Raw genomic sequence first — 55977 nt, 5'->3', positions numbered from 1 at the left:
TCGATCGGTTCACGGTTCACGTACGTGCCGTTGAGGCTGCCGACATCGGCGACGGTGAAGCCGCCGTCGTGGCTCCGACGGAATTCGACATGGCGCCGGGAGACGGTGACGTCGTCCAGGAAGATGTCGCTCTGCGGGTGCCGGCCGGCCGTCGTCAGCTCACCGTCCAAGAGGAAGCGGCTGCCGGAGTTCGGGCCGCGCCGCACGATGAGCAGGGCGGAACCCGGGGGCAGTGCCTCCACCGCGGCCTGGGCCTCGGGGGACAGCGAGGACGACACGTGCGTCTGTCCCGACACCTCGGCCTCGTAGGCCTCGAGGCCCGAGATCGAGATGGTGGACGTGGTCTCCGAGGCACGCTCCGGCGTCAGACCCGCCCGCAACGGCGCCCCGCAGTTGGAGCAGAACCGGCTCGCCGCATCGCTGCGGTGCCCGCACCTGCTGCAAACCTGCTCGGCCGACATGGACGGCTCCTCGCGCCGCGGCTGCCCCGCGGAGGCATTGGTGGCATACGGGTCGGGCGCAAACCCTCCACCCGTACTTGAGGTTGATGGTTCACCGAAACCTATGCGTCCGGTACCGGCAGGGTCAACAGCCGACGCGCCCCGTGCGCCCGAATTATCACCCGCACCCGCGACCTCGTCCCGGAAGAGCGGCCGGTCGCCCTGCCCTTCCACGTCGCCGTGCCCCGCGCGGTGCCTGGCCGCACCGCTTTCCTCGCGGTTCTTCTTGCCGAACAACTTCTCAAACAACTTCACGGGCGATTCCCCTTGACCGAAACAGACCCGCCCGTGGGGCAGGACGAACTCCGAATGCAACACCTGCCGACCCGGACATACTTACAACGTCCGTAACCATCAGACAGTTTCCACCACGCACCGCGACTTCGGTGCGCCGACCCCCCGCAGGCATTCGCCCGCGTGAGCCGGTCTGCTCCTCGTCCCGCCTCACGGCGATGACGACCGAGCGTAGTCAGGCTGCTTCGCAGCCCGCAAGGCATCCACGACGATCTTCGCCGGTCGTGTGACGGTGACCACCGCCTGTTCCTTCTCCAGCGACTGCACGACGCCACCTGGAATGTTGAGCGCCGGCTCCAGGTCCTGCGGCTTGCCGATCACCTTGAACTCATAAGGCTGTGTGATCTTCTTACCGTCGATCGCGACCCCGCCGCCCTCCTCGGAGAAGTACGAGCCCGCCACCACGCGCACCCCGTTGATCTGGATCGCCTCGGCACCGGCCGCCCGCAGTTCCTGGAGCGTGTCCAGCAGCTTGTCCGACTGCACCTGGCCCTTGGGGTCCGCGATCTTCAACACGATCCCCGGCCCCTGTGCCGCCACCGTTCCGGCCAGGATCCCGAGTTGGCGTTCCTTCTCGACGGTCTGCTTGCGGGCCTCCTCGGCCTGGTTGGAGCTGCTCTCCAGCCCCCGGCGCTGCTCCTCGAGCTTCTGCTTCTCGTCCTCCAGCCGCTTGGTCCGCCCGTCCAGCTCGTCGAGGATCCGTACGAGGTCCTCCTGGCGGGCACCGCGCAGCGCGCTGGAGTCGCTGTTCGACCGTACCTGAATGGCCAGACCGAGCCCCAGGACGAACAGCAGCACCGCGACGATCAGTTGGGCACGGCTCACCCGCGGCGGCCACAGGCTGGCCGCCAGCCGCTGCCGGCCCGTCTCCCCGGGCTCGGGTGCGGGCGGGGCGGCGGGCTCCGGGGCGGGCACGGTCTCGGGCGACTGCTGCGAGGGCCTCGGCTCCTCGGGCGGGGTGTCGTTCACGTTCATCGGCCTCACGCCCGGAACACGTGCCGGCGGATGGCCGCGGCGTTGGAGAAGATGCGGATGCCCAGGACGACCACCACGCCCGTGGACAGCTGCGAGCCGACGCCCAGCTTGTCGCCGAGGAAGACGATCAGCGCGGCCACGACCACGTTCGACAGGAACGACACCACGAACACCTTGTCCACGAAGATGCCGTCCAGCATCGCGCGCAGGCCTCCGAACACCGCGTCCAGCGCCGCCACCACGGCGATCGGCAGATAAGGCTCCACCACGGCCGGTACTTCGGGGCGGACGAGAAGTCCGACCACCACTCCGACCACGAGGCCCAGTACCGCGATCACGATGCACCCTTCTGCTGCTCTGCTGCTGTTGCCGTGCGTACGGTCAGGCTCGACGCGGCCGGGAGGCGCACGTCCGCCTCGGCCGACAGCGTGTAGCGGATCCCGTAGCTCTCCTGCAGCACGTGCAGGTACTGGCCGTCCGCGGAGTCCTGGAACGCCGTCCCCAGACGCTTCTTGTCACCGATCGCCAGTACTTCGTACGGCGGGACCAGCGGCCTGTTGTCGACCAGTATCGCGTCACCGGCGGCCCGGATCGCCGACAGCGACGTCAGCCGCTGCCCGTTGATCGAGATCGCCTCCGCCCCGGACTGCCACAGCCCGTTGACGATCTTCTGCATATCGCGGTCGCGGAGCCGCCCGGTGTCCGCGAAACCGGTGTTCTCGCGCGGCTTGGAGCCGTTGCCCGTGGACGAGCCCTTGGCGTCGTCCACCGTGAGCTTGATCCCGGGCCCGTGCACCTCGGTGGCCCCGGACAGCAGCGCCACGAGCTGACCCTGGTCGCCGCCGTGCTGCTTGAGCGCCTCGCGCTGGCGGTCGGCGACGGCGTCCCGCGACCGCTCGATGTCCCGCTCCAGGCCGTCGGCGTGCGCGTCGGCCCGCTCGACCCGGTCGATCAGTTCCTGACGCTCCTTGGCCAGCACCGGCGCGGCCACCCGCGCCTCGGCGGCGCCCAGCGTGACGACCATGGCGGCGACCACCAGCCCGGCGGCCAGACCCAGCTTGGCCTTGAGGGTGCGCGGCAGACCCGCCGTGCCCTTCGCCTCGCGCCGGGCGGAGGCCTCCGCGTAGCCCTCGTCGAGGCTGTGGTCCATCACGTGCGTCAGCAGCGACATGGAAGCGTCCGGCCGCGCGGGCCTGGGGTTCCCGCGGACACCGTCCGGGGGAGGCGACGAACTCCGGTTGGGGGGCGGCTGCGACATGCCGCACATCGTCGCATGTCGCCGCCGCTGACACCGAATGCGCCCGCCCGGCGGACCGGGAGGGACCTTGGCCCCCGCCCGGCCCACCGGACTCGTGGACCTGCGTCACCGCCCGCCGGGACTCAGTGCCCGGCGCCGTCCACCACCGCGGCCCAGTCGTCCAGCAGCGCCTGCGCGGACGCGTCGTCCGGCCCTTCCGCCCACAGGTGCGTGACCGCCTCCGCCGGATCCGGCAGCACCAGCGCCCACCGCCCGTCGGCCTCGACGACCCGTACCCCGTCGGTGGTGTCCACCTCCCGGTCCCCGGCCGCCTCCACGACCCGCCGCATGACGAGCCCCTTCACCGCCCAGGGGGTCGGCACGTCCCGCTTGAGCACGTGCGCCCGCGGGATCCGGGCATCGATCTGGCTCAGCGTGAGCTGCGTCCGCGCCACCAGCCCGATCAGTTGTACGAAGGCCGCCGACCCGTCGAAGACGCTGCTGAACTCCGGGACGATGAAACCGCCCCGGCCGTCGCCGCCGAAGATGGTGTTCTCGGCCCGGCCCACGCGGGTCAGGTCGTCGGGCGAGGTCGTCGTCCACTCCACCTGGGTGCCGTGGTACGCCGCCACCTGCTCGGCGATCCGGGTGGTGGTCACCGTCAGCGCCACCTTGCCGCTGCGCTTCTCGGCCGCCACGAGATCGAGCATGACCAGCAACGCCCGGTCGTCCTCGATGATCCGCCCGCGCTCGTCCACCAGGGAGATCCGCTCCCCCACCGGGTCGAAGCGGACGCCGAAGGCCGCGCGCGAGGACGCCACGATCTCGCCGAGCCGCACCAGGCCGGCCCGCCGGGATTCCGCGGTCTCCGTCGGCCGGGACTCGTCCAGCCCCGGATTGACGGTGAGGGCGTCCACCCCGAGCCGGCCCAGCAGGCTGGGGAGCACGAGTCCGGCGCTGCCGTTGGAGGCGTCCACGACCACCTTGAGGCCCGAGTCCGCGACCCCGGTGGTGTCCACCCGCCGCAGCAGCGAGCCCGTGTAGGCGTCGAAGACGCTGCCCGGGAACTGCAGGTCGCCGATCTCGCCGGGGAACGCACGGCGGTACTCCTGCCGCGCGTAGACCCGGTCGAGCTTGCGCTGCTGCTGGAGGGAGAGGTCCGCACCCCGCTCGTCGAGGAACATGATGTCCACCGAATCGGGGATCCCCGGCGAGGTCCGCAGCACGATTCCGCCGGCGCTGCCGCGCGCGGTCTGCTGGCGCGCCACGGGCAGCGGGACGTTCTCCAGGTCCCGCACGTTGATCGCGCTCGCCTGCAGCGCCGAGATCACGGCCCGCTTGAGTGCTCGCGCGCCTCGGGAGTGGTCACGGGCCGTGGTGACCGTCGCGCCCTTCTTCAGGGTCGTCGCGTAGGCACCGGCCAGCCGGACCACCAGTTCGGGGGTGATCTCCACGTTCAGGATCCCCGTGACGCCACGGGCGCCGAACAGGTGCGCCTGCCCCCGGGACTCCCAGATCACCGACGTGTTGACGAAGGCGCCGGCCTCGATCGTCTTGAAGGGGTAGACCCGTACGTTCCCCTGGATGATCGATTCTTCGCCGACGAGGCACTCGTCGCCGATGACGGCGCCGTCCTCGATCCTGGCGGCCCGCATGATGTCGGTGTTCTTGCCGATGACGCAGCCGCGCAGGTTGCTGTGCGGCCCGATGTAGACGTTGTCGTGCACCACGGCCTTGTGCAGGAACGCGCCGCTCTTCACGACGACGTTCGACCCGATGACCGTGTGCTCGCGGATCTCCACACCGGCTTCGACCTTGGCGTAGTCCCCGATGTACAGCGGTCCGCGCAGCACCGCCTCGGGGCTCACCTCGGCGCCTTCGGCGATCCACACCCCGGGCGAGATCTCGAAGCCGTCCATGTCGACCTGGACCTTGCCCTCGAGCACGTCGGCCTGGGCCTTCACATAGCTCTCGTGGGTGCCCACGTCCTCCCAGTAGCCTTCGGCCACGTAGCCGTAGATCGGCCGGCCTTCCTTCATCAACTGCGGGAAGACGTCACCGGACCAGTCCACGGAGACGTCCGCGTCCACGTAGTCGAAGATCTCCGGCTCCATGACGTAGATGCCGGTGTTGATGGTGTCCGAGAAGACCTGGCCCCAGGTGGGCTTCTCGAGGAAGCGCTCCACCTTGCCTTCCTCGTCCACGATGGTGATGCCGAATTCCAGTGGGTTCGGCACACGGGTGAGGCAGACGGTGACGAGTCCGCCCTTCGCCTTGTGGAAGCGGATGAGGTCGGTCAGGTCGAAGTCGGTGAGTGCGTCGCCGGAGATGACGAGGAAGGTGTCGTCCTTCAAAGCCTCCTCGGCGTTCTTCACGCTGCCCGCGGTGCCGAGGGGCTTCTCCTCATTGGCGTAGGTGAGCTCCATGCCGAGCTCCTCGCCGTCACCGAAGTAGTTCCTGACGAGCGATGCCAGGAATTGCACGGTGACCACGGTCTCGTTGAGCCCATGGCGCTTGAGGAGCCTGAGCACGTGCTCCATGATCGGCCGGTTCGCCACCGGCAGGAGCGGCTTGGGCATGCTCGAGGTCATAGGGCGGAGACGAGTTCCTTCGCCACCGGCCATTACGACGGCCTTCATGTCGGGAGAGTCCTCCTTGAGAGACGGCGTCTTCGCCGATCTCGCCCGTCCCGGACGGTGGCCGGACAACTACTCCGCGTCGGCCAGGCGCCGAGCGAGCTCAATCGGCCGTGGCGTCCGACTTCACGAGACGACGGACCTGCACCACGTATAGGATTCCTGCCCACCAATAGAGGGTTGTACCCCATCCGGCGAAGGCCCATCCCAAAACTGACCCCGTCCAGGCCAACCATCCTGACCAGGTGCTCACCAGGAGGAAGGGGAACGCGTACATCAGGTTGAAGGTCGCGGCCTTGCCGAGGAAGTTGACCTGGGGCGGCGGATAGCCGTGCCTGCGCAGGATCCAGACCATGACCAGCAGCATCAGCTCGCGTGCGAGCAGTGCGCCGGTGAGCCAGAGCGGCAGGATCTCGCGGTACGTGAGACCGAACAGGGTGGACAGGATGTAGAGCCGGTCCGCGGCCGGATCCAGGAGCCGGCCGAGGCTGCTGATCTGGTTCCAGCGCCGCGCGAGCTTCCCGTCCAGGTAGTCGCTGATCCCGCTGAGCATGAGGACGGCGAGTGCCCAGCCGTCATGCTCGGCGAGGATCAGCCACAGGAACAGGGGTACGCCGGCGAGGCGAGCCATGCTCAGGATGTTCGGAATGGTGAAAATTCGGTCAGTCTGGACCCGAGTCTCCTGGACCTCCACCCGGGGGCCTCCACTGTGACTGTAGAAATCTGGTCGAACGATGCCCCCTGACACTACAGGAGGCGGCACATCTGCCCGTAAACGCAGAAAAGCCCCGCACCGAACCCCAAAGGGCTGGTGCGGGGCTTTCCCACAATAATTGTTCGGCGGCGTCCTACTCTCCCACAGGGTCCCCCCTGCAGTACCATCGGCGCTGAAAGGCTTAGCTTCCGGGTTCGGAATGTAAACCGGGCGTTTCCCTAACGCTATGACCACCGAAACACTATGAAGTTAACCAACCGGATATGAACACAGTTCGTTACTTCAGAACTAACACAGTGGACGCGAGCAACTGAGGACAAGCCCTCGGCCTATTAGTACCAGTCAGCTCCACCCGTTACCGGGCTTCCACATCTGGCCTATCAACCCAGTCGTCTACTGGGAGCCTTGCCCCCGCCGCACGAACTCCACCGCGTCCACCGGCAGTTCCCGCGCCGGGAACCGGGCCCCCGTCGCGCCCGGCCCGCTCACCCGGTCCACCCGGAAGGTCCGCCAGTCCTCGCGCTCCATGTCGTAGGCCACGAGGTACCACCGGCTCCCGGTGCTGACCAGCCGGTACGGCTCCACCAGCCGCCGCGACTCCACCCCGTCCCGCGCGCGGTAGGAGAACCGCAGCCGTTCCGGGCCGGCCACCGCCGACGCGATCACCGTCAGCGTCCGCGGGTCCACGCTCGCCCCGTCCCCCCGGGTCACGGCGACCGTCGCCGACTGCAGCGCGCTCACCCGGTGCCGCAGCCGGCCCGGCAGGACCTGCTCCAGCTTCGCGAGGGCCCGTACGGAAGCCTCCTCGATGCCCTCGATCGCGTGTCCGGCCCCCGCCCGCAGGCCCACGGCGATCGCGACGGCCTCCTCGTCGTCCAGCAGGAGCGGCGGCATCGCCGCGCCCGCCACCAGCCGGTAGCCGCCCTCCGCGCCGAGCGTGGCCTCCACCGGGTATCCCAGTTCGCGCAGCCGGTCGATGTCGCGCCGGATCGTCCGGGCGCTCACCCGCAGCCGCTCCGCCAGCTCGCTCCCCGGCCATTCGCGCGGGGTCTGGAGCAAGGAGAGCAGGCTGAGCAGCCGGGCCGGGGTGTCGGTCATGGATTCAAGATTGCCAGCCAAATAGGACACGCGCTGACCTAGATGCCGTCTAGGTTTCTCCTCATGAGCACCGAGACAACCCAGTCATCGCCCGAAGGAAAGAACGGGCCCGCACAAGAAGAGCGGATCGACACCCCCGCAGACACCAGCTCGACCAGCGTGACCAGCCCGACCGGCAGCCCCGCGGACCGCCGCCGCTGGCTGGCGCTCGCCATCGTGATGACCGCGGCCTTCATGGACCTGGTCGACGTCACGATCGTCAACATCGCGATACCCCGGATGCGCGAGGACCTCGGCGCGTCCACCAGCGCCATCCAGTGGATCACCGCCGGCTACGCCCTCGCCTTCGCCGCCGGCCTGATCACCGGCGGCCGTCTCGGTGACATCTACGGCCGCAAGCGCCTCTTCCTCATCGGCATAGCCGGCTTCACGGCCGCTTCGCTGCTCTGCGGCATCGCGCCCAACCCCGACGTGCTCGTCGCCTCCCGGATCCTCCAGGGCGCCATGGCGGCCATGATGGTCCCGCAGGTGCTCGCGATCATCCACGTCACCTTCCCGCCGCACGAGCGCGGCAAGGTCTTCGGCATGTTCGGCGCCGTCGTCGGCCTCGGCGCCGTCTCGGGTCCGATGCTGGGCGCGCTGCTCACCGAGTGGAACATCCTCGGTCTCGAATGGCGCCCGATCTTCCTGATCAACCTTCCCGTCGGCATCGCCGGCCTGGTGCTCGGCCGCAAGTTCATCTCCGAGTCCAAGGCCCCCAAGGCGCTGCGCCTGGACCTGGTGGGCGTCGTGCTCGCCACCCTCGCCCTGGTCATGCTGATCTTCCCGCTCACCCACGGGCGCGAGAACGACTGGCCGCTGTGGGGCTCGCTCTGCATGATCGCGTCGCCCCTGGTCTTCGCCGCCTTCATTGCCTACGAGAAGTACAAGATCCGCAAGGACGGCTCCCCGCTCGTCGAGCTCTCCCTCTTCAAGGTCAAGAGCTTCGCGGGCGGCATCGCCGTCCAGTTGACCTTCGGCCTCGCGACCGGCATCTTCTTCCTGGTCTGGACGCTCTACATGCAGATGGGCCTCGGCTGGAGCGCCCTGAAGGCCGGTTCCACCGGGATCCCGTTCTCGCTGGCCGTCTCGGCCGCCGCGGGCGTGTCCGTGGGCAAGCTCGTACCGCGCTTCGGCCGCAAGGTGCTCCAGGCCGGTGCGCTGGTCATGGCCGCGGGCCTGCTCCTCTACATCTGGGAGTCCGACCGCTTCGGCATGGACATCGCCCCCTGGCAGATGGCCGCCCCGCTGATCCTCATGGGCGCGGGCATGGGCCTGATCGTCGCGCCGCTGAACGACATGGTGCTGTCCGAGGTGCCGCGCGAGCACGCCGGCTCGGCGTCCGGCCTGATCAACACCACCGGCCAGATGGGCAACGCGCTGGGCCTCGGCCTGACCTCGGTGGTCTTCTTCGGGGTGATCGACGACGACCTGGTCTTCGGAGCGCCGTACGTGGAGGGCTTCCACAACGCGCTGTGGTGGGTCTCGGCCGTCATGGTCGCGATCTTCGCCGTGATGTTCATCCTGCCGCGCAAGACGCTCCCGATCGAGCAGCGCGAGGGCGGCTCGGAGTACGCCGGCGACCTCGCCCCGGAGAAGGTCCCGGCCGGGTAGCCGAAGGTCCTCTCTTTCGACGGGCATGTCCGCTTCTGTTGGCGGGCATGCCCGTTTTGCTTTTCTTCGGGCCAAACCGGGCGTACGCTGAAGCCGAACCCACAGAGTCGGGCATTCGTCGGACTCGAACGGACCTGAACGGACATGCCGAACCCCATGTACGCACCCGAGCGCCAGCAGGAGATCCTCCGCCTCGCCCGCGAGGCGGGCCGCGTCGACGTCCTGTCCCTGGCCGAGCAGTTCCAGGTCACGGCGGAGACCGTGCGCCGCGACCTCAAGGCCCTGGACCGGGCCGGCTTCCTGCGCCGGGTGCACGGCGGAGCCATACCGGCCGGCCGCCTCGACTTCGAGCCGGACCTCACCGAGCGCGAGGCCACCGCCGCCGACGAGAAGGACCGCATCGCGGACGCCGCCCTCGCCGAGCTCCCCGACGGCGGCAGCGTCGTCCTCGACGCCGGCAGCACCGTGGCCCGCCTCGCGGCCGCCGTGCCCCTCGACACGGCGCTCACCGTCGTCACCCACGCGCTGCCCGTCGCCGCCCGGCTCGCCGACCACGCCGGCATCGACCTCCACCTCGTCGGCGGCCGGGTCCGCCACCGCACCCGGGCCGCCGTCGACGCGTGGGCGCTGCGCGCGTACGCCGAGATCCGCGCCGACGTCGCCTTCCTCGCGACCAACGGGTTCAGCGCCGAGGGCGGTCTGACCACCCCCGACCTCGCCGAGGCCGCCGTCAAGCGGGCCGCGATCGCCGCCGCCCGCCGCGTCGTCCTCCTCGCCGACTCCGCGAAGGCGGGCCAGGAGCACTTCGCGTGCTTCGGCACCTTCGCCGACGTCGACCTCCTCATCACGGACTCGGGGCTCGACCCCGCCCACAAAGCGGCGATCGAGGCCGCAGGTACGGAAGTTGTGCTCGTATGATCCTCACCGTCACCCCCAACCCCTCCCTCGACCGGACGTACGAAGTCCCCTCGCTGGACCGCGGTGAGGTCCTGCGCGCCACCGGCGACCGGGTCGACCCCGGGGGCAAGGGCGTGAACGTCTCCCGCGCGGTCGCCGCCGCGGGCGTCCGTACGACGGCGGTCCTGCCGCTCGGCGGCGCACCGGGCACGCTGATCGCCGAACTCCTCGGCGCGCAGGGCGTGGACGTCACGGCGGTGTCCATCGCCGGCCAGACCCGCTCCAACATCTCCGTCGCGGAACCCGACGGCACCCTCACCAAGATCAACGCGGCCGGTCCCGAACTGACCGGCGGCGAATCGGCGCTCCTCCTGGAGACCGTCCGCACCTCCTCGGGCGACGCCGACTGGATCGCCTGCTGCGGCAGCCTCCCGCGCGGCCTGCGGCCCGAGTGGTACGCCGAGATCGTCGCCCGCGCCCACGCGGCGGGCACCCGGATCGCCCTGGACACCTCCGGCCCGGCGCTGCTCGCGGCGCTCCCGGCCCGCCCGGACGTGATCAAGCCGAACGCCGCGGAGCTCGCGGCGGCGGTCGGGCGCCCGCTCGCCACCCTCGGCGACGTGGTCAAGGCGGCCGAGGAACTGCGCTCGCTCGGCGCGGGCGCGGTCCTGGCCTCCCTCGGCGCGGACGGCCAGCTCCTGGTCGAGGAGGAGGGCACGTACTACGGCACGGCCGCGGTCTCCTCGGTCCGCAGCAACGTCGGCGCGGGCGACGCCTCCCTCGCCGGCTTCCTGATCGCGGGCGGTACGGGGCCTGCGGCCCTCGCCTCGGCCCTGGCCCACGGCGCGGCCGCGGTCCAGCTTCCCGGCAGCGCCATGCCGGCCCCCTCGGACCTGCGACCCCACACGGTCCGTGTCACCCAGGACCTGCCCCTGGACCTCCCCCTGTCCGAAATGAGCGACGAGCGATGAGCGAAATGATGCCGTGCCCCCTGCGGGCCGAACTGGTCGACCTCGACCTGTCCGCCGAGTCCAAGGAGGGGGCGGCACGTGCCCTCGCCGAACGGATGGTGACGCTGGGCCGGGTCACCGACCTGGACGGCTTCCTGGCCAACGTCGCGGCGCGCGAGGCCCAGATGCCGACCGGCCTGGAGGGCGGCATAGGCATACCCCACTGCCGCTCCACCCACGTGACGGCCCCCACCCTGGCCTTCGGCCGCTCCCCGTCGGGCATCGACTTCGGCGCCCCGGACGGCCCGGCGGACCTGATCTTCCTGATAGCCGCCCCCGCCGGCGCCGACGACGCCCACCTCTCCATCCTCTCCACCCTGGCCCGCCGCCTGATGCGCCCCGACTTCGTCGCCGCCCTCCGCGGGGCCACGACCCCGGAAGAAGTCGCAGCCCTGGTCGCGGGCGAGCCCGATGCAGCCCCTCCGGTGCCGAATCCAGTCCCTCCGGCGGTTGAGGAGCGGGGTTCCGGGGGCGGAGCCCCCCACGCGGCGGAGCCGTTCCGGATCGTGGCCGTCACCTCCTGCCCCACCGGCATCGCCCACACCTACATGGCGGCCGAGTCCCTCCAACAGGCCGCCGCCGAGGCCGGTATCGAGCTCACGGTCGAAACCCAGGGCTCCGCCGGCTTCACCAAGCTGACCCCCGAGGCCATCGCCACCGCCGACGCGGTCGTCTTCGCCCACGACGTCCCGGTCAGGGAACGCGCCCGCTTCGCCGGCAAGCCCACGGTCGACGTCGGCGTCAAGGCCGGCATCAACCGCCCCGCCGAACTCCTCCAGGAGGCCCGCGACAAGGCGGACCGCGGGGAGGTCGCGGACTCCGCCCGGACCCCCGTCGAAGAGGCCGGCGAACCACAGGACGGCTACGGCGCCAAGCTCCGCACCTGGCTGATGTCCGGCGTCAGCTACATGGTCCCCTTCGTCGCCGCCGGCGGACTCCTCATCGCCCTCGCCTTCGCCATCGGCGGGTACGAGATCAACACCGCCCCCTCCGTCGCCGAGCACTTCGTCTGGACCGAAGCCGCCAGCTGGGCAGCACTGCTCTTCCAGACCGGCGGCCTCGCCTTCGGCTTCCTCGTCCCCGTCCTCGCCGGCTACATCGCCTACGGCATGGCCGACCGGCCCGGCCTCGTCCCCGGGTTCGTCGGCGGCGCCGTCGCCCTCACCATCAACGCCGGCTTCCTCGGCGGTCTGATCGCCGGCCTCATCGCGGGCGGCACCGTCCTCGCCGTCCAGAAGCTGAAGATCCCCGTCGCCCTGCGCGGGATCATGCCGGTGGTCGTGCTGCCGCTCATCGGATCCGCCGTCACCGCGTTCCTGATGTTCCTGGTGGTCGGCAAGCCCGTCGCCTCGCTCCAGCAGGCCCTCACCGACTGGCTGTCCGGCCTCTCCGGCGCCAACGCGATCATCCTCGGCGTCATCCTCGGCCTGATGATGTGCTTCGACCTCGGCGGCCCGCTCAACAAGGTCGCCTACGCCTTCGCCATCGGCGGCCTCGCCACCCCCAACGAGGGCAGCCTCAAGGTCATGGCCGCCGTGATGGCCGCCGGCATGGTCCCGCCGCTCGCGATGGCGCTGGCCACCACCGTCCGCGGCCGGCTCTTCTCCAAGACCGAGCGCGAGAACGGCAAGGCCGCCTGGTTCCTCGGCGCCTCCTTCATCAGCGAGGGCGCCATCCCCTTCGCCGCGGCCGACCCGCTGCGCGTGATCCCGGCCGCGATGGCCGGCGGGGCGGTCACCGGAGCGCTCTCGATGGCCTTCGAGTGCACCCTGCGCGCCCCGCACGGCGGCATCTTCGTCATCCCGCTGATCGGCAACCCGCTGCTCTACCTGATCGCCATCGCCGCCGGTACGGCCACCACCGCCGGTCTGGTCGTCCTCCTCAAGGGCATGCGCAAGCGGAACGAGACCCCGACGGCCACCGCCGCCGGAGCCGGGCCCGCCGAAGCCGAGACCGCCGGCGCCGAGCCCGTGAAGGTCACCGTCGCCGCCTGAGCCGACCGGCTCACCTGACCCGCCCGCGGAGCTCCATGGCTCCGCGCGCGGCCGTCTCCGTCTCGTACACCTCGCACATGTGCCGCCCGTCCGGCGTGGCCGTGTGCTCGACCTCCCACAGGCTGAGCTCGCTCCCGTCCAGCAGGACGAACGCGTGCTCGTACAGGCTGAAACCGGCGTTGCGCCCGTCCGACAGGCACTGCCGGGTGCCGAACGCCTGCGTGATCTGGTGCGCGTACGCCGAGCGCAGCAGCAGCGACACGCTCTCGCCCGGCCGGTCCGGGTTCTCCGCGCGGCGCAGTACGCGGCGGGCGTGGTCCGCGGAGTCCTCCACCGTGTAGTCGCGGTGCCGCTGGGCCGGGGTCGGGTTCGAGAACAGCGCGCTCAGCACGGCGATGTCGCTCGCGGGCTCCTCCTCGGCCGTCGCCTCCGTGAGGTCCCGGGCCACTTGCGAGGGGGTCTCGCCGAACAGCCGGGCCACCGCGAGGCAGGTCTCCGCCCTGCTGGCGAAGACCTCGTGGCGTATGGAGAGGTCGTCCTCCCCGCGGTGCGCCAGCTCCCACAGGGCCACCGACCCGCCGTCGGCCAGCAGGTAGGTGTGCCGGCGGGTCTCCCGCCACCTGCCCGACGCCGGACCGTGGCGGGTGGTGAAGAGCGAAGAACTGTGGGCGAGTGCCGTGCGCAGGCGCTCGACCAAGCGGTCGGGCAGGTCGAAGGAGTTGAGGGCGCGGCCCAGGAGTCGCTCGAGGTGCGCCTCGGTTGTCTCGTACGGATCGCTCAAGGTGGGTCTCCAGGCCGTCGCAGCTTGTCACTTCGCGGACGCTCAACGTAGCCCCTGGGTCTGACATCACGTCCGGGGTTCGGTAAAACGTCCGGGAAGCATCGGGGGTTCCCGCCACCCCTTCAGGTCAACCTCCTTGCCCATGAGCATGGTTGGTCCGGATTTGGGATGCGGAGGCGGGACGATGAGCCGTATGGCAACGAATACCGTGGGCGTGCCCCGCCAGCAAGGGCATCCGCGCAACCACGACGACGCAAAGCCGCCCGCCGCCCCCCGCGCGCTCGGCTGGCTGCTGGTGCTCACCGGGGCCGCGGGAGTGCTGGCCGCCTGGGTCATCACCCTCGACAAGTTCCTGCTGCTGGAGAACCCGAACTTCAAGCCCGCCTGCAGTCTGAACCCGGTCGTCTCCTGCGGCAGCGTGATGAAGAGCGAGCAGGCGGCGGCCTTCGGCTTCCCGAACCCGATGCTGGGGCTGGTCGCCTACGGGGCGGTCGTGTGCGTCGGCGCGGGCCTGCTGGCCGGCGCCCGCCACCGGGGCTGGTTCTGGCTGGGACTCGACGCGGGAATGCTCTTCGGCGTCGGATTCTGCTCCTGGCTCATGGTCCAGTCGCTCTACGAGATCAACGCGCTCTGCCTGTGGTGCTGCCTCACCTGGGTGGCCACCCTCGTGATGTTCTGGGCGGTCACCGCGTACACCGTGCGTACGGGCATCCTCCCCGCGCCCGCCCCCGTGCGGAGCTTCTTCGCCGAGTTCGGCTGGGCCCCGCCCGTCCTGCACACCGGCGTGATCGGGATGCTGATCCTGACCCGCTGGTGGGACTTCTGGACCGGCTGAGCGGGCCGGAGCGCACACGAGGGCCCCAGCAGCTGGAAGCTGCCGGGGCCCTCGTTCATCGCTCCACGGGCGCCGGGCGCCCGGACCGCAATGCGGGAGCGGAGATCAGCTGCCGACGGAGCCGTTGCCAGACAGGACCGGGATGTTGCTGAGGATGTGCGAGAGCGGCTCGTCGCCCTTGGCCTGGGTGGAGTTCTCGGTGCACTGCTGGTTCTGCGGGTTGGACAGGACGTTGATGTCCTGGACACCGACGTTGACCAGGGCGATCAGCGACTGGGCGTTGACCTTGACGGGCAGGCCGATGCAGGGCTTGTTCAGGGTGCCCTGGACGACGCCGAGCTGCGGGCTCATGTCGCCGTGCGTCTTCTGGTTGCCGTAGATCTGCTGGGCACCGTTTCCGTTGACGGTGTTGATCCCGTTGTCGTTGCCGATGGCCATGGCCGGGGCCGCAACAGCAGCGCCCGCGCCGACGGCGGCGGCGGTGACCGCGGCAGCAGTCATGATCTTCTTGAGCATCTTGATCCTTTTGTCGCACGAGTGCCCGCTAGTGGAGCGCCCTGATCAACTGCCCGCACAGAGGGTTGGTTCCGCTGCTTCACTCAAACGGCCTGTCCGCGGGCGGGTTTTCCCCGGGTGGGGTGAGCCGCCCCCGGACGCGTGCGCGAAGCCCGTACGCAGCCCGCACCGGGGGTGCGGGGGCCGATGTTCCTGTTGCGCTCCGTCGAACGCCTTCGCACGGTGGGTAAGGGAGCGGATCGCTCGGGTCCGCTTTCGTTCGACCACCAGAAGGAAACACTCATGCACCACACCAACGCCTCCCGCTTCCGCATCCGCGTCCTCGTCCCCACGGCCCTGACGGTTGTCATACTCGCCGGCGCGGCTGCCCCCGCGGGCGCCGCCGAAGGTGCCGGTGCCGCCGAGTCCCGCGTGGCGGCCGCCCGGGAGCGGATCGAGGAGAGGGTGGCGGCGGCGGGTCCGCTCGACGACCTGCTCGCCTCCGTCTCCAAGATCCTGGCGGACCTGACGAAGAGCCTGGGCACCCTGCTGCCGGGGGTCAAGATCCCCGAGATCAAGCTGCCCGCGCTCCCGGCCATGCCCGAGATCCCGGCGATCCCGAACCTGCCGCTCCCGGCGATTCCGGAGATCCCCGCGATTCCGGACATCCCGATCCCCGACCTCCCGGTCTCCGCTCCCGCGGTCCCACCCGCGGGAGCGGTGCCCGCCGTACCGGGAGTGCCCGCGGTACCCGCAGTACCCGCAGTACCCGGCGTACCGGCCACGCCGGCGCTGCCGCCGCTCGACACGGTCCCCGACCTCGCGGACTTCCTCCCGTAGGCGATCCGGACCCGCACGCGGTGACGACCATTGGGCTGAACAGGTCTGATCGCGTGCGGAACCGTGTCGTCTGGGATGCTGGACCGTTTCGCTCGATGTGAGCCTCGAAATCGGGGCAGAACATCGAAGAGAAGGTGCACTTCCCATGAACACTGCCAAGAAGGCCGCCCTGGTCCTGGCCACCGCTGGTCTCGCCGCGGCCGGTGCCGCCGGCTCCGCTATGGCCGACTCGTCGGCCGAGGGCGCGGCCGTGGGTTCCCCCGGTGTCCTCTCGGGCAACCTGGCTCAGGTCCCGGTCCACGTCCCGATCAACGTCTGCGGCAACTCCGTCAACGTGATCGGTGCGCTGAACCCGGCGTTCGGCAACACCTGCGTCAACGACTGACGTCGTACGCACCAAACCGACTGTGGGCGCCCCGGCTCTGCCGGTGGCGCCCACAGTCGTGTCGGCGGGAGAGCGGGTCGGACCCGTCAGTTGGCGCCGCCGTTGAGCTTCACCCCGCCGAGCAGCGGCGAGGCCTGGGTGGCCCCGTTCGCCAGCTTCATGACCTCGCCCGGCGCACCGTTGCGGACCTCGTTGACCTTCTGCACGGTGGTCATGACCTTCTGGACGCTCTCGCCCTGTTCGGCCAGCCCGTTGCCCACCGTCTGCGGGAGCGCCTCCGAGACCGGGTTCACGGCGCCCAGGGTCTCCGTGAGCCCGCTCGTCAGGCTCATGGGGACGGCCGGAGCCTCGGTGGCGAAGGCGGGAGTGGCGGCGCCGAGGGCGGCGACGGACCCGACGACCGCGGCGGCTACCTTCGAGAGCTTCATTATCGAAAATCCTCTTCTTTCGTGGACAAGGGTGTCAGCGGCGACCGGCATGCCGCTTTCGTCCTGGCTAACGATTCCCCGCCGTTGCGGAAACGCGGAACCGAACACGGCAACGGCCGGAGAATCCGACAAGGGACTCTCCGGCCGATATTTCTTCTGATTACCGGTATTGCCGTCAGGCGATACGGGACCTGCGGTACAGAATGGCGCCGCCCAGGACCAGGGCCGAGGCGAGAGCCGCCGCGGCGCCGTGCGAACCGGCGCCGGTGGCCGCGAGCTGCGGTGCGGTCGCCCGCGCGGGGACGGGGGCGGGAGCGGAGAACTGAGGGTCGACCGTGAGGCGTCGAACGCCCCCGCACCAGCGGGGCCTGTGGCTCGCGGTCGCCACCGCCCCCGCCGCGATGACCCTGAACCTGCCCGACGTCGTCCCGTACGCCATGGCCCGCGACCCGGGTTACGCGCACACCATCGGGCTGTTCCGCAACCTCATCGGCGTCCTTTCGGCGGGCGCCGTTCTCTTCTTCGCGGCCTCCGCCACCCGGGGCCGCACGCTCCACATCGCCTCCGGCGCCGGCACGGTACCCGCGCTGCCCGCACTTCTCCCGCTGGACCCGGCCTCGGCGACCCACGGCCCGCAGCCGCCCCTTCCTCTTCCTGGCGGCGGCCTTCACCCTCTCCGGCTTCTCCATGTACGCCGTCGTCATGGGCTTGATCCCGCTGCTCACCGAGCGCGGGGTCCCCGCCACCACGGCCGCCTGGGCCCTGGGCCTTGGTGGAGCCGGCCAGACCCTTGGCCGGACCCTGTACGCGAGCCTGTCGGCCCGTACCTCCGTCACCACCCGCACGTTCACCCTGATCGCCCTCGGTGGCGCGACCACGGCCGCGCTCGCGTTCGTATCCGGCCCCGTACCCCTACTGGTACTGCTGGCGGTCCTGGCCGGAGTCGTCCGCGGCAACCTCACCCTCCTCCAGGCCACCGCCGTCACCGACCGCTGGGGCACCGCCCACTACGGCCGCCTCTCCGCCCTCCTCGGCGCACCGGCCCACATCGCAGCTGCACTTGCCCCCTGGGCCGGAGCGGCGCTCGCCGCCCCGCTCGGCGGCTACCCACAGCTCTTCGCGGGCCTTGCCGCACTCGCTGCTCTGGCTTCCTGCCTGGCGCTTGGCGCAACAGTCCGGTTGGGTGCCAAGGGTGGGGCCGCCGGTTAGGGGCCCGGTTCGTCGCCGGCGGCGGCTTCGAGGGCTTGGCGTAGTTGACCGGGCGTCGGCAGGCCCGCGAGGCCGCTCGGCGTGCGGTAGATCCGGCAGGCCAGACCGGGGGCGCCTCCGGGCTCGGCGAAGGGGTCGCGGCCGTCCAGCAGAAAGGTGGGCGATCCGGTGAACGCGGCTCGTTCGGCTTCGTGGTGGTCGCTGATCACACGCGTGCCGAACCGGACGTCGTGCAGCCCCATGTCGTCGAGTGCCCGACGCATCAGTTCGACGGCGGGCTGCTCGTGGGGGCAGTCCGGTACGACCACGACCTCGATGTCCATGACCCCAGGATCGCGCACCTCGTGCCTGTGCACCGACGGGCGCTGCGAAGCGGGTTGCCGACCATGTCCTAGCATGGCGCGCATGTCGCGACGCCTACTGCTGCCGCTTCGGACGTGGTCCGGAGCGCTCCTGGTGTGTGCGCTTCTGCTCTGCCTGGCAGGGCTGGCACGTCCCGCGATGGCCATGGCAATGCCGGCGTCGATGGACATGGGTGTGACCGCCGCTGTCGGAGGGCACACTGCCGGCCCGCCCGCCGTGGGAACGCCGGACCACAGCCCGAGCTGCCCGACGACTGCGCAGCACTGTGCGACTCCTCGGGCTGTCCTCGCTCAGGAAGGCCCGGTCGGCCCGGAGCCCACGGGCGCGCTGCCCGTGCCGAGCTGCGACCCCGCTCTCCTGGGAGCCGAGCCCAATGCTCCGCCGGGGACAGCGGCCCCGCCTGATCTCCACCGGTTGTGCGTGTCACGGACGTGACGGGTCGCCGCCCGTGAGGCAACTGCCTTACGGGACGCCGCGTTCCTCACGTCCGCCTCGGCACGCCCGGCTTTCCGTGTGTGCGTGCCGTCGTCGCAGAACTGGAGTAACGACGCATGCCGTCGTCCGTCGCTTTGCTGATCACCGGTGCGAGCACCGGGCTGCTCGCCGGTGGTGCCTCGTGCGCCGCCATTCAAGGGGGCTTGCTGGCCGGCGCGGTGACCCGCCGCCGCGCTCCCGCCCCGACGTCCGTCCGTAAGACACCCCGAAACTCTCTCCCCGCCTCGGAGACAGCCACGCCCCTGGCCCCGGTCGGTGCCTTCCTCGTCGGAAAGCTGCTGTCCCACACTCTGCTCGGCGTCCTGCTGGGCATCTTCGGCAGCGCGTTGCAGCCCAGCCCTCGCGTCCAGGCGGTGCTGATGCTGGCTGCCGGACTGCTGATGGTGCTGTTCGCCCTGGACCTCTTCGGCGTCAAAGGGGTGGGGCGGCTGGTACCCCGGCCTCCGGCATCCTTCGGGCGCCTGATGCGCCGCAGCACGAAGACCGACTCGGCCGTCACTCCCGCACTGATCGGCTTCGCCACCGTGCTGGTGCCGTGCGGGGTCACGCTGTCCATGGAACTGCTGGCCATCACATCCGGCTCGGCGGTGGCGGGGGCGGCGGTGATGGCCGGGTTCGTGCTCGGCACCTCGCCGTTGTTCGCCGTGCTCGGGTACCTGTTCCGGCGCAGCAGCCAGGCGCTGTCCGGCCGTCTGGCGGCGCTCACCGGTGTGGTGGTGTTGGTCGTCGCCGTGTGGACCATGGCGTCCGCGCTCCAGGCCGGGGGCTGGGTCTCCTTCCGTACGCCGGGAAAGACCACAGCCGCGAGCGGGCCGTTCATCGTCGAGGGCGTTGAAGAGAACGATCCCCTGTACGACCCCGGAGCGGGACAGACGGGAGTGGACCTTGCTCCGGTCAGCATCGACGCCTCCGGGAAGCAGATCGTCACCCTGACCGTCACGGACTTCTACGTCCCCACGCAGTTCACCGCGAGAGCCGGCGTACCCACCACGCTGGTCCTGCACGGAAAGGACTCGGGCGGTTGCGCCCGTGCCTTCACCATCCCCGAACTCGGTGTGCAGGAGATCGTCAAACGCGACGGCGACACCGAGATCGACCTGGGCACCCGCAAGCCCGGCACGCTCCGCTTCTCCTGCGCCATGGGCATGCAGACCGGCGCCATCGACTTCAAGAAGGACCTCCAGTGAAGCTGTTCAGCCGCAGGGACAAGACCGGGCGTGATGGCACGCAGGTGACCCTCCTCATCGAGGGCATGCGCTGCGGCAGCTGCGGGCTGCTCATCGACGACGAGCTGGAAGAACTCCCAGGCGTCCGCTCGGCCCGCACCGACGTGCGCGCCGGACGCAGCATCGTGCTCCTGGAGACAGACGCGGGCGTGGACACGGCGGCTCTCGTCGCGGCGGTTCAGGCGGCGGGAGACTACACCGCACGGCCAGGCGACTGTCGGGTACGCGAACGTGCCGGAGGGGCCCGGCCGGTGGGAGATCCCGGCTGGGCCCGCCGGTAGTAGGCGGCGGAAATCGTCCGCAGCACCGCAGACGCCGTCCTGCTCAGACGATGGCCGGTGCCTTGTCCTCGGGGACGAGGCGGGGCACCAGGCGGACGTAGGCGACCATGCCGAGAACCTCGACCAGGGTCTGGGTGACGACGACGACCGCAGCGACCGCCAGTTCGTCCGGCAGGGCCAGTGCCAGGGGAAGAACGACCAGGGAGTTACGGGTCGCCCCGGTGAAGACGACCGCCCGGGAGGCGGGGGCGTCCAGGCGGAACAGTCGGGCCACCACCTTGCCCGCGAAGGCCATGACGACCAGGAAGACCACGTAGAAGGGGACGACGGCCGCCACGTCCGAGAGCCGGCCGCCGAGCTTCGGGACCTGGGAGGCGACGACCACCAAGAGCGTGGCGGCCATCAGCGGGACCATCGTCATGGTCGCGGCGTCGGACACCCTCCGACCGGAGGGGCGCCGGGCGGCCCATGCCTGTGTGGCCCACGCCAGAGCCAGCGGAATCACGATCAGGAAGAGGAAGGCTTCGACGAACGGGCCGATCTCGACGATGTCGGCCAGGTCCGAACCCATGAAGAGGAAGAGGAAGCCCGGCAGCAGCACCATCTGTGCGACCAGCAGCAGCGGGGTGGCGGCCAGCAGGCGGCGGTTGCTGCCTCCCGCCAGCCCGCTGAAGACGATGACGTAGTCGACGCAGGGGCACAGCAGGACCAGGAGCACGCCGAGGCGGATGGCCTGGTCGGCCGGCAGGAACGCGAACATCACGGCGACGACGAGCGGTACGACGAGGAAGTTCACCACCAGGGTGGCCGACAGGAACCGGCCGTCACGCAGCGAGCGGACCAGTTCGGCGGCGGGGACCTGGAGGAAGGTGACGTACAACAGGGCGCCCAGGACGGGGTTGATGGCGTGTTCCAGCCCGGGGCCGACCGCAGGGGCCGCCCAGCCGAGGGCGGCGCCGACGGCCATCGCCCCGAGGTAGACGGCGACCTGGTGGTCCTCCATCCGCTCGACCAGACCCTGCGATTCCTGCGACACCGTGTTGCTCCCTCAGCTGTACCGCGGTCTGCGACGACGACGCCGACCGGCCCGCTCATTCTCCCGGACGAGGTCAGCGAGGGGCCGACTCGGTCCGGACGCCGGCTGCGGGCCTGACCGTGGGCATCCCCAGGTCGGCCGTGGTGTGGCCCGTCCCACAGGCCGTTGCGCGTCGGCGGCGCAGCATCCACACCACGCCCGCCAGGGCCGCGACCGTCACCACGGCCAGGGCGGGCATCCACACCGCGCCGATCGCGGAGGCAGCGCCGATGCCACCCAGCAAGGCGAGCAGCGGGCCGATGCAGCATGCCGCGCATGCGGCCACGGCGAGGGCGCCCGTACCGGCGGCGACCCAGGGGCGGGAAGGATGCTGTGTGGGGGTCATGCCGTCACTCCGAACAGATCGGTGAGCAGGGATCCGGCGGCCTCGGGGGCCCGCACGGTCAGGGCCAGCTCAGAGGGGGTCAGGTGCAGGGTGAAGTCGAAGAACGCGCAGCAGCCCTGCTCGGCGGCGGACAGCGCGGCGATCTCGGACGCCAGCTCTGGCGTGGCCGGGAAGGTCAGCCGCAGCCCGTCCGGGATCTCCGCTCGGCTGCGGGCCCGGTCTGCCAGGCTCTGCCACTGCTCGGTCCGCTCGCTCAGCTCGGTGCTGTCCAACGTGCAGGCGACCGGAGCTTCCCGCCACGCCTCGTCCGCGCTCCTCCGGGGCTCGGGGCGGGTCAATGACAGCTCCACCGGCACCGGGCCGGGCCCCGCAGGGCTCACGCAGCCGCAGTCCGGCCCGCACGTGCCGGCCGGGGCCGGACCGGACAGCTGCTCGTGGACTCCCGTCAGACGCGTGGAGAACGCCGACAGCTCGGCGAGGCGCCGGTCCGCATCGGCGATGCGATCGGCGACCAAGGGCAGCATCCGCGCCCGCACCGCCGAGCACGCGCCCTGCTCCCACACGCCGAGCAGCTCGCGGATCTCCTCCAGCGGCAGCCCGAGGAGCTTGGCCGAGGAGATGAAGGTCAGCCGCTCCAGCGACTGCTCGTCGTACACGCGGTAGCCGGCCGCCGTACGCTCGGCGGGCAGCAGCCCGGCGGACTCGTAGAACCTCAGCGTGGTGGCCGGAACGCCGGAGCGTTCGGCCAGCTGCGAGATGCGGAAGGTGTCCATGACCCGACGGTAAACCTTCGACCCGACTCGAAGGTCAAGCCCGAATTGCGGGTGGCTTCTGCACGGCGGCGGTCAGCAGCCCGATGGCCCGGTCGATGTCGTCGGTCGTGGTCCAGCGGCCGAGGGACAGCCGGAGCGCCGAGAGGCCGCGGGCCGGGTCGAGGCCCATGGCGCTGAGGACGGGGGAGGGCCGGTGGTCGCCGCTGTGGCAGGCCGAGCCGGTGGAGGCGGCGATCTCCGGGACGGCGTCCAGCAGCTCGTGGCCTCGTACGCCCTCGATGCTGATGTTCAGCGTGTTCGGAAGGCGACCTCCGGAGGGGCCGTTGAGCCGGACCCGGCCGGGCAGGCCGTCGGCCAGCCGGTCGTGGAGGCGGTCGCGCATCGCGGCGATGCGGTGGCGAGCGCCGTCGGTCAGATCCTCGGCCGCGAGTTGGGCGGCGGTGCCAAGCGCAACGGCGAGGGCGACGTTCTCGGTGCCGGCGCGCAGGCCGCTCTCCTGGCCACCGCCGTAGACGAGGGGTTCGAGGGCGACTCCGCTGCGCACGAACAGAGCGGCGATTCCCTTCGGCGCGTACATCTTGTGGCCGACGACCGTCATCAGGTCGACGCCCAACTCGCTCACGTTCAGGGGGATCTTGCCCGCGGCCTGGGCGGCGTCGCAGTGGAAGAGTGCGCCGTGGGCGTGGGTGATACGGGCCAGCTGGGCGACGGGCTGGAGGGAGCCGGTCTCGTTGTTCGCGGCCATGACCGAGACGAGCACGGTGTGCGGGGTCAACGCGGCCGTCAGGTCCGCGGGATCCACGAGGCCGTGGTGGTCGACGGGCAGGTACGTCACTTCGGCGCCGTGCAGGCGCTCCAGCGCGCGGCAGGTTTCCAGTACCGCGGGGTGCTCGGTGATCTGGGTGATGACGTGCGGTCGGCCGGTCTTGGAGGCGAGGACGGCGCCACGGATGGCGAGGTTGTCGGCTTCCGAGCCGGAGCCGGTGAACACGATCTCGTCGGCACTGGCACCGATGAGGGTGGCGACCTGCCGCCGGGCCCGTGCGAGTGCCTGCTTGGGCCTGGCGCCGTACGCGTGTCCGCTGGAGGGATTGCCGAACCGCGCTGCCAGGTAGGGCTGCACGGCCTCGGCCACCCGGGGATCGACGGGGGTGGTGGCGTTGTAGTCCAGGTAGATCGGGCCGCCGTCGAGGCCGGTGTGGGTCGGGATCACGCGGCGGCTCCGGTGGCCACGGGCAGCTCCGCGAGCCGCCACTCGAGCATGCCGTCGGTCAGCCGGACGGCGCGGCGGCCGTTGGCGTTGAGCAGGCGTACGGCTTCGTAGGCCATGACGCAGTACTCACCGCGGCAGTAGGCGACGACCTCGGTGTCGGCCGGTAGCTCGGCGATGCGCTCGGCGAGCTCCTCGACCGGGATGGAGAGGGCGCCGGGGATGTGCCCGGCGTCGTACTCCGAGGCGGGGCGGACATCCAGCACGAGGACCTCGCCCGCCTGCGCGCGGGCGAGCAGGTCATCGCGCCCGACTTCTTCCGGCTGGTCATTGCCGAGGTAGGCGGTGCGCGCGGTTTCCACACCCGCCTGGTGGGTCTGGGCGACCTTGCGCAGCAGGGCGTACAGGGCGGCGACGTCGTCCCCGGACAGCCGGTAGTGGATGCGCACGCCCTCCCGCCGGGTGGACACCAGTCCGGCCTGCTTGAGCGTCTGCAGGTGGGCGGAGGCGGTGGTCAGGTTCAGCCCCGCCGCCTTGGCGAGCGCATCGACCGTGCGCTCGCTCTGTGCGAGCAGATCGAGCAGTTCCAGGCGCTTGCCGCTGCTCAGTGCCTTGCCCGTGTGGGCGAAGGCGTCGTACAGCGCGGACTTCCGCGTCACGTCTCCCATGGCATCCTCCAGTAATCCATGGAATATTGTATCCATGGGTAGGGCGCTGTGACCACTCAGCCCCTACCGTGACACTTGGAGGACCTCATGGGCTTCGCTGACGATCATCTGATGCCGCTGGTCGACGAGGGGCTGGGCAATAGCGCCTACCTCGTAGACCTCGGTGGCGGCCGGGCCCTGGCCGTGGACGCGAGCCGGGACCTGCGGGCTCTGCGCAAGGCCGCGGGCCACCGCGGTCTGACGGTGGCCTTCGCCGCCGACACCCACCTGCACGCCGACTTCCTCTCCGGAGCCGTGCAGCTCGCCGCCGACGCCGGCGCGACCGTACTGGCCTCCGCCGCCGGGGGCCGGGAGTTCCCGCACACCCCCCTCGGCGACGGCGACGAGACCGACCTGGGCGGGCTGACCCTGCGGGCGCTGGCCACGCCCGGGCACACGGACGAGCACCTGTCCTTCCTCCTCCTGGACGGCGCCCGCGAGCTGGGCGTGTTCACCGGCGGATCCCTGATCGTCGGCTCGGCCGCCCGCACCGACCTGCTGGGGGCCGAACGCGCCGCCGAGCTCGCCCGCGCCCAGTACCACTCGCTGAAGCGGCTGGCCGAACTGCCGGACGCAGTGGCCGTATGGCCCACCCACGGGGCCGGATCCTTCTGCTCGGCCCCACCCGGCGCCGAGCGCACCACCACCATCGGCGCCCAGAAGCAGGCCAACCCGCTTCTCGCCGCTCCCGACGAGGACACCTTCGTACGGGAACTGCTCGCCAGCCTCGGGACCTACCCCGCGTACTTCGACCGGCTGGGCGAGCGGAACCGACGCGGGCCCGCCGTACTCGGCGCCACCCCCGGGCTCGCAGCCCTCAGCGCCGGGGAGGTGCGAACCCTGCTCGGCGGCGGCGGACACCTCGTCGACGTACGCCCGGTGACAGCCTTCGCCGCCGGCCACATCTCCGGCGCGATCTCCATCCCGCTGCGGGACCAGTTCGCGACCTGGCTGGGCTGGCTGCTGCCCGACGACGCCCCGATCGCCTTCGTCACCGCACCGGGCCAAGACCTCTCGGAGATCACCTGGCAGGCTTTGAAGATCGGCTACGAACGGCTGGCCGGACATCTCGACGGAGGCATGGACGCCTGGACCGCCGCGGGCGGCGACCAGCAGACCCTCCCTCTCGTCAGCGCCGACCGCATCGACAACCGGCCGGTCCTTGACGTGCGGCAGCGTGCCGAGCACATCGCAGGCCACATTCAGGGCGCGATCCACATCGAACTCGGCGCCCTTACCGCTCACGCCGACGTAACCCCGAACGATCTGGTGGTGGCATGCGGCCACGGCGAGCGCGCCATGACCGCCGCCAGCCTGCTCCAGCGCGCCGGCCATCAGAATCTCGCGGTTCTCGACGGAGGCCCCACCGGCTGGGCCGAGGCAACCGGCCGCTCCCTTCAGGAGGGCGTGTGACCGCCTCGGTCACCCCTCGCCCCAAGGGCGGCACAGCGCTCGGACTGCGCGCCAACCTTGCCCAGTTCACCCTGCTCGTCGCCGTGAACGCGCTGGTCGGCGGCATGCTCGGCCAAGAGCGCACCATCCTCTCGCCGTTGGCCGTCCAGGTCTTCGGCCTGGACTCCGCCACGGCCGGTCTGACCTTCATCCTGGCCTTCGGGGCCACCAAGGCCGTCACGAACTTCTTCGCCGGCACCCTCTCCGACCGTTACGGCCGCAAGCCCGTCCTGATCGCCGGCTGGCTCCTCGCCCTGCCCGTCCCGGCGATGCTGGCCTGGGGGCCGTCCTGGGGCTGGATCGTCGCCGCCAACGTCCTGCTCGGCGCCTCCCAGGGACTGGCCTGGTCCACCACGGTCATCATGAAGATCGACCTCGCCGGGCCCGACCGCCGCGGCCTGGCCATGGGCCTCAACGAGGCAGCCGGATACGTCGCCGTCGCCGCCACCGCGATGGCCACCGGCGCCATCGCCGCCCACGCCGGCCTGCGCCCGGAACCGTTCCTGCTCGGCGCCGCCTACGCCGCCCTGGGCCTCGGCCTCTCCGTCCTCGCCGTCCGCGAGACGCGCGACCACGCCCGCGCCGAAGCCGCACTCCACCCCGTACAAGACCTGGCCGCAACCCAGTTGAGCACCGGGCAGATCGCCCGGCGCACCAGCTTCACCGACAGAGCCCTGTCCTCCGCCAGCCAGGCCGGCATGGTCAACAACCTCAACGACGCCCTCGCCTGGGGCATCTTCCCCCTGCTCTTCGCCGCCCACGGCCTGTCCATCGGCCAGATCGGCGCACTCGCCGCCATCTACCCGGCGGTCTGGGGCGCAGGCCAACTGCTCACCGGCTGGTGGTCCGACCGCATCGGCCGCAAACACCTCATCACCACGGGCATGCTGCTCCAGGCCGTCGCCATCGGACTCGTCGCCGCCGGCACCACCTTCGGCATCTGGGCCGCCGCCCAGGCCCTCCTGGGCCTCGGCACCGCCATGGTCTACCCGACCCTCCTCGCCGTGATCGGAGACGTCGCCCACCCCGCCTGGCGCGCCCGTGCGGTCGGCGTCTACCGGCTCTGGCGCGACGGCGGCTTCGCCGTGGGCGCGCTTCTCGCCGGGATCCTCGCCGACGCCTACGGGCTGACCGCGGCGGTCTGGGCGGTTGCCGCACTCACCGCCGCCTCGGGCCTGCTCGTCGCACTCCGCATGTACGAAACGCACCCCCGAGCCGCACGGATGCCGAACTAGCGGCTGCTCGAAGGGAAGGCCGGTGCCTGAACGCCGTGCGTCTCGCGGCTCCGGCCTGGTTCGGCTCGGGCCGGGGCTGGTGGTCCGGTCGGTTGCCTAGTGGTCGCCGTGCTGCCTGCCGCCCGGGCCGGCCAGGCGACGGCCACAACCGTGCCTGGGGCCAGGGACAAAAGCCGGGGGCGGGTCAGGCCGGGCGGCCCGCCCGCCCCTGGGGTTGGGCGGGTCAGTTCTTGCCGAGGAAGGTGTTCATCCGTGTGATCTCGGCGGTCTGCGACGTGATGATGGCGTCGGCCACAGGACGACTGGGTACGCTGCTGTCCGAGAGTGCTTCGAGCACACTCCCCCCAACCCGAACACCACGGAGTACTTGTCCGGCAGCGTCGGACGTGTATAACAAACAGCCCCGGACGGTGCCGCTTCCCCCGACTGCGCCGATTCCCCCGACATACTGCTCATTGCGGCCCCTCCGCCACTGCACGGTCAACATCCGCCGGGTCGAGTGCCGGTGCCCCCGCCCGCAGCCACAGAAAATACTCGACGTTGCCCGAGGGGCCCGGGAGCGGGCTCGCCGTCACCCCGACCACGCCCAGGCCCAGCTTCCAGGCCTGCGCCGCGACGTCCCGCACGGCCTGCGCCCGCAGCTCCGTACTGCGCACCACGCCGCCGCTGCCGAGGCGGTCCTTGCCCACCTCGAACTGCGGCTTGACCATCAGCACCAGGTCCGCGTCCGGCGCGCAGCAGCGTACGAGCGCCGGCAGCACCAGGCCGATCGAGATGAAGGACAGGTCGCCGACGACCAGGTCGACGGGAACCCCGTCGAGCTGCTCGACGGTCAGCTCGCGCACGTTCGTACGGTCCTTGACGGTGACCCGGTCGTCGCTCTGCAGCGACCAGGCGAGCTGCCCGTAGCCGACGTCGACGGCCATCACGTGGGTGACCCCCGCGCGCAGCAGCACGTCGGTGAAGCCCCCGGTCGACGCGCCCGCGTCCAGCGCCCGGCGGCCCTCGACGAGCAGCCCCTGCGGTTGGAAGGCCGCGAGGGCGCCCGCCAGTTTGTGGCCGCCCCGGGAGACGTAGTCGGGGTCGTCGTCGTCCTTGAGCACGACGAGGGCCGCGCTGGTCTCGACCTGGGTGGCCGCCTTCGTCGCCGTACTGCCGCCCACCGTGACCCGGCCGGCGGCGATCAGCTGCGCGGCGTGCTCGCGCGAGCGGGCCATGCTGCGGCGTACCAGTTCGGCGTCCAGGCGGCGGCGTGCCACTCCTGCCACGTTCGGTTCAGCTCCTGTTTTCGTCACGACGGGGGCCGGTGGGCGCGTCCAGCGCGGTCAGCGCGGAGCGCAGCCCCCTGTGCACATCCTCGTACACCTCGAGGTGTCCGTCCGCCGGGAGGTGGTCCGCGTCCGCCAGCCGCTCCAGCCCCGCGTCCACCCCGGCGTGCCCGGTGGCCGTGCGTACGACGCCCAGCGCGGCCGGCGCGGCCTCCGCGGGCGGCGCGGGCGGATCCTGCGGGGCGTCGGGCACTTCGTCGCTCATGCCCCCGACGCTACCCCGTAGCGCGCCGCGACCACGCACGGCTCTGCGGTACGGTCGTGATCACGATGGCTACGATCGAGGAGTGCCGTGCGGCACTCGACCAACTCTCCGACAACCTGGCGCGGGCCGAAGGCGACGTGCGCGGTGCGACCGCGCTCGACCGCTCGCTGAGCTGCCACATCACCGACCTGGACCGGACGTTCGCGGGCCGCCTCGACGGAGGCCGGATCCGGGTGGACGCGGTGGCCCCGGGGCCGCCGCCCGCCAAGGCCGCGATCCGGCTCGCCATGACCGGCGACGACCTGGTCGCGCTGGTGGCGGGCGAGCTCAAGTTCGCCAAGGCCTGGGCCTGCGGCCGCATCCGCCTGGAGGCGGGCTTCCGCGACCTCCTGAAGCTCAAAAGCCTCCTGTAGCGATCGCCGCCTCCGGCCCGCCGAACCCAGCCCCGGGAGACGTCCCGCACCGGCTACTCGGCGTGAGCCACCACCCGCGCCCGGGCCGCCCGCGCCGCCCGCGCGGCGGGAACCACCAGCGGCGTCCCCGTCTCCGGGTCGGCGATGACCTGGCACCGCAGCCCGAACACCCGCTCCACCAGCTCCGCCGTGACCACCTCCGCCGGCGGCCCCTCCGTGACGACCCTCCCGTCCCGCATCGCGATCAGGTGGGTCGCGTACCGGGCCGCGTGGTTCAGATCGTGCAGCACCGCGACCAGCGTCCGCCCCTGCTCCTCGTGGAGCTCCGCGCACAGGTCCAGCACGTCGAGCTGGTGCTGGATGTCGAGGTAGGTCGTCGGCTCGTCCAGCAGCAGCAGCGGGGTCTGCTGCGCCAGCGCCATCGCGATCCACACCCGCTGGCGCTGCCCGCCCGAGAGCTCGTCCACGGCCCGGTCGGCGAGCTCGGCGACCCCGGTCGAGGCCATCGACTCGTTCACGATCCGCTCGTCCTGCTCCGACCACTGCCGCAGCAGCCCCTGGTGCGGGTAGCGGCCGCGCGACACCAGGTCGCTGACCGTGATCCCGTCGGGTGCGATCGAGGACTGCGGCAGCAGGCCCAGCGTCTTGGCGACCTTCTTCGCCGGCATCGACCCGATGGCCTGCCCGTCCAGCAGCACCCGCCCCTGCGAGGGCTTCAGCATCCGCGACAGGGCGCGCAGCAGGGTGGACTTGCCGCAGGCGTTGGGCCCGACGATCACGGTGAAGGAGTTGTCCGGGACCTCCACCGACAGGTTCTCGGCGATGACCCGCCGGTCGTAGCCGAGGGTCACGTTCTCCGCGGTCAGCCGCTGCACTTGCCTGCTCCTCTGGTTGCCCATGGTCCTCCGGTCCCTCATATGCGGCCCGCCTTGCGCTCGGTGACGAGCAGCCAGAGCAGGTAGACGCCGCCGACCAGGCCCGTCACCACCCCCACCGGCAGCTGGTCGGCGCCGAAGGCCCGTTGCGAGGCCCAGTCGGACACCAGCAGCAGGAGTGCGCCCATCAGCGCGCCGGTCAGCAGGCTCGCCCCGGGCGAGCGGGTCAGCCGGCGCGCGAGCTGCGGCGCGGCGAGCGCGACGAAGTTGATCGGCCCGGCCGCGGCGCCGGCCGCGGTGGTGAGCAGGATCGCCGCCACCATCAGGAGCAGCCGGGTCCGCTCCACCCGCACCCCGACGGCGTACGCGGCGTCGTCGCCCATCTCGATCATCCGCAGCGCCCGGCTCTGGCCGAGGACCAGCGGGAACAGCACCGCGCAGGTCGCGAGCAGCGGCCAGACCTGGGACCAGTCCCGGCCGGCCAGCGAGCCGGTCAGCCAGACCATCGCACGGGTGGCCTCGACGAGCTGCGCCTTCGTCAGCAGGTACTGGATGACGGCGATCAGCATCGCGGAGGTGCCGATGCCGACGAGGACCAGCCGGTAGCCGTGGATGCCCTGCTTGTACGCGAGCAGGTACACGGCGATCCCGGCCGCCAGCCCGCCCACCAGGGCCCCGACGGCCACCTCGCCGGCGCCGCCGTGGAAGAGCACGATGACGAGCACCGCGCCGACGGCTGATCCGTAGCCGAAGCCGAGTACGTCCGGCGATCCGAGCGGATTGCGCGAGACCGACTGGAAGACGGCGCCGGACATGCCGAGGGCCGCGCCCACCAGGACGGCGACCACGACCCGCGGCAGCCGCAGGTCGTTGATGATGAACGCGTGGGCGGGCGTCCCGTTGCCCAGCAGGGTCTGTACGACGTCCCAGGGGGCGATGTCGAAGTCGCCGGTCCCGATGAGCAGGACGGCGGTCGCCAGCGCGAGCACCAGGAGGAGCGCGCCCACGCCCAGCGCCCGCCGCTCCACCCGCAGCGAGATCCCGCCCGGCAGGTGCAGCGGCCGGGGCCCGGTGCGGCCCGTCCGGCCCGTCCGGCCGCTGCGCGCCTCGACGGGTGCGTCGGTCACTGTCACAGCTGGGCCATCCTCTTGCGCCGGACGAGGTGGATGAAGACGGGTCCGCCGATGAGGGCGGTGACGATGCCGACCTGGAGTTCGGCGGGCCGGGTGACGACCCGGCCGATGACGTCGGCGCCGAGCAGCAGCACGGGCGAGAGCACGGCGGAGTACGCGAGCACCCAGCGCATGTCCGGTCCGGTGAACACCCGTACGAGGTGCGGGATCATCAGGCCCACGAAGGCGATCGGCCCGCAGGCGGCGGTCGCGGCCCCGCAGAGCAGGGTGATGGCGGTCATCGCGCCGATCCGGGTCCGCGTCAGGTTCGCGCCGAGCGCCCGCGCGGTGTCGTCGCCCATCGCCATGGCGTTGAGCGGCCGGCCCAGCGTGAGCGCGAGCACGGCCCCGACCACCAGGAAGGGCGCCACCTGCTGGACGGTCTCCATGGTGGCGGAGGCCAGCGAGCCGACCGTCCAGAAGCGGAGCTTGTCCAGTGCCTTGCTGTCCATCAGCTGCACGGCGTTGACGTAGCCGACGAGGGCCGCGCCGGCCGCCGTACCGGCGAGCGCGAGGCGCACGGGGGTGGCGCTGCGGCTGCCGCCGAGCACGTACACGACGACGGAGACGACGGCGGCGCCGAGGAAGGCCCACCACACGAACTCGCTCAGCGAGTCGGCGCCGAAGAAGCTGATGGCCGATACGACGGCGGCCGCGGCCCCCGCGTTGACGCCGAGGAGGCCGGGCTCCGCCAGCGGGTTGCGGGTCAGCGCCTGCATCACGGCGCCGGACAGGCCGAGGCCGAGGCCGACGAGCACGCCGAGGAGGGTGCGCGGGACCCGCAGGTCCCGCACCACGACGTCCGAGGCCGTCCCCGAGTAGTGGAACAGGCCGTGCCAGACCTCGTGGAGGGGCATCTGCTTGGCGCCGACGGCGATGCTCGCCACCGCGATCAGCGCGAGCACGCCGAAGGCGGCCAGCAGGCCGGCGGCTCTCGCGCCGTGGCGCGGGCGGGGGGCGGCGGCCGACGGCGCGCTCTGATCAGGGGGAATCTCGATCAACACGAAGGTTAGGTTAGCCTACCCTGACTCTCACTCGGCCCCCGCTCGGCCCCCGAACGACCTCCGAGCGGCCCTCGGAGCGGCCCTCCAAGCGGCTCTCCGCGCGGCCCTCGGCGCGGCCTCCGCCCCGGCTCCGGCAGCCCTTACAGCCCCAGCCTGGCCAGCGCCTTCCCCGCGTCCAGCCCGCACGACCCCTCGCCGGCGTGCGTCCAGGCCGCCGCGCACAGCGCCCGCAGCCCGTCGATCGCGTCGCCCCCGTCGATCGCGTCACTCTCCCCGTCCGCGTTGACGTCCTCGCCGCGCAGCTCCAGTACGCCGTCCACCGCGACCGCGGTCCAGCGCCCGCAGCCGAAGCCGCCGCCGTCGGCCGCCACCACCTCCGGCTGCCCCGTCAGCATGCCCCGCAGGTCCCGGTCCACGTACGTCGGCCGGTACTTCGGCTCGGCCCGCAGCAGTTGCGCCCCGTCGGTGACCCCGGTCAGCACGAGCAGCGAGTCCACCTCCCCGTTGAAGGCACCCTCGATGTCGGTGTCCAGCCGGTCCCCGACCACCAGCGGCCGCTTCGCCCCGGTCCGCAGCACCGTCTCGCGGTGCATCGGGGGCAGCGGCTTGCCCGCCACCTGCGGTTCGGCGCCCGTGGCGATCCGTACGACCTCCACCGCGGCCCCGTTGCCCGGCGCGATCCCCCGCGCCCCCGGAATCGTCAGGTCGGTGTTCGAGGCGTACCACGGCACCCCGCGGTTGATCGCGTACGAGGCCTCCGCGAACCGCCCCCACGGCAGGTCGGGGCCGCCGTACCCCTGGACCACGGCCGCGAGCCCCTCCTCCTCGGCGGACTCCACCGGCACCAGCCCGCGCTCGCGCAGCGCGACCCGCAGCCCCTCGCCGCCGATCACCAGCACCTTGGAGCCCGGCTCCACCTGTTCGGCGATCAGGCGGGCCACCGCCTGCGCGGAGGTGATCACCTCGGCCGCCTCCGTGGGGATCCCCAGCTCACCCAGGTGTTCCGCGACCGCGTCCGGGGTGCGCAGCGCGTTGTTCGTGACGTACGCCAGGTGCATCCCGTCGGCCCGCGCCGCGGCGAGCGACTCCACGGCGTGCGCGATGGCCTCGCCGCCCGCGTACACCACCCCGTCGAGGTCCAGCAGGGCCGTGTCGTACGCCTGGTGCAGATTCCGCGCACTGCCCGCGGGACTGGTCCTGCTCTGCCGGGTCTGCCGGGTCATGGTGTCCGCTCCTCCTGGGGCCCCTCCCAGCGGCGGCTGGGAGGGGATCGATCTTGTCCGGTTTCCGTACTCCCCCCGATCATCCCGCATCGCGAGACGGGTCTTACGATTCACCAATGACCACATCTGGCACCGCGGACCACGGACTGCGCCTGATCCCGTTCCATGGCCTGCGCTATGTCCCCGAGCGTGTCGGCAGCCTGGCCGCCGTCACCTCGCCGCCGTACGACGTGGTCGTGCGCCCCGACGGACTCAACCACCTCGAGTCCGCCGACCCGCACAACATCGTCCGCCTGATCCTTCCGCAGGCCGACACCCCCGACGCGCGCAACCTGCAGGCGGCGCACACCCTGCGCGACTGGCTCGCCGAGGGCATCCTCAGCGCCGACCCGGAGCCCGCGCTCTACGTCTACGAGCAGCGCAAGGGCGGTCTGCTGCAGCGCGGCATCATCGGCGCCCTCGCCCTGTCCGCCGCCGACGCCGGCATCGTCCTGCCCCACGAGGACGTCATGCCCCACGTGGTCACCGACCGGGCCGGCCTGATGCGGGCCACCTCGGCCAACCTCGAGCCGCTCCTCCTCACCTACCTCGGCGACGATCCGGCGGCGGGCGCGGCGTCGGTCGTCGAGCGCACCTCGCGGAGCGCCCCGCTGTTCGCCACCACCACGGAGGACGGCTTCCGGCACCGGCTGTGGGCCGTCACCGACCCCGCCGACCTGGCGGCGATCACCGCCGACCTGGGCCGGCGCCAGGCCCTGATCGCCGACGGGCACCACCGCTGGGCGACGTACCTGCACCTCCAGGAGGAGCACGGCTCCCCCACCGCATGGGATTTCGGCCTGGTCCTGCTCGTGGACACGGCCCGCTATCCGCTCCAGGTCCGCGCCATCCACCGGATGCTCCGCCGCCTGCCGCTCGCTGAGGCCCTGGCCTCCCTGAACGGCCACTTCCGGGTCCGCGCGGTCGACGGCCCGCTGCCGCTGGCGATGGAGGCCCTGGACGACGCCGCCGAGCGAGGCAACGCCTTCCTCCTGGCCGGCGACGGCACCTTCCACCTGGTCACCGATCCCGACCCGGCACTCATCGAGCGCACGGTCCGCCACGACCGCCCGGAGGCCTGGCGCCGGCTGGACGCCACCGTGCTCCACGCGACCCTGCTGGACACCCTCTGGGACATCCCCGACACCCCCGACCAGATCACGTACATCCACGACACCGAGGCCACCGTCGAGATGGCCGAGCGCAACGGCGGCACGGCCGTCCTGCTGCATCCCGTACGGGAGGCGATCGTCCGCGAGTTGGCCCGCCAGGGCGTGACGATGCCCCGCAAGTCCACCTCCTTCGGTCCGAAACCGGCCACCGGCCTGGTCCTGCGCAGCCTGGACTGACGGGGCCGGCCGGCCGTACCTGTGGATACGAAAAAGGGCGGTACCCCCGGTGGGGTACCGCCCTTCTCAGTTCACTCAGGCCTTGTCGCGGGCCTGGTCCTCATCGCGGTCGTCCTCGTCCTCGTCCTCGTCCAGGACGACGATCTCGTCGGTGGCGTCGGCATCGGCGTCGCCCTCGTACTCGTCGTCGTCCTCGTCGTAGTACTCGGCCTGGTCGGTGGCACGCTCCGCCGCGCGGACCTCGGGGTCGTCCGAGTCCTCGTCGTCCTCGTCGATGTCGAGGTCTTCCTCGACTTCGGCCTCGTCGTCGGCGGAGGCGTCGACGAACTCGACACCGTCCAGCTCGGCGAGCCGGTCGGAGGCGTCCGTGGCCCCGTCCTTGTCGGCCTCGAGGGTCTTGGCGAACCACTCGCGCGCCTCGTCCTCACGGCCGGCCGCCAGCAGGGCGTCCGCGTAGGCGTACCGCAGGCGCGCGGTCCACGGCTGCACGGAGCTGGAGGCCAGCTCCGGGCTCTGCAGGGTCACGATGGCCGCGTCGAGCTGGTCCATGTCGCGCCGGGCACCGGCGGCGACCAGACGCATCTCGACCTGGCCGGCCTTGTCCAGCTTCTGCACCTCGGGCTCGCCGGCCATGGCCAGCGCCCGCTCCGGACGGCCGAGGCCGCGCTCGCAGTCGGCGATGACGGGCCACAGCTCGACCGAACCGGTCATCCGCTTGGCGGCGCGGAACTCCGCGATCGCCTCGGCGTACTTCTGCGTGGCGTACGCGGCGAAGCCGGCGGCCTCGCGCACGGCGGCGACACGGGAGGCCAGACGCAGGGCGATGCGCGAGTACGCGTACGCCTGCTCCGGGTCCTCGTCGATCAGCCGGGCCACCATGACCAGGTTCTTGGAGACTTCCTCGGCCAGACCCTTCGGCAGGCTCAGCAGCTCCTGGCGAACGTCGGAGTCGATCTCGAAGCCGGTGACGTCGTCGTCGATCGGAAGCCGCTTGACCGGGTCCCGGTCCGCGCGGAAGTCACGGTCGCCACCACGGTCGTCACGGCCGCGGAAACCGCCGCGGTCGCCGCCGCGGTCATCGCGACGCGGGTAGGACGGACGGTCGCCGCCACGGTCGTCGCGACCGCCGCGGAACCCACCGCGGTCGTCATCACGACGGGGGTAGCTCGGACGGTCGCCACGGTCGTTCCCGCGGAAGCCACCACCGGTCGGACGGTCGCCGGAGGGACGGTCGCCGGAGGGGCGGTCGTCACGACGCGGGTAGGACGGACGGTCCCCACCGCGGTCGTCGTCACGGCGCGGGTACGAGGGGCGGTCGCCGCGGTCGTTGCCGCGGAAGCCACCACCGGTGGGGCGGTCGCCACGGTCGTTGCCACGGAAGCCGCCGCCGGTGGGACGGTCGCCGGAGGGACGGTCGTCACGACGCGGGTAGGACGGACGGTCGCCGCCACGGTCGTCGCGACCGCCGCGGAACCCACCGCGGTCGTCATCACGACGGGGGTAGCTCGGACGGTCGCCACGGTCGTTCCCGCGGAAGCCACCACCGGTGGGGCGGTCGCCGCCACGGTCGTCACGGCGCGGGAAGGAGGGACGGTCGCCGCCGCCACCCGAGGGACGGCCACCGCGGTCGTCGTCACGGCGCGGGTACGAGGGGCGGTCGCCACGGTCGTTGCCGCGGAAGCCACCACCAGTGGGACGGTCGCCGCGGTCGTTCCCACGGAAGCCACCACCGGTCGGACGGTCGCCGGAGGGACGGTCGTCACGACGCGGGTAGGACGGACGGTCGCCGCCACGGTCGTCACGGCCGCCGCGGAACCCACCGCGGTCGTCATCACGACGGGGGTAGCTCGGACGGTCGCCGGAGGGACGGTCATCGCGACGCGGGAAGGACGGACGGTCGCCACGGTCGTTGCCGCGGAAGCCACCACCAGTGGGACGGTCGCCGCGGTCGTTCCCACGGAAGCCACCACCGGTGGGGCGGTCGCCGCCACGGTCGTCACGGCGCGGGAAGGAGGGACGGTCGCCGCCGCCACCCGAAGGACGGCCACCGCGGTCGTCATCACGACGGGGGTAGCTCGGACGGTCGCCGGAGGGACGGTCGTCACGACGCGGGAAGGACGGACGGTCGCCACGGTCGTTGCCGCGGAAGCCACCACCAGTGGGACGGTCGCCACGGTCGTTCCCACGGAAGCCACCACCCGAGGGGCGGTCACCGCGGTCGTTGCCGCGGAAGCCACCACCAGTGGGACGGTCGCCACGGTCGTTCCCACGGAAGCCACCACCCGAGGGGCGGTCACCGCGGTCGTTGCCGCGGAAGCCACCACCGGACGGACGGTCGCCGCCACGGTCATCGCGACGCGGGAAGGAGGGACGGTCGCCGCCGCCACCACCCGAAGGACGGCCACCGCGGTCGTCGTCACGGCGCGGGTACGAGGGACGGTCGCCACCGCGGTCGTCACGACCACGGAAGCCGCCGCCGCCGGCACCGGCGCCGGTCGGACGGCCGCCACGGTCGTCACGGCGGAAACCGCCGCCGGCGCCGCCGCCACCGGTCGGCCGGTCACCACGGTCATCACGACGGAACGGCGGACGGTCGCCGCCACGGTCGTCACGGCCCCCGCGGTAGCCGCCCCTGTCACCGCCGTCGTTGCGCCGAGGCTCGCGCTCCGGACGATCGTCGGGAGAGTTGGACATGGGTGTGACTCCTGTCTTCGGGGTACCGCTAGTCATTCTCGCGCAACCAACCCATGGCCGCGCTTCGGCGTAAAGATCTGGAAAAACAAAAAGGACCCCTGCTCCAGCGTTGAACGCTGGACCAGAGGTCCTTTGAAAAATTGTTCGGCGGTGTCCTACTCTCCCACAGGGTCCCCCCTGCAGTACCATCGGCGCTGAAAGGCTTAGCTTCCGGGTTCGGAATGTAACCGGGCGTTTCCCTAACGCTATGACCACCGAAACCCTAATCGGTTTCGAGCGAACAAGCACACTTTGTAGTTATGTTCTAGCTCTAGAAACCAGCAACGGTTCGTTGCTTCAGAACTAACACAGTGGACGCGAGCAACTGAGGACAAGCCCTCGGCCTATTAGTACCAGTCAGCTCCACCCGTTACCGGGCTTCCACATCTGGCCTATCAACCCAGTCGTCTACTGGGAGCCTTGCCCGGGCCAGCCCCCGCGCCCCGCCCCCGAACCGGGTCACATGGCGCACCACGTCATGGTTCGACAGCACCCACGTCGTCGGAGCACCGACCGGGCGCATCGCGTCCAGCGAGTCGTCGATGGTGGCGCGCAGTGCCCGCGCGTCCCATCCGGTGTTCAGGTAGTGGAAGTTGAAGGCCTGGTGCAGCTCGTCGGAGCGCAGGTACATGGCCGTGCGCTCGGCGCTGGGCGTCCACGCCTCGGCGACGCCGATGCGGTCGCCCGCGTACTCGTCGAGCACGGTGCGCCAGGAGCGGTAGATCTCGTGGACGCCGTCCTGGTCGAAGAAGGGCAGCACCTGGTTGCCGAGCAGCTTGAGCTGTCCGCCGCGGCCGAGGTCGGGCAGGCCGGGGGCCTTGACCAGGCCGTGGGCCACGTCGATGCGGAAGCCGTCGACGCCGAGGTCGAGCCAGAACCGCAGGATCGAGCGGAACTCGTCCTGGACGGCGGGGTGTTCCCAGTTGAAGTCGGGCTGTTCGGGGGCGAAGAGGTGCAGGTACCACTCCCCGTCGGCGACCCGGGTCCAGGCCGGCCCGCCGAAGATCGACTCCCAGTCGTTGGGCGGCTCGGTGCCGTCCTCGCCCGCTCCGGGCCGGAAGTGGAAGCGTTCGCGCAGCGGGGACCCCGGGCCCTCGCGGAGCGCCTGCTTGAACCATTCGTGCTGGTCGGAGCAGTGGTTGGGGACGAGGTCGACGATGATCCGCAGGTCCAGCGCGTGGGCTTCGCGGATCACGGCGTCGGCGTCGTGCAGGGTGCCGAACATCGGGTCGATGGCCCGGTAGTCGGCGACGTCGTAGCCGGCGTCGGCCTGCGGGGAGGCGTAGAAGGGGCTGAGCCACACGGCGTCGACGCCGAGTTCCTTGAGGTAGGGCAGGCGGCTGCGGATGCCTTCGAGGTCCCCCATGCCGTCCCCGTTGGAGTCGGCGAAGCTGCGCGGATAGACCTGGTAGATCACCGCTTCTCTCCACCAGCCGGGCAGGGTGCCGGTGGAGGTGGGGAGTGCGTCGGCGAGGTGCTGGGTCATGTCGTCCTTGGAGAGGTCGGGCCGGGCGGTAGGAGGGGCGGAGCGCGGGGTGGTCAGCCCTTGGTCGCGCCCGCCGTCATCCCGGCGACGAGGTGGCGCTGGGCGAAGACGAAGAAGAGTGCCGCGGGGATCGCGATGACGACCGAGGCGGCGGTCATCGGACCCCAGTTGGCGGTGTACTGGGTGACGAAGGTCTGCAGTCCGCCGGCCAGGGTGAGGTTCTCCTCGCCGGTCATGAAGGCGGAGGCGTACGCGACTTCGCCCCATGCGGTGATGAAGGAGTAGAAGCCGGTGACGGCGAGGCCGGGCTTGGCGAGCGGGAGGATCAGGCGCCAGAAGGTGCCGAAGGGGTTGAGCCCGTCGACGCGGCCGGATTCGTCGATCTCGACCGGGATGGTGTCGAAGAAGCCCTTCATCATCCAGGCGCAGAACGGCACGGCGATGGTCAGGTAGGTGACGATCAGGCCGAGCGGCTGGTTGAGCAGTCCCATCTGTCCCATGAGGTTGTAGAGCGGGACGATCAGGATGGCCATGGGGAACATCTGCGTGATGAGCAGGGTCCACATGAGGGGGCGCATGCCGGGGAACCTGAAGCGGCTGACGGCGTATCCGGTGGTGGCCGCGATGAACACGCCGAGGACGGTGGTGATGCCGGCGACGAGCACGGAGTTGCCGAACCAGGTGAAGAAGGAGGTCGACTCCACCAGGAAGCGGTAGTTCTCCAGGGTCGGGTCCTTGACGAAGTCCGTGCTGATGGCCTGCTTGGCGGGCTTGAGCGAGGTCAGCAGGACCCAGAGCACCGGGAAGACGGCGATCACGGACGCGGCGATGAGGGTGCCGTGCAGGCCGGCGGAGGCGAGCGGGGAGCGCTTGCCCCGCGGGCGGGTGGAGGCCGTGGTCGTGGAGGCCTTCGTCGTGGAAGCCTTCGTGGAGGCCGCCTTCGCGGCAGCCTTCGTGGAGGTCGTCGTCACGGTCACCACACCTCTCCCTGCTTGCGCAGCGAGCGCCGGTAGACCAGCGCGAAGATCATGAGCAGCAGGAGGATCAGGACGCCCCAGGTAGCGGAGCCGGCGAAGTCGCGCGGGCTCGTCACGAACGCCTCGCGGAAGGCCTGGGTGACCAGGATCTCGGTGGAGTCGCCCGGTCCGCCCCGGGTGAGCAGGAAGATCACCGGGAACATGTTGAAGGTCCAGATGGTGGAGAGCAGGATCACCGTCATGCTGACCGCGCGCAGTCCCGGCAGGGTGATGTGGCGGAACCGCTGCCAGGGGGTGGCCCCGTCCATCTCGGCGGCTTCGTAGAGCTCGCCGGGGATGGACTGCATGCCGCCGAGCAGGGCGACCATCATGAAGGGGACGCCGAGCCAGACGTTGACGGCGATGACCGAGAGCTTGGCCCAGGTCGGGTCGTCGAGCCACGGGACGGCGGTGATGCCGCCGCCTTCGAGAAGCTTGTTGAGGATGCCGTTGTCGCGGTTGAAGAGGAACCGCCAGGCGAAGACGGAGACGAATCCGGGGACGGCCCAGGGCAGGATGAGTGCCATCCGGTAGGCGGCGCGTCCCTTGAACTCGCGGTTGAGCATGGTGGCGAGGGCGAGGCCGAGCGCGAAGGTGATCGACACGCAGGCGACGGTCCACAGGACCGTCCACACCAGCCGCTGCAGGAACACCGGGTCGGCGAGGACGGTGGCGTAGTTGTCGAGTCCGACGAATTGGTACGTCGCCTCGATGTGGTTGGCGCCGATCGTACGGCCGACATTGCGCTCGGTGGCGTCGGTCAGCGACAGGTAGACGCCGCGGACGAGCGGCCAGCCGATGATCACGCCGAGGACGAGCACGACCGGGGCGACCATGGCCCAGGCGTACCAGTGGGTGGCGAGCGCGCGCCTGAGTCCAGGGCGGTTCCCGTTGTCAGTCCTGCGGCTCCGGCCGCGGGCGGCGGTGTCGGCGTCAGGACCGACCTCGCTGCCCGCGGCCTTCGCCACCGACTGGCTGGTGTGAGCAGCCATGTTTCGTTACTTCCAGCCCTTGAGGATCTTGCGGAATTCGGCGCCGGACGCCTTGGCCGCGTCCTCCGGGCTCGTCGCCCCGGTGATGGCCTTGGTGTATTCGACCTTGAGCGGCTCGAAGAGGGAGCCGTTCTCCGGGATCCAGGCGCGCTCGACGGCCTTGTCGACGGCCGGCTTGAAGAACTGGACCATCTCGCTGGACTTGACGTCGGGCTGCTCGTAGGCGGCGGTCCGGGTCGGGAGCAGGCTCAGCTCCTTGGCGGACTGGACCTGCACCTCCTGCGAGGTCATGTAGTCGACGAAGGCCTGCGCGGCGGTGATGTTCTTGGAGCCCGCGTAGACGGCGAGGTCGTGGCCGCCCTGCGGGGCGCCCGCCTTGACGGAGCCGGCCGGGACGGCGGCGATGCCGAGGTTGGCCTTGTCCTTGAACTGGTCGCCCGCGTAGGTGTCGGCCACGGCCCAGGGGCCGTTGATCATCATGGCGGCCTCGCCCGACTTGAAGGCGGTCTGCATGTTGGTCCAGCCGTCGGTGGCGTTGGTGATCGCCGCGCCGGAGGCGACCAGGTCGCGGGCGGCCTTGAAGGCCTTGACGCCCGCCGGGTTGTCGACGGTGACCGTCTTGGTCTTCGCGTCGACGAGGTCGCCGCCCTCTCCGTAGATGAGCGGCAGGAACCAGTACGAGTCGTCGCCGCGCAGGTAGAGGCCGGCCTTGCCGGTCTTGGCCTTGATGGCGGCGGCGGCGGTCTTCAGCTCCTCCAGCGTCTTGGGGGGCTGGACGCCGGCGTCGGCGAGCATCTTCTTGTTGTAGAAGAGGCCCATGGTGTCGATGACCTGCGGGATGCCGTAGGTCTTGCCCTCGTACTTGCCGCTGGCCGCGGCCTGGGGCAGGAATTCGGCGTCGACCTTCTTGGCCGTGTCGGCCGGGACCTCGGCGAGGTAGCCGAGCGAGGCGAAGTCCGCGACCCAGCCGACGTCGGCACGGATCACGTCCGGGGCCTCGGAGCCGCTGCTGAAGGCGTTCTTGACCTTGTTCTGCGCGTCGCCGTAGGGGACGTTGACGTACTTGACGGTCACCTTGGGGTGCTTGGCGGTGAACGCCTCGGCGATCTTCTGGAAGGACGCCTTCTCGGCGTCGTTCGAGGTGTCCCACCACGTGACCGTGCCGGAGAGCTCCCCGCCGGCCTTGGCGCCGCCGTCCGCGTCCTTGGTGTCACCGCCGCAAGCCGTCGCCGCGAGCGCCAGAGCCGCGACCAGCGCGGTGGCCGCTATGCCACGCCGCATATGAACTCCTTCGATGATTCCGGCCGCGCCTCGCGGTCCCGAGTTGCCGAGAACGTAACAAGCCTGAAAGCCGTCCGAAAGAGCTTGCGGCAATTTTCTGCAAGAGACGCTGATCGTTACATCTGCGTGTCCGTACGGTTGCCGCAGCTTGCTGTTAGTTCGAACCGTCTTCGACTGTCCGGGCCCGCAACCAGCGGGCGCGTACTCGCGTTGACCCGATATGACCCATGAGTTGACGGCGAACCGGCTTGCAAGAGCTTCCAGCAACGCCACCGCGAGCGGCGGCTGGTGGCGCGATGCCGTCATCTACCAGGTGTACGTGCGCTCCTTCGCCGACAGCGACGGCGACGGCGTCGGGGACCTGCGCGGGGTCCGCGAGCGCCTCCCCCACCTGGCCCGGCTCGGGGTCGACGCGGTGTGGCTGACCCCCTTCTACGTCTCCCCCCAGGCGGACGGCGGCTACGACGTCGCCGACTACCGGGCCGTCGACCCGCTCTTCGGGGACCTCTCCGACGCCGACGCCCTCGTCCGCTCCGCCCACGCGCTGGGTCTGCGCGTCATCGTGGACGTGGTGCCGAACCACACCTCCGAGGAGCACCCCTGGTTCCGGGCGGCCCTGGCCGGCGCTCCCGGGGCCCGGGACCTCTACCACTTCCGCCCCGGGCGCGGCCCCGGCGGCGCCGCGCCGCCCAACGACTGGGAGTCCGTCTTCGGCGGGCCGGCCTGGACCCGGGTCGCCGACGGGGAGTGGTACCTGCACCTCTTCGCCCCCGAGCAGCCCGATCTGAACTGGGACCGCCCGGAGGTCGCCGAGGAGTTCTCCTCCGTCCTGCGGTTCTGGCTCGACCTCGGCGTCGACGGCTTCCGCGTCGACGTGGCCCACGGCATGGTCAAGGCCCCGGGGCTGCCGGACATCGGCCGCGGCGCACAGGCCACGCTGATCGGCACCGAGCCGCTCCCCTTCTTCGATCAGGACGGGGTCCACGAGATCCACCGCTCCTGGCGGCGGCTGCTCGACTCCTACGAGGGCCCGCGGATCGGGGTCGCCGAGGCCTGGGCGCCCACCTCGGAGCGGCTCGCGCTGTACGTCCGCCCCGACGAGCTGCACCAGGCCTTCAACTTCCGGTTCCTGAACTGCCCGTGGGACGCGGCGGCGATGCGGACCGTCGTAGACGAGTCGCTGGCCGCCGCCTCCTCGGTCGGTGCTCCGACGACGTGGGTGCTGTCGAACCATGACGTGGTGCGCCATGTGACCCGGTTCGGGGGCGGGGCGCGGGGGCTGGCCCGGGCGCGGGCGGCCGCGCTGCTGATGCTGGCGCTGCCCGGGTCGGCGTACGTCTACCAGGGCGAGGAGCTGGGCCTGCCCGAGGTCGTGGACCTCCCGGACTCCGTGCGCCAGGACCCGGCGTTCGCCAGGGGCGAGGGACAGGACGGGCTGCGCGACGGCGGCCGCGTACCGATCCCCTGGTCGGGTACGCGGGCCCCGTACGGGTTCGGTGACGGCGGAAGCTGGCTGCCGCAGCCCGCCGACTGGGCCGGGCTCAGCGTGGCCGCGCAGACCGGCGACCCGCACTCGACGCTGGAGCTGTACCGCGCCGCGCTGGAGCTGCGCCGCGCGCTGCCCGGCCTGGGCGCCCCGGACGCCGGGCCGCTGACCTGGCTGTCCTCGCCCGAGGGTGTCCTTCTCTTCACCCGGCCCGGCTTCGCCTGCACCCTCAACACCCGGCCGGCCGCCGTCGAACTCCCCTCCCCCGGACGGCCCGTCCTCTCCAGCTCTCCGGTGGAGGCGGACGGGCGGACCGTCCGGCTTCCCCCGGATTCGTGCACCTGGTGGGCTTTGTAGCGTGCGACCGGTACAGTCCAATCCCGTGACCGCACGGCTAGCCGACATCGCAGCCCAGGCGGGGGTCAGCGAAGCCACAGTCAGCCGCGTGCTCAACGGCAAGCCCGGTGTGGCCGCAGGCACCCGTGAATCCGTGCTGGCCGCCCTCGACGTGCTCGGTTACGAACGTCCCGTACGCCTGCGCCAGCGCAGCGCGGGGCTCGTCGGCCTGATAACGCCCGAGCTGGACAACCCCATCTTCCCGGCGCTCGCCCAGGTCATCGGCCAGGCGCTGACCCGGCAGGGGTACACGCCGGTGCTGGCCACGCAGACGCCCGGCGGGTCCACCGAGGACGAGCTGACCGAGATGCTGGTGGACCGCGGGGTCTCCGGGATCATCTTCGTCTCCGGGCTGCACGCGGACACCACGGCCGACATGGGCCGCTACGACCAACTCCGGGGGCAGGGCGTCCCGTACGTCCTCATCAACGGTTTCTCCGACAAGGTGCGGGCCCCCTTCGTCTCCCCCGACGACCGGGCCGCCATGCAGCTCGCGGTGACCCACCTGACGGCGCTCGGGCACACCCGGATCGGGCTGGCCGTGGGGCCCAAGCGGTTCGTCCCGGTGCTCCGCAAGATCGAGGGCTTCCGGCTGGGCATGAAGGAGCGGCTCGGGCTCGGCGAGGACGAGGTCGAGGAGCTCATCCAGCACTCCCTCTACACGCTGGAGGGCGGTCAGGCCGCCGCGGCCGCGCTCATCAAGCGGGGCTGCACGGCGGTGGTGTGCGCGAGCGACATGATGGCGCTCGGCGCGATCCGGGCCGCCCGGCAGCAGGGCCTCAGGGTCCCCCAGGACGTCTCGGTCGTGGGCTTCGACGACTCCCCGCTCATAGCGTTCACGGATCCGCCGCTGACCACGATCCGCCAGCCCGTGCAGGCCATGGGCCAGGCCGCGGTGCGGACCCTGCTGGAGGAGATCGGGGGGACGCCGGCGCCGCACAGCGAGTTCGTCTTCCTGCCCGAGCTGGTCGTCCGCGGTTCGACCGCGTCCGGGCCGCAGCAGGGCCGGGGCCCCGCGCGCTCCTGAGTGCAGGGCCGAGCCAGGCCGAGCCAGGCCGGGTCAGTCGGGGTCAGTCCGGGTCAGGTCCCTAGGGGCGCAAGGCCCCGGGTCGTCCGCGAGGTGGAGGGGCTGCGGCCAAGACCGTCCCAGGGGATGATCGGAGGCGAGTACGCCATCTGGCAGACTCTTTTCCTATGGGTGAAGCGAGCGTGAAGACACTGGATACCCGGACGGACGTCTCGTCACCCACCGTGACCGAGGAGCAGGACCGCCCGGCGTCGTCCGAGGGTGCCCTGCTCTCGCGGCTGCGCGCACCCCGCCGGCCCCGGATCTGGTTCGAGGTCCTGCTGATCGCGGTCAGCTACTGGACGTACTCGCTGATCCGCAACGCCGTGCCCGAGCAGAAGGCGGCCGCGCTCGCGAACGCCGACTGGATCTGGAAGGTGGAGGGCGCCCTCGGCATCGCCGTGGAGGAGAAGGTCAACCACGCCGTCAATGCGGTGACGTGGCTGATCGTGGGCATGAACTACTACTACGCCACCCTCCACTTCGTGATGACCATCGGTGTCCTGGTCTGGATCTACCGCTTTCATCCGGGGCGGTACGCGGCGACGCGGCTCGTCCTCTTCGCCACCACGGGCGTCGCCCTGGTCGGCTACTACTTCTACCCGCTCGCGCCGCCCCGGCTGATGAACGGGCAGAACTTCGTCGACACCGTGCTGGTGCACCACACCTGGGGCTCCATGGCCTCGGGCAACCTCAAGCACATGTCGAACCAGTACGCGGCCATGCCCTCCATGCACATAGGGTGGTCGCTCTGGTGCGGGCTGACGATCTTCGCGGTCGCCTCCGCCCCCTGGGCCCGGATCCTGGGCCTGCTCTACCCCGCGGCGACACTGGTCGTGATCGTGTCCACCGCCAACCACTTCTGGCTCGACGCCGTGGGCGGCATGCTCTGCCTCGCCTTCGGCTTCGCCGTCTCCCGCGCCTGGTACGGGTCCCTCCCTCACCGGCTGCCGCGCCGGCCCGAGGAGACGGGCCGCCACCCGGTGACGGCGGCCCTCCTGAACCATCCGGCGCTGGGCCGCTTCCGCAGCTGAGCCCCGCCGGGATCGATCCGCTCCAGGGCCCCGGCGAGGGTCCGTACGTAGGTCTCGTCGGCCAGGACGCGCACCCCGTCGTAGGGGTGGTCGAGGCGTTCTTCCGAGGCCAGGACGGTGCGCAGTACGGGCGCGGCAGCCGCGGCCGGGGCGCCGATCTCCCCGAGCAGGCGGACGGCCTCCCGCGTGGGCAGCGCCGGGTTGCCGGTCCAGGCGGGGTCCACGGCCGCGAGCAGTGCGAAGGTGGGGATGCTCGGGTCGTGGGTGTGCTCGCGCGCCGGCCGCAGGCCCGGCAGCAGTACGGGGAGCAGGTCCGCTGCGGGCATCGGGGCCAGGATGGGGGTCCAGGCGCCCCCGCTGGGCAGCCGGTCCTGCTTCGCGAGCTCCCGCAGGGTGGGCAGCGCCCGGGTGTCGCCCATCCCGGCGAGGGCGAGCGCGAGGGCCCGGATGGAGCCGCTCACCCCGACGCCGTCCGGTGGGTGATCCGGCCGCCCGACATCGTGAGCCGGACCGGGGCCTCGGCCAGCTCGTCCGCCGGAGCGTCCACCGGGTCCAGGCCGAGGGCCGTCAGGTCCGCCCGGAATCCGGCCGCGATCCGGCCCGCCACCCGTTCCTCCCCCGCCGCGAGCGCGGCGTGCGAGGTCATGCCCTCCAGGGCCATGAGCCCGGTCAGGGCCGCCCCGCGCCAGGCCGGCGTACCGGCCGAGGCCGCGCCGAGCGGGCTGCGGGCGACGGCCAGCACCCGGCGGGCGTCGTGGTGGGCGATCGGCCAGTCCGAGCCGAGGGCGAGCACCGCCCCGGCTTCGCGCAGGTCCCGGCAGCGCCAGGCGCGGCCGGCCCGCTCCTCCCCCAGCCGCTTGGACCACTCGTCGCCGTGGTCGGCCCGGGTGTAGGCGGTGTGCGGCGGCTGCATCGAGGCGATCACCCCGAGCTCCGCGAACCGCTTCAGCTGGTCGTCGGGGACCGTTTCGATGTGCTCGATGCGGTGCCGCATCCGGGCGCGGGGGCCCAGCGAGGCCACGGTGTCCAGGACGTGGCGGACCGCCGCGTCGCCGATGGCGTGGGTCGCAGTACGGACCCCGGCCGCGTCGAGGGACCGTACGGCGCGGGCGTAGGCCTCGGGGTCGGGCCAGAAGGCCTCGGTGCCCCGGCCGTGGCAGTCGGCGTGTTCGAGCCAGGCGGTGCCGCCCTCGACGGTGCCGTCCATGAAGAACTTCACGCCGGCGACCTGCCAGTGGCGGCCGCCGAGCAGCTGCGTCCCGATCAGCTCCTCCAGGTCGGCGTCGGTGGCGCCGGGCATGCACCAGGGGGAGAGCCGCAGCCGCAGCGGCAGGTCGTCCTCGTACTCGACGCCGGCGAGCAGCGCCGGTACGTCGCCGTCGCCGAGGTCCATGACGTGTGCGCCGGTCAGGCCGGTGGCGGCCATGTCGGACAGCAGCCGGCTGAGGCTCCCGCGGCGCTCCGCGTACGTGGGCTTCGGCGCCAGCGAGCCCACCAGGTCCATCGCGGCGTGCTCGATGAGGTGGCCGGTGGGCCGCCCGGCGCCGTCGCAGACGATCTCGGAGCGCTGGGCGAAGGTGCGCGGGCCGGTGACCCCGGCGGCGGCGAGGGCCGCGCCGGAGGCGAGGGCGGAGTGGCCGTCGTAGAGGCGCAGGAAGGCGGGGGCGCCGGCGACGGCGTCCTCGATCAGCGCCTTGTCCACGGGGCGGCCGCCGAAGGCGTTGTGGTCGAGGCCGTGGCCGAGGACCCAGCCGCCGGGGCCGCGGCCGGCCTCGCGCAGGGCGGCGCGGAGCTGGTCGAGGTCGGTGACGGCGGACAGGTCCGTGCCGGCGGCCATCTCGATGCCCCAGACGGGGTGGCTGTGGGCGTCGGTGAGGCCGGGGGTGAGCGTGGCGCCGGCGAGGTCGACGGTCTCGGTGCCGGGTCCGCGCCAGTCGCGGACGTCGGCCTCGTCGCCGACGGCGACGATCTCGCCGTCGAGGACGGCTACCGCGCGGGCCTCGGGGCGGGCCTGCCCGACGTCCGGCTCGTCCACGGCGGCGGCCGCGCCGGCCCCCGCCTGCTCGCCGCCGCCCTCGCGGGCCCGCTGACCCGCTCGCCGGTCCACGCCGCCACCCGGCTGCGGAGCCTGCGTGTCGGCGACATCCCGGCCGGCACCCCGCTCGCCTACGACGGCTGAGCCTGGTGGCGATCTTCTTCGTGGAGGCCCGCCGCCGGGGTTGTCGGCCTTGCGGCGGCGGGCCTCCACGAAGAAGGTCGCCACCAGGCTCAGTACGAAGCCCAGGGCCCCCGCCATGACCAGGTACTGGATCCGGGTCTTGGTCTGGGGCTCCGGCTTCTGAGGCGGGACGATCGTCGCCATGCGGATCATGGCCTCCGGTGCGACCGCCTGCTGGGACTGGAACTCCTGGAGCCGCTTCTCGGCGTAGGCGGTGAAGATCTGGTCCGACTTCAGGACGGCGGCCGGGTCGGTCCCCGTGACGCTCAGCCACATGAAGGGCCCCTGGGCGTTGTCGGCGATCTTCGCCTCGTACGTTCCGGTGAGGCCCTGGGACTTGAGGGCCGCCTTGGAGTCGTCGGAGTTGAGGTTGCGGGCGAGGCCGTCCGCCATTCCGGTGAGCGAGGCCTGGGTGCTCAGGAAGGGGTTGCCGTCGAAGGCCACCGTGGCCTTCTTCGAGTTCAGCAGCGTCACGGTGCTCTGCGACAGGTACTCCACCGGGACCATCAGGTACACGCCGGTGGTCAGCGCGGCCGTGAGCAGCAGTCCGGGCAGCAGTACGTACCAGCGCCTGCGCATGACCCGCCAGATCTCCGCGAGATCCATGGTGTTCCCCCTCGCGGCGGCGTCGTGTCGTGCACGCGCCGCCGCCCTGTTCTGTGCGGTGAATACGGTTGTCGATGTGGTGCGGTGTAGCGGCCTTGTGGTGGTGCCCGGGCGCTACGGCGCCGCGGGCGCCCCCGCCGGAACCGAGTCGGTGGGCCGCGGCCGGGTCGCCGAGGTTCCGCCGTCCAGCAGGACCCGCGCGATGCGCTCGCTCGCGCGGCCGTCCCAGAGCTCGGGGCAGCGGGGCGCGGGCGGATCGTCGAGCACCCGGTTCACCGTGGCGGTGATGCGCTCCGGATCGGTGCCCGCCAGGACGTTGGTGCCCTGCTCGACGGTGATGGGGCGCTCGGTGTTCTCCCGCAGGGTCACACAGGGCACCCCGAGGGCGGTGGTCTCCTCCTGGATGCCCCCGGAGTCGGTGAGCACCACCCTGGCCGAGTCCTGCAGGGCGATGAAGTCGAGGTAACCGGCGGCCGGCACGAGCCGGATGCCGCCGGGGACCCCGATCTCGGCGAGCCGCTCGGCCGCCCGTGGGTGCACGGGCAGCAGCAGCGGACAGCGCCCGGAGATCTCGCCCAGCGCCTTCAGGAGGCCGCGCAGGGCCTCGGGATCGTCCACGTTGGCCGGCCGGTGCAGGGTGACCAGCCCGTACCCGCCGCGGGTGAGCCCGTACCGGTCCAGGACGTCGGATTCCCTGGCCCGCTCCAGATTGGCGAACAGGGTGTCGATCATGACGTTGCCGACGACGTGGATCTGATCCTCCCGGTACCCCTCGGACCGCAGGTTCGCGGCCGCGTCGGGCGAGGGGGCCAGCAGGTAGTCGCTGACGCGGTCGGTGGCGACCCGGTTGACCTCCTCGGGCATGCTCCAGTCCCGGCTGCGCAGTCCGGCTTCCACGTGGGCCAGCAGCGGGCCGGCCTTCGCGGTCACCAGGGCGCAGGCGAGGGTGGAGTTGATGTCGCCGACCACCACGACGGCGTCCGGCGCCAGCTCCTCGACCAACGGCTCGAAGGCCGCCATCACCCGGCCGGTCTGCTGGGCGTGGCTGCCGGAGCCGGCCCCCAGGTACCGGTCGGGGGGACGGATGCCGAGGTCGCGGAAGAAGACGTCGTTCATGGAGTCGTCGTAGTGCTGGCCGGTGTGGACGAGGACGACCTCGGCGCCGCGGCGCTCCAGTGCGTCCATCACCGGTTTGATCTTCATGTAGTTGGGCCGTGCCCCGGCCACGCAGATGATCCTCGCCATGGTCTCAGAGCACCTCCACCTTGGGGCCGGACAGCCGGTTGCGGCAATCGAGGATCAAGGAGGCGTGCTCGGTGACCATCGCGTAGTCGAAGGCGTCGTGGTCCGTGAGCAGGACCACCACGTCGGCGGCGGCCAGCTCCTTCTTGGTCGGCTCGACCCGCGAGAGGCGCGCATCGGCCTTGATGCCCTCCACCACGTGCGGGTCGGCCGCGCGCACCTTGGCGCCCATGTCGAGGAGCAGCTGCGCCACGCGCACCGCCGGCGATTCCCGGGCGTCGCCGGTGTTCTTCTTGTACGCCAGCCCCAGGAGCAGGATCCGGGAGCCGTTGACCGAGCGGCGCTTGGCGTTGAGGGCGTCCATGACCCGGCGCGAGACGTACTCGGGCATGTGGCTGTTGATGTCGTTGGCCAGCTCGACGAAGCGGAAGTTCTGGCCGAGCTCGCGCTGCACCCGCCAGGACAGGTACGAGGGGTCGATCGGCAGGCAGTGGCCGCCGACCCCGGGGCCCGGGGTGAACTTCATGAAGCCGAACGGCTTGCTCGCCGCGGCCTCGATGGTCTGCCACACGTCGATGTCGAGGTGGCGGGCGAACATGGCTATCTCGTTGACCAGCGCGATGTTCACGTGCCGGAAGGTGTTCTCCAGCAGCTTCGCCAGCTCGGCCTCCTTGGGCGAGCGCACCGGCACCGTCGTGTCGACGAGGCCCGCGTAGAAGGTCTCGACGGCCTTGAGGGAGGCGGCGGTCACCCCGGAGACGACCTTGGGCGTCTGCTGGAAGCCCCAGACGGTGTTGCCGGGGTCGATGCGCTCCGGGCTGTAGCCCAGGTGGAAGTCGACGCCGGCGGTGAGTCCCGAGCCGTCCTCCAGGATCGGGCCGAACAGCTCCTCGGTGGTGCCCGGGTAGGTGGTGGACTCCAGCACGACGGTCGCGCCGGGCCGCAGGAAGCGGGCCAGGGTGCGCGCCGACTCCTCGATGTAGCGCAGGTCGGGGGCGCCGTCCTGCAGGGGGGTCGGGACCGTGACGACCGCGACGTCGAACCCGCCGCAGTCGCGGGCGAGTTCGCTGGCCTGGTAGGTGCCGAGCTCCAGGGCCCGGGCCAGCCGCTCGGAGGAGACGTCCTCCACGTACGACTCGCCGGCGGCCAGGCTCTTGACCCGCCGCGCGTCCACGTCGTAACCCACTACGTGGTGTCCGACCTCGGCTGCCCTGATGGCCAGCGGAAGGCCGACGTATCCCTGTCCCACGACGACGACACGCATCAGTGACTCCTGTTCGCGGAACCGGCAGACGGGGTGCGGCGGATGAGTTCCCGGACCGTCATGAGGAGGAAGGCCGCATTGGTGGTGAGGTAGCGCTTGCCGAGGCGGCGCGGCTCCTGGAGCGTGCGGTAGAACCACTCGAGTCCCATCCGCTGCCAGACGAGGGGCGCCCGCTTGGTGATCCCGGCCAGGATGTCGAAGGATCCGCCGACACCGTGCACCACGTGGGCGCCGGTGCGCTTGCCGAAGCCGGCGGTGAAGATCTCCTTCTTGGGCGAGGTCATGCCGAGGAACAGCAGCTTGGCCCCGCTCTCGGCGACGGCGTCGGCGATCGCGCCCTGCTCGGCGTCCTCGAAGTAGCCGTTGCGGCTGCCGGCCACGCGCAGCGCCGGGAACTGCTCGGAGATCCGGCGGAGCATCAGCTCCAGGACCTCATCCCGGGCGCCGAGCAGGTAGACGGGTACGTCCGCGCCCTCGGCGGCGGCCAGCAGGCGCATGAACAGGTCGATTCCGGCGACCCGTTCGGGCAGCCGGACGCCGAGTACGCGGCCGGCCCACACCACGGCCTGGCCGTCGGCCAGGACGAGGTCGCAGCCGCCGACCGCCGCGGCGAGGCGGGGGTCGCGGCGCATGTTGACCAGCTTGGCCGCGTTGACCATGCCGATCTCGATCTGTTCCCCGCGCCGCACGGCCTGGAGGCAGCGCCGTACGGTCTCGTCCATCGTCAGGGCGTCGAGCCCGATCCCGAAGAGGGTCCGTCTGTGGTTCATTTCCCGGGACCCCCGAGCCAGGCGTGGAGCAGCCAGCCGAACTCGTAGGGCCTGCACTCGCGGTCGACCGCCAGGGGGCGGAAGATCCGGTCGAGCGGCGCCAGCCGCGCCTGCGGGAGCACCCGGGTGGTCACTCCGCGGGCGGCGCGGACGGCCTTGACGGGGTCGCCCCGGTAGACCTTGCGCCAGGTGACCCCGAAGTCCTCGCGGATCATGGACTCGCGCGGGGTGCCGTCGGATCCGGCGATCTCGGGCACGTCCGTCATCCAGCGCAGACCCCGGCGGATCGCGGCGCCGAAGTCGGTGCCGCCCGCTTCGGCCAGGTCGAAGAGGGCGGTCGGGGCCATGGCGTGCTGGTGCACGCTGTAGACCGGGTAGCCCTCCACCACGCCGCCCGTGCGGGCGTCGTAGTGCCACCACCACTGTCCGCCGTCCCCCTGCAGGGCGCAGATGCGGGCGGCGCAGGCGTCGGCGGCCGCGAGGGCCACCGGATCCGAACCGCTCGCGTGGAGCCGGGCCAGCGCCTGGAGCGGATAGGTCTGGTCCGCGAAGCAGGCCACGTGGGAGCGGTAGCCGGGGACCAGCCCCCGCCCGGTGGCGTGCGCGAACAGCGGGCTGTCGCCCTGCCTGGCGGACAGCAGGCGGTCGCGGGCCGCCGAGAGGCGGTACTCCACGTCCACCTCGGTGCGGGCGGCGGCGAGCGCGGAGAGCACCCAGGCCGCTTCGACCGTGTACTGCGGCCGTCCGGCGACGTCCAGTACGGCCACGCGCGCGAGGGCGTCCGCCAGCTTCGGGTGCCCGGTCTCGGCCGCGGCCCAGGCGATGAGCGCGGCGTCGCCGAGGTTCGTCACGGCGGGCAGCCGGTCCACCAGCAGCGCCGTGAACTCCCCGGCGGTGAGCCCGCCGAACAGGGCGCGCTGCCGGTCCTCCGGAAGGTACCGCGCGCCGAGCGCGGTGATGGCCGCGTACCGGGTGCTGGTACCGCGCCGCTCAACACGGCGGGTGCCGTCGGGCGCGACCGTCCCCACCCGCGTGAACACGAAGGTCTCCGCGCCCCGGAGGTACATCTCGGGCAGCCCCGCCTCGGCCAGCGCGAGCAGCCGCTCGGCCAGCGCGTGCAGCGACGCGTCCTCGTCGGCAAGTGCTCCTAATCGTGTGGTGTTCATCGGGTCCCCACCCCGGATCCCTGTGTGCCGAGCACACCCCGTATGTCCGAGCTGTACGGCTCCAACACACCTACCCCCTCTGAATTGTTCCTCGGACAGACCCGGCGGTCGTCGTTCGGTGGAGGGGACGCGCATGACGGGGCACGTGCCCGCGGTGTGACCCCCCGATGGCACGAAACCGTCCGCGGCCGCCTTCTGGATCCCCCTCCAGTGGCGCCCCGGACCGGAGCTATCGCGGACGGCGGCGGCGGGCGGGCGCTGTGGCGCCGGCCGTCCCCTTGTCCTCGATGCCCTCGTCGTGTACAACCCCCCACTGAACACAGCCTGTTGCCTGCTCAGATCCCGTGTACAGGGACAAGGTATGCCCAAGGATGTTCGTTGATTGTGGTTTTGAGGAAATGCCGCTGACCTAAATTGCGGACGTTCCGTCAGGTCCGTTCCCTCAGTGCGCCGTCCGTCTCCTCGTGCAGCACGCCGGTGCGCGGGCACTCCCACACGCCCGGCTCGCCCTCGCGTTCCACCAGGCGGACCCCGGCCCGGCCCACCCAGCCGATGCGGCGGGCCGGGACCCCCGCGACCAGGGCGAAGTCCGGCACGTCCCGGGAGACGACCGCGCCGGCCGCCACCAGTGCCCAGCGCCCCACGCGGACTCCCGCCACGCACACCGACCGGGCCCCGAGCGAGGCGCCCTCGGCCACCACGACACCGGCGGCCTCCCAGTCGCCGCCGCGCTTCTGGCGGCCGTCGGGATCGACCGCCCGTGGGTAGAAGTCGTTGGTGAGCACCACGGCCGGGCCGATGAACACGCCGTCGCCGAGCTCGGCGGGCTCGTACACGAGCGCGTAGTTCTGCAGCTTGACGTTGTCGCCGATCTTCACGCCGGGGCCGACGTACGCCCCGCGCCCCACGATGCAGTCCCGGCCGAGGCGCGCCTTCTCCCGCACCTGCGCCAGATCCCAGATCGTGGTCCCGTCCCCGAGCTCGGCCGTCTCGTCGACCTGGGAGGAGGGTTGAATTCGGACACTCACGGGGCGGTCCCCTTCACGGATCGCGTGCACGCGGATGCGCGGCGTACTGACGTACGAAGGGAGCATATGCCCCGCGGGGCGGGCGCGCTCCGGGATCAACCGACTGTTCACGGAGTGGACTTGAGGGCCGGGGTCGGCCGGGGTCGGCCGGGGTCGACGTGGGTTAGGCCGGGCCGCCCGCCCCGGTCGGCCCGGATGGCGGGGCCGGCAGGCTTAACGCCCCCCGATCGCTCCCTTAAGCGGAACCTAAGGCTCAAGCGGGCCGCCCCGAATCGATCGAATGTCCGTTTCCGGGCGGCTAGCGTACTGCCTCACCCCCCAACCCCCCGTACTTCAGAGGCAGGCACGCGATGGGCAGCACCACCGGTCACCGGCGCAGGACGAGCAAGACGGCGAAGGCCGTGGGCGCGGTCGCGGCGGCGGTGGTGATCGGCGGTGCGGCCCTCCTCCACACCGGTACGGCGCAGGCCGCCTCGGTGGGAGCCGTGTACACGAAGTCCAGCTCCTGGGGCGGTGGTTACACCGGCCAGTACGTGATCACCAACCACACGGGACAGACGCGGACGGGGTGGACCCTGGAGTTCGACCTGCCCGCGGGGACGAAGATCGATTCCCTGTGGAACGGCACCCACACGGTGTCCGGGCGCCACGTCACCGTGAAGCCGGCCGAATGGAACCGATCGCTCGCCGCCGGGGCCTCGGTCACCATCGGCTTCGTGGCGAGCGGGACCGGCACCCCCGGAGCACCGACGGCCTGCCGCATCGACGGGGCGAAGTGCTCGGCCGACACGGGCACGGCGCCCACACCGGGCGGCCGCCCCACCACCGCCCCGGCGCCGAGCGCATCGGCATCGGCGTCGGCGTCGCCCGGCGCCACCGCTCCCGCGCCGGGCGCGCCCACCGGGCAGCCGACCCGGACCGCGACCCCGTCCGCATCCGCCACGCCGCCGCCGGCGGCGGGGAGCCCGGGAGGGGGCGCGCGCTTCGCCCCGTACGTGGACACCTCCCTCTACCCCGCCTACGACCTGGTCGACACCGCGACCAGGACGGGCGTGAAGGAGTTCCACCTCGCCTTCGTCACCTCCGGCGGAGGCTGCACCCCGCTGTGGGGCGGGGTCACCGACCTCGCCAGCGACAAGGTGGCCGCGCAGATCGGGGCCCTGCGGGCCAAGGGCGGGGACGTACGGGTCTCCTTCGGCGGCGCCGCCGGGCACGAACTGGCCCTGAACTGCTCCACCGCGACCGAGCTGGCGGCCGCGTACGGCAAGGTCGTCGACGAGTACCGGCTGACCAAGGTCGACTTCGACATCGAGGGCGCGGCCCTGCCCGACACCGCGGCCAACACCCGCCGCGCGCAGGCCGTCGCCCAGCTGCAGAAGTCCCACCCGGGCCTGGACGTGGCCTTCACCCTGCCCGTGATGCCGGAGGGCCTCACCCAGC

50 protein-coding genes, 2 rRNA genes and 5 pseudogenes (2 of these 57 only partly in view) are annotated in these 55977 nt (G+C 71.6%); 19 read left to right on the top strand and 38 right to left on the bottom strand.

Annotated features, from left to right (window positions below):
- From DRB89_RS46115 to DRB89_RS32980, 8 genes and pseudogenes are all read right to left on the bottom strand, one after another.
- A protein-coding gene (locus DRB89_RS46115) for an FHA domain-containing protein (protein ID WP_275432032.1) crosses the window boundary here: on the bottom strand, nt 1-461 show its 5' portion. 82 nt of this gene lie to the left of the window's left edge; the window shows 461 of its 543 coding nt (coding positions 1-461); it begins with the start codon at nt 459-461; its stop codon lies beyond the left edge, outside the window.
- A gap of 483 nt (nt 462-944) precedes the next feature.
- A complete protein-coding gene (locus DRB89_RS33010) occupies nt 945-1769 on the bottom strand; it encodes a DUF881 domain-containing protein (protein ID WP_112463532.1) in 825 nt (274 codons plus the stop codon).
- Between the two features lie 5 nt (nt 1770-1774).
- Entirely contained in the window at nt 1775-2107 is a 333-nt protein-coding gene (locus tag DRB89_RS33005) for a small basic family protein (RefSeq protein WP_112452698.1), read from the bottom strand.
- On the bottom strand, nt 2104-3036 hold the full coding sequence (locus tag DRB89_RS33000) for a DUF881 domain-containing protein (RefSeq protein ID WP_112452699.1): 933 nt from the start codon (nt 3034-3036) through the stop codon (nt 2104-2106). The genes DRB89_RS33005 and DRB89_RS33000 overlap by 4 nt, the downstream gene beginning before the upstream one ends.
- 113 nt (nt 3037-3149) lie before the next feature.
- The gene (locus DRB89_RS32995) at nt 3150-5645 is read right to left on the bottom strand and encodes a mannose-1-phosphate guanyltransferase (protein ID WP_112452700.1); all 2496 of its coding nucleotides are present in this window, start codon (nt 5643-5645) and stop codon (nt 3150-3152) included.
- Nucleotides 5646-5745: 100 nt separating this feature from the next.
- Complete coding sequence (locus DRB89_RS32990) at nt 5746-6336, bottom strand: CDP-alcohol phosphatidyltransferase family protein (RefSeq protein ID WP_112452701.1); 591 nt, start codon at nt 6334-6336, stop codon at nt 5746-5748.
- A 141-nt stretch (nt 6337-6477) separates the two neighbouring features.
- A 5S ribosomal RNA gene (rrf, locus tag DRB89_RS32985) occupies nt 6478-6595 on the bottom strand.
- Between the two features lie 176 nt (nt 6596-6771).
- Nucleotides 6772-7455 (bottom strand): annotated as a pseudogene (locus tag DRB89_RS32980) (YafY family protein); the annotation flags it as partial.
- A 63-nt stretch (nt 7456-7518) separates the two neighbouring features.
- On the opposite strand from DRB89_RS32980, the gene DRB89_RS32975 reads away from it, so the two are divergent.
- The 4 genes from DRB89_RS32975 to DRB89_RS32960 all read left to right on the top strand — a co-directional run bounded on the left by DRB89_RS32975 (nt 7519) and on the right by DRB89_RS32960 (nt 13009).
- Complete coding sequence (locus DRB89_RS32975) at nt 7519-9108, top strand: MFS transporter (RefSeq protein WP_112450824.1); 1590 nt, start codon at nt 7519-7521, stop codon at nt 9106-9108.
- A 156-nt stretch (nt 9109-9264) separates the two neighbouring features.
- The gene (locus DRB89_RS32970) at nt 9265-10026 is read left to right on the top strand and encodes a DeoR/GlpR family DNA-binding transcription regulator (protein WP_112453737.1); all 762 of its coding nucleotides are present in this window, start codon (nt 9265-9267) and stop codon (nt 10024-10026) included.
- Nucleotides 10023-10976: a 1-phosphofructokinase gene (pfkB, locus tag DRB89_RS32965; protein WP_112450823.1), complete on the top strand. Its 954-nt coding sequence runs from the start codon at nt 10023-10025 to the stop codon at nt 10974-10976. The genes DRB89_RS32970 and pfkB overlap by 4 nt, the downstream gene beginning before the upstream one ends.
- A complete protein-coding gene (locus DRB89_RS32960; protein ID WP_112450822.1) occupies nt 10973-13009 on the top strand; it encodes a fructose-specific PTS transporter subunit EIIC in 2037 nt (678 codons plus the stop codon). Before pfkB ends, DRB89_RS32960 begins: the two co-directional genes overlap by 4 nt.
- Nucleotides 13010-13019: 10 nt before the next feature.
- On the opposite strand, the gene DRB89_RS32955 is transcribed toward DRB89_RS32960, so the two are convergent.
- Nucleotides 13020-13790, bottom strand: coding sequence for a DUF6227 family protein (locus DRB89_RS32955; RefSeq protein ID WP_112450821.1), 771 nt, complete (start codon nt 13788-13790; stop codon nt 13020-13022).
- 193 nt (nt 13791-13983) lie between these two features.
- Between DRB89_RS32955 and DRB89_RS32950 the strand changes: the two genes are divergently transcribed.
- Nucleotides 13984-14625, top strand: coding sequence for a vitamin K epoxide reductase family protein (locus DRB89_RS32950; RefSeq protein ID WP_112450820.1), 642 nt, complete (start codon nt 13984-13986; stop codon nt 14623-14625).
- 105 nt (nt 14626-14730) lie between these two features.
- On the opposite strand, the gene DRB89_RS32945 is transcribed toward DRB89_RS32950, so the two are convergent.
- Nucleotides 14731-15141 (bottom strand): rodlin, encoded by a 411-nt coding sequence (locus DRB89_RS32945; protein WP_112450819.1) that lies wholly within the window; start codon nt 15139-15141, stop codon nt 14731-14733.
- 282 nt (nt 15142-15423) lie between these two features.
- Between DRB89_RS32945 and DRB89_RS32940 the strand changes: the two genes are divergently transcribed.
- The gene (locus DRB89_RS32940) at nt 15424-15960 is read left to right on the top strand and encodes a hypothetical protein (RefSeq protein ID WP_112450818.1); all 537 of its coding nucleotides are present in this window, start codon (nt 15424-15426) and stop codon (nt 15958-15960) included.
- Between the two features lie 145 nt (nt 15961-16105).
- Nucleotides 16106-16345, top strand: coding sequence for a chaplin (locus DRB89_RS32935; protein ID WP_112450817.1), 240 nt, complete (start codon nt 16106-16108; stop codon nt 16343-16345).
- A gap of 86 nt (nt 16346-16431) precedes the next feature.
- Here DRB89_RS32935 and DRB89_RS32930 read toward each other — a convergent pair whose 3' ends face one another.
- On the bottom strand, nt 16432-16773 hold the full coding sequence (locus DRB89_RS32930) for a hypothetical protein (RefSeq protein ID WP_112450816.1): 342 nt from the start codon (nt 16771-16773) through the stop codon (nt 16432-16434).
- 630 nt (nt 16774-17403) lie between these two features.
- On the opposite strand from DRB89_RS32930, the pseudogene DRB89_RS32920 reads away from it, so the two are divergent.
- Nucleotides 17404-17982, top strand: a pseudogene (locus DRB89_RS32920) (MFS transporter); the annotation flags it as partial.
- On the opposite strand, the gene DRB89_RS32915 reads toward DRB89_RS32920, so the two are convergent.
- Nucleotides 17979-18305, bottom strand: a complete 327-nt coding sequence (locus tag DRB89_RS32915; protein ID WP_112448789.1) for a hypothetical protein — start codon at nt 18303-18305, stop codon at nt 17979-17981. The pseudogene DRB89_RS32920 and the gene DRB89_RS32915 overlap by 4 nt on opposite strands.
- 591 nt (nt 18306-18896) lie before the next feature.
- Between DRB89_RS32915 and DRB89_RS32910 the strand changes: the two genes are divergently transcribed.
- Both DRB89_RS32910 and DRB89_RS32905 read left to right on the top strand, forming a co-directional pair.
- A complete protein-coding gene (locus tag DRB89_RS32910; RefSeq protein WP_112448788.1) occupies nt 18897-20027 on the top strand; it encodes a sulfite exporter TauE/SafE family protein in 1131 nt (376 codons plus the stop codon).
- Complete coding sequence (locus DRB89_RS32905; RefSeq protein WP_112448787.1) at nt 20024-20347, top strand: cation transporter; 324 nt, start codon at nt 20024-20026, stop codon at nt 20345-20347. Before DRB89_RS32910 ends, DRB89_RS32905 begins: the two co-directional genes overlap by 4 nt.
- 43 nt (nt 20348-20390) lie before the next feature.
- Here the strand turns inward: DRB89_RS32905 and DRB89_RS32900 are convergent, their stop codons facing one another.
- The 5 genes from DRB89_RS32900 to DRB89_RS32880 all read right to left on the bottom strand — a co-directional run bounded on the left by DRB89_RS32900 (nt 20391) and on the right by DRB89_RS32880 (nt 24419).
- Nucleotides 20391-21383, bottom strand: a complete 993-nt coding sequence (locus tag DRB89_RS32900) for a bile acid:sodium symporter (protein ID WP_112448786.1) — start codon at nt 21381-21383, stop codon at nt 20391-20393.
- A gap of 73 nt (nt 21384-21456) precedes the next feature.
- Nucleotides 21457-21768, bottom strand: a complete 312-nt coding sequence (locus DRB89_RS32895) for a hypothetical protein (RefSeq protein ID WP_239516447.1) — start codon at nt 21766-21768, stop codon at nt 21457-21459.
- Nucleotides 21765-22541 carry a MerR family transcriptional regulator gene (locus tag DRB89_RS32890; protein WP_112448785.1) on the bottom strand — a complete coding sequence of 259 codons (777 nt, stop codon included), beginning with the start codon at nt 22539-22541 and terminating at the stop codon, nt 21765-21767. The genes DRB89_RS32895 and DRB89_RS32890 overlap by 4 nt, the downstream gene beginning before the upstream one ends.
- A 34-nt stretch (nt 22542-22575) precedes the next feature.
- Nucleotides 22576-23754: a cysteine desulfurase family protein gene (locus DRB89_RS32885; protein ID WP_204357719.1), complete on the bottom strand. Its 1179-nt coding sequence runs from the start codon at nt 23752-23754 to the stop codon at nt 22576-22578.
- Nucleotides 23751-24419, bottom strand: a complete 669-nt coding sequence (locus DRB89_RS32880) for a metalloregulator ArsR/SmtB family transcription factor (RefSeq protein WP_112448784.1) — start codon at nt 24417-24419, stop codon at nt 23751-23753. Before DRB89_RS32880 ends, DRB89_RS32885 begins: the two co-directional genes overlap by 4 nt.
- A gap of 87 nt (nt 24420-24506) precedes the next feature.
- Here DRB89_RS32880 and DRB89_RS32875 point away from each other — a divergent pair, with 87 nt between their 5' ends.
- Together DRB89_RS32875 and DRB89_RS32870 are read left to right on the top strand one after the other, a co-directional pair.
- Entirely contained in the window at nt 24507-25871 is a 1365-nt protein-coding gene (locus tag DRB89_RS32875; protein WP_112448783.1) for an MBL fold metallo-hydrolase, read from the top strand.
- Nucleotides 25868-27145 carry an MFS transporter gene (locus tag DRB89_RS32870; RefSeq protein ID WP_112448782.1) on the top strand — a complete coding sequence of 426 codons (1278 nt, stop codon included), beginning with the start codon at nt 25868-25870 and terminating at the stop codon, nt 27143-27145. The genes DRB89_RS32875 and DRB89_RS32870 overlap by 4 nt, the downstream gene beginning before the upstream one ends.
- Before the next feature lie 223 nt (nt 27146-27368).
- On the opposite strand, the gene DRB89_RS45180 is transcribed toward DRB89_RS32870, so the two are convergent.
- From DRB89_RS45180 to DRB89_RS32860, 3 genes are all read right to left on the bottom strand, one after another.
- The gene (locus DRB89_RS45180; RefSeq protein WP_239516446.1) at nt 27369-27482 is read right to left on the bottom strand and encodes a DUF305 domain-containing protein; all 114 of its coding nucleotides are present in this window, start codon (nt 27480-27482) and stop codon (nt 27369-27371) included.
- A 115-nt stretch (nt 27483-27597) separates the two neighbouring features.
- Nucleotides 27598-28413, bottom strand: coding sequence for a TlyA family RNA methyltransferase (locus tag DRB89_RS32865; protein ID WP_112449011.1), 816 nt, complete (start codon nt 28411-28413; stop codon nt 27598-27600).
- Nucleotides 28414-28420: 7 nt separating this feature from the next.
- Complete coding sequence (locus DRB89_RS32860; RefSeq protein ID WP_112449010.1) at nt 28421-28678, bottom strand: hypothetical protein; 258 nt, start codon at nt 28676-28678, stop codon at nt 28421-28423.
- A gap of 65 nt (nt 28679-28743) precedes the next feature.
- On the opposite strand from DRB89_RS32860, the gene DRB89_RS32855 reads away from it, so the two are divergent.
- Complete coding sequence (locus tag DRB89_RS32855) at nt 28744-29091, top strand: sterol-binding protein (protein WP_112453451.1); 348 nt, start codon at nt 28744-28746, stop codon at nt 29089-29091.
- 53 nt (nt 29092-29144) lie between these two features.
- On the opposite strand, the gene DRB89_RS32850 is transcribed toward DRB89_RS32855, so the two are convergent.
- The 4 genes from DRB89_RS32850 to DRB89_RS32835 all read right to left on the bottom strand — a co-directional run bounded on the left by DRB89_RS32850 (nt 29145) and on the right by DRB89_RS32835 (nt 33365).
- Entirely contained in the window at nt 29145-30008 is an 864-nt protein-coding gene (locus DRB89_RS32850) for an ABC transporter ATP-binding protein (protein ID WP_204357738.1), read from the bottom strand.
- Complete coding sequence (locus tag DRB89_RS32845; protein WP_239516896.1) at nt 30005-31024, bottom strand: iron chelate uptake ABC transporter family permease subunit; 1020 nt, start codon at nt 31022-31024, stop codon at nt 30005-30007. Before DRB89_RS32845 ends, DRB89_RS32850 begins: the two co-directional genes overlap by 4 nt.
- Before the next feature lie 71 nt (nt 31025-31095).
- Nucleotides 31096-32142, bottom strand: a complete 1047-nt coding sequence (locus tag DRB89_RS32840) for an iron chelate uptake ABC transporter family permease subunit (RefSeq protein ID WP_204357737.1) — start codon at nt 32140-32142, stop codon at nt 31096-31098.
- Between the two features lie 140 nt (nt 32143-32282).
- Nucleotides 32283-33365 (bottom strand): HAD-IIA family hydrolase, encoded by a 1083-nt coding sequence (locus DRB89_RS32835; RefSeq protein WP_112449006.1) that lies wholly within the window; start codon nt 33363-33365, stop codon nt 32283-32285.
- A gap of 116 nt (nt 33366-33481) precedes the next feature.
- Here DRB89_RS32835 and DRB89_RS32830 point away from each other — a divergent pair, with 116 nt between their 5' ends.
- Nucleotides 33482-34753 carry a DUF1015 domain-containing protein gene (locus DRB89_RS32830; protein ID WP_204357736.1) on the top strand — a complete coding sequence of 424 codons (1272 nt, stop codon included), beginning with the start codon at nt 33482-33484 and terminating at the stop codon, nt 34751-34753.
- Nucleotides 34754-34828: 75 nt separating this feature from the next.
- Here the strand turns inward: DRB89_RS32830 and DRB89_RS32825 are convergent, their stop codons facing one another.
- The 7 genes and pseudogenes from DRB89_RS32825 to DRB89_RS32795 form a co-directional block, all read right to left on the bottom strand.
- A complete protein-coding gene (locus tag DRB89_RS32825) occupies nt 34829-35680 on the bottom strand; it encodes a tetratricopeptide repeat protein (protein ID WP_204358034.1) in 852 nt (283 codons plus the stop codon).
- Between the two features lie 351 nt (nt 35681-36031).
- Nucleotides 36032-37483: pseudogene (locus tag DRB89_RS43305) on the bottom strand (hypothetical protein); the annotation flags it as partial.
- Between the two features lie 106 nt (nt 37484-37589).
- Nucleotides 37590-37706 (bottom strand): 5S ribosomal RNA (rrf, locus tag DRB89_RS32815).
- Between the two features lie 228 nt (nt 37707-37934).
- Nucleotides 37935-38972: pseudogene (locus DRB89_RS32810) on the bottom strand (alpha-amylase family glycosyl hydrolase); the annotation flags it as partial.
- A 53-nt stretch (nt 38973-39025) separates the two neighbouring features.
- Entirely contained in the window at nt 39026-39817 is a 792-nt protein-coding gene (locus DRB89_RS32805; RefSeq protein ID WP_112454300.1) for a carbohydrate ABC transporter permease, read from the bottom strand.
- Nucleotides 39818-39945: 128 nt separating this feature from the next.
- Nucleotides 39946-40980 (bottom strand): sugar ABC transporter permease, encoded by a 1035-nt coding sequence (locus tag DRB89_RS32800; protein WP_112452625.1) that lies wholly within the window; start codon nt 40978-40980, stop codon nt 39946-39948.
- A gap of 6 nt (nt 40981-40986) precedes the next feature.
- Nucleotides 40987-42261, bottom strand: a complete 1275-nt coding sequence (locus DRB89_RS32795) for an extracellular solute-binding protein (RefSeq protein ID WP_112452624.1) — start codon at nt 42259-42261, stop codon at nt 40987-40989.
- A gap of 220 nt (nt 42262-42481) precedes the next feature.
- Here DRB89_RS32795 and DRB89_RS32790 point away from each other — a divergent pair, with 220 nt between their 5' ends.
- The 3 genes from DRB89_RS32790 (at nt 42482) to DRB89_RS32780 (ending at nt 46243) form a co-directional block, all read left to right on the top strand.
- Nucleotides 42482-44104: a glycoside hydrolase family 13 protein gene (locus DRB89_RS32790; RefSeq protein ID WP_112463530.1), complete on the top strand. Its 1623-nt coding sequence runs from the start codon at nt 42482-42484 to the stop codon at nt 44102-44104.
- 25 nt (nt 44105-44129) lie between these two features.
- Complete coding sequence (locus tag DRB89_RS32785; protein ID WP_112454322.1) at nt 44130-45170, top strand: LacI family DNA-binding transcriptional regulator; 1041 nt, start codon at nt 44130-44132, stop codon at nt 45168-45170.
- Between the two features lie 167 nt (nt 45171-45337).
- Nucleotides 45338-46243: a phosphatase PAP2 family protein gene (locus tag DRB89_RS32780; RefSeq protein ID WP_239516445.1), complete on the top strand. Its 906-nt coding sequence runs from the start codon at nt 45338-45340 to the stop codon at nt 46241-46243.
- On the opposite strand, the gene DRB89_RS32775 is transcribed toward DRB89_RS32780, so the two are convergent.
- Both DRB89_RS32775 and DRB89_RS32770 read right to left on the bottom strand, forming a co-directional pair.
- The gene (locus DRB89_RS32775) at nt 46150-46704 is read right to left on the bottom strand and encodes a hypothetical protein (protein WP_112452679.1); all 555 of its coding nucleotides are present in this window, start codon (nt 46702-46704) and stop codon (nt 46150-46152) included. The two genes, DRB89_RS32780 and DRB89_RS32775, sit on opposite strands and share 94 nt — an antisense overlap.
- Nucleotides 46701-48278, bottom strand: a complete 1578-nt coding sequence (locus tag DRB89_RS32770) for an amidohydrolase (RefSeq protein ID WP_239516895.1) — start codon at nt 48276-48278, stop codon at nt 46701-46703. Before DRB89_RS32770 ends, DRB89_RS32775 begins: the two co-directional genes overlap by 4 nt.
- Here DRB89_RS32770 and DRB89_RS45175 point away from each other — a divergent pair.
- Nucleotides 48252-48419, top strand: a pseudogene (locus DRB89_RS45175) (phosphoesterase); the annotation flags it as partial. The gene DRB89_RS32770 and the pseudogene DRB89_RS45175 sit on opposite strands and share 27 nt — an antisense overlap.
- Before the next feature lie 762 nt (nt 48420-49181).
- Here DRB89_RS45175 and wecB read toward each other — a convergent pair.
- The 5 genes from wecB to DRB89_RS32745 all read right to left on the bottom strand — a co-directional run bounded on the left by wecB (nt 49182) and on the right by DRB89_RS32745 (nt 54537).
- Complete coding sequence (wecB, locus tag DRB89_RS32765; protein ID WP_112451894.1) at nt 49182-50312, bottom strand: UDP-N-acetylglucosamine 2-epimerase (non-hydrolyzing); 1131 nt, start codon at nt 50310-50312, stop codon at nt 49182-49184.
- Between the two features lie 4 nt (nt 50313-50316).
- Complete coding sequence (locus DRB89_RS32760) at nt 50317-51573, bottom strand: nucleotide sugar dehydrogenase (protein ID WP_112451893.1); 1257 nt, start codon at nt 51571-51573, stop codon at nt 50317-50319.
- The gene (locus DRB89_RS32755; RefSeq protein WP_112451892.1) at nt 51573-52343 is read right to left on the bottom strand and encodes a WecB/TagA/CpsF family glycosyltransferase; all 771 of its coding nucleotides are present in this window, start codon (nt 52341-52343) and stop codon (nt 51573-51575) included. The genes DRB89_RS32760 and DRB89_RS32755 overlap by 1 nt, the downstream gene beginning before the upstream one ends.
- Nucleotides 52340-53509, bottom strand: a complete 1170-nt coding sequence (locus DRB89_RS32750) for a hypothetical protein (RefSeq protein WP_112451891.1) — start codon at nt 53507-53509, stop codon at nt 52340-52342. The genes DRB89_RS32755 and DRB89_RS32750 overlap by 4 nt, the downstream gene beginning before the upstream one ends.
- A gap of 428 nt (nt 53510-53937) precedes the next feature.
- Nucleotides 53938-54537, bottom strand: a complete 600-nt coding sequence (locus DRB89_RS32745) for an acyltransferase (protein ID WP_112454050.1) — start codon at nt 54535-54537, stop codon at nt 53938-53940.
- A gap of 350 nt (nt 54538-54887) precedes the next feature.
- Here DRB89_RS32745 and DRB89_RS32740 point away from each other — a divergent pair, with 350 nt between their 5' ends.
- Nucleotides 54888-55977, top strand: the 5' portion of a protein-coding gene (locus DRB89_RS32740) for a cellulose binding domain-containing protein (RefSeq protein WP_112451890.1). It continues 425 nt past the right edge of the window; only the first 1090 of its 1515 coding nucleotides appear in the window; the start codon lies at nt 54888-54890; its stop codon lies beyond the right edge, outside the window.

Origin of the sequence: Streptomyces sp. ICC4 (genome assembly GCF_003287915.1) — a bacterium.
Lineage (GTDB): Bacteria > Actinomycetota > Actinomycetes > Streptomycetales > Streptomycetaceae > Streptomyces > Streptomyces tritrimontium.
This window is presented reverse-complemented; position numbering and strand designations above follow the sequence as displayed.

Coding starts and splice junctions, on each gene's coding strand:
- DRB89_RS32915 (WP_112448789.1), bottom strand. CDS start 18,305: ATGGACATCGAGGTCGTGGTCGTACCGGACTGCCCCCACGAGCAGCCC.
- DRB89_RS32940 (WP_112450818.1), top strand. CDS start 15,424: ATGCACCACACCAACGCCTCCCGCTTCCGCATCCGCGTCCTCGTCCCC.
- pfkB (WP_112450823.1), top strand. CDS start 10,023: ATGATCCTCACCGTCACCCCCAACCCCTCCCTCGACCGGACGTACGAA.
- DRB89_RS32755 (WP_112451892.1), bottom strand. CDS start 52,343: ATGAACCACAGACGGACCCTCTTCGGGATCGGGCTCGACGCCCTGACG.
- DRB89_RS32750 (WP_112451891.1), bottom strand. CDS start 53,509: ATGAACACCACACGATTAGGAGCACTTGCCGACGAGGACGCGTCGCTG.
- DRB89_RS33000 (WP_112452699.1), bottom strand. CDS start 3,036: ATGTGCGGCATGTCGCAGCCGCCCCCCAACCGGAGTTCGTCGCCTCCC.
- DRB89_RS32850 (WP_204357738.1), bottom strand. CDS start 30,008: ATGAGGGACCGGAGGACCATGGGCAACCAGAGGAGCAGGCAAGTGCAG.
- DRB89_RS32800 (WP_112452625.1), bottom strand. CDS start 40,980: ATGGCTGCTCACACCAGCCAGTCGGTGGCGAAGGCCGCGGGCAGCGAG.
- DRB89_RS32895 (WP_239516447.1), bottom strand. CDS start 21,768: ATGACCCCCACACAGCATCCTTCCCGCCCCTGGGTCGCCGCCGGTACG.
- DRB89_RS32830 (WP_204357736.1), top strand. CDS start 33,482: ATGACCACATCTGGCACCGCGGACCACGGACTGCGCCTGATCCCGTTC.
- DRB89_RS33010 (WP_112463532.1), bottom strand. CDS start 1,769: ATGAACGTGAACGACACCCCGCCCGAGGAGCCGAGGCCCTCGCAGCAG.
- DRB89_RS32960 (WP_112450822.1), top strand. CDS start 10,973: ATGAGCGAAATGATGCCGTGCCCCCTGCGGGCCGAACTGGTCGACCTC.
- DRB89_RS32995 (WP_112452700.1), bottom strand. CDS start 5,645: ATGAAGGCCGTCGTAATGGCCGGTGGCGAAGGAACTCGTCTCCGCCCT.
- DRB89_RS32855 (WP_112453451.1), top strand. CDS start 28,744: ATGGCTACGATCGAGGAGTGCCGTGCGGCACTCGACCAACTCTCCGAC.
- DRB89_RS32945 (WP_112450819.1), bottom strand. CDS start 15,141: ATGCTCAAGAAGATCATGACTGCTGCCGCGGTCACCGCCGCCGCCGTC.
- DRB89_RS32970 (WP_112453737.1), top strand. CDS start 9,265: ATGTACGCACCCGAGCGCCAGCAGGAGATCCTCCGCCTCGCCCGCGAG.
- DRB89_RS32935 (WP_112450817.1), top strand. CDS start 16,106: ATGAACACTGCCAAGAAGGCCGCCCTGGTCCTGGCCACCGCTGGTCTC.
- DRB89_RS32890 (WP_112448785.1), bottom strand. CDS start 22,541: ATGGACACCTTCCGCATCTCGCAGCTGGCCGAACGCTCCGGCGTTCCG.
- DRB89_RS32930 (WP_112450816.1), bottom strand. CDS start 16,773: ATGAAGCTCTCGAAGGTAGCCGCCGCGGTCGTCGGGTCCGTCGCCGCC.
- DRB89_RS32910 (WP_112448788.1), top strand. CDS start 18,897: ATGCCGTCGTCCGTCGCTTTGCTGATCACCGGTGCGAGCACCGGGCTG.
- wecB (WP_112451894.1), bottom strand. CDS start 50,312: ATGGCGAGGATCATCTGCGTGGCCGGGGCACGGCCCAACTACATGAAG.
- DRB89_RS32760 (WP_112451893.1), bottom strand. CDS start 51,573: ATGCGTGTCGTCGTCGTGGGACAGGGATACGTCGGCCTTCCGCTGGCC.
- DRB89_RS32780 (WP_239516445.1), top strand. CDS start 45,338: ATGGGTGAAGCGAGCGTGAAGACACTGGATACCCGGACGGACGTCTCG.
- DRB89_RS32860 (WP_112449010.1), bottom strand. CDS start 28,678: ATGAGCGACGAAGTGCCCGACGCCCCGCAGGATCCGCCCGCGCCGCCC.
- DRB89_RS32975 (WP_112450824.1), top strand. CDS start 7,519: ATGAGCACCGAGACAACCCAGTCATCGCCCGAAGGAAAGAACGGGCCC.
- DRB89_RS32875 (WP_112448783.1), top strand. CDS start 24,507: ATGGGCTTCGCTGACGATCATCTGATGCCGCTGGTCGACGAGGGGCTG.
- DRB89_RS32790 (WP_112463530.1), top strand. CDS start 42,482: ATGACCCATGAGTTGACGGCGAACCGGCTTGCAAGAGCTTCCAGCAAC.
- DRB89_RS32835 (WP_112449006.1), bottom strand. CDS start 33,365: ATGACCCGGCAGACCCGGCAGAGCAGGACCAGTCCCGCGGGCAGTGCG.
- DRB89_RS32795 (WP_112452624.1), bottom strand. CDS start 42,261: ATGCGGCGTGGCATAGCGGCCACCGCGCTGGTCGCGGCTCTGGCGCTC.
- DRB89_RS32880 (WP_112448784.1), bottom strand. CDS start 24,419: ATGGGAGACGTGACGCGGAAGTCCGCGCTGTACGACGCCTTCGCCCAC.
- DRB89_RS32950 (WP_112450820.1), top strand. CDS start 13,984: ATGGCAACGAATACCGTGGGCGTGCCCCGCCAGCAAGGGCATCCGCGC.